Source organism: Streptomyces sp. NPDC031132, assembly GCF_055570595.1.
The window spans coordinates 1-54,834 of sequence record NZ_JBVIGX010000019.1 but is presented as its reverse complement, the minus strand read 5'-3'; the positions used below and the strand labels follow the sequence as shown (position 1 = coordinate 54,834).

53 protein-coding genes (1 of these 53 only partly in view) are annotated in these 54,834 nt (G+C 73.3%); 38 read left to right on the top strand and 15 right to left on the bottom strand.

All coding sequences use genetic code 11. The features are described 5' to 3' along the window. A protein-coding gene (locus tag ACZ49B_RS25395; RefSeq protein ID WP_468309999.1) for a phosphatase domain-containing protein crosses the window boundary here: on the top strand, positions 1-688 show its 3' portion. It extends 245 nt beyond the left edge of the window; the window shows 688 of its 933 coding nt (coding positions 246-933); its start codon lies beyond the left edge, outside the window; the stop codon is at positions 686-688. Between the two features lie 53 nt (positions 689-741). Next, positions 742-1,122, top strand: coding sequence for an NYN domain-containing protein (locus ACZ49B_RS25390; RefSeq protein WP_468309996.1), 381 nt, complete (start codon positions 742-744; stop codon positions 1,120-1,122). A 9-nt stretch (positions 1,123-1,131) separates the two neighbouring features. Here ACZ49B_RS25390 and ACZ49B_RS25385 read toward each other — a convergent pair whose 3' ends face one another. Further along, positions 1,132-1,800: an SH3 domain-containing protein gene (locus tag ACZ49B_RS25385; protein ID WP_468309993.1), complete on the bottom strand. Its 669-nt coding sequence runs from the start codon at positions 1,798-1,800 to the stop codon at positions 1,132-1,134. Between the two features lie 316 nt (positions 1,801-2,116). On the opposite strand from ACZ49B_RS25385, the gene ACZ49B_RS25380 reads away from it, so the two are divergent. Both ACZ49B_RS25380 and ACZ49B_RS25375 read left to right on the top strand, forming a co-directional pair. Beyond that, positions 2,117-2,350, top strand: coding sequence for a DUF397 domain-containing protein (locus tag ACZ49B_RS25380; RefSeq protein WP_468309990.1), 234 nt, complete (start codon positions 2,117-2,119; stop codon positions 2,348-2,350). 86 nt (positions 2,351-2,436) lie between these two features. Further along, the gene (locus ACZ49B_RS25375) at positions 2,437-3,351 is read left to right on the top strand and encodes a helix-turn-helix domain-containing protein (RefSeq protein WP_468309987.1); all 915 of its coding nucleotides are present in this window, start codon (positions 2,437-2,439) and stop codon (positions 3,349-3,351) included. A 54-nt stretch (positions 3,352-3,405) separates the two neighbouring features. Here ACZ49B_RS25375 and ACZ49B_RS25370 read toward each other — a convergent pair whose 3' ends face one another. Further along, positions 3,406-4,248, bottom strand: a complete 843-nt coding sequence (locus ACZ49B_RS25370; protein ID WP_468309984.1) for an SAM-dependent methyltransferase — start codon at positions 4,246-4,248, stop codon at positions 3,406-3,408. A 272-nt stretch (positions 4,249-4,520) separates the two neighbouring features. Here ACZ49B_RS25370 and ACZ49B_RS25365 point away from each other — a divergent pair, with 272 nt between their 5' ends. The 4 genes from ACZ49B_RS25365 (at position 4,521) to ACZ49B_RS25350 (ending at position 10,558) form a co-directional block, all read left to right on the top strand. After that, positions 4,521-5,747 (top strand): sensor histidine kinase, encoded by a 1,227-nt coding sequence (locus ACZ49B_RS25365; protein WP_468309981.1) that lies wholly within the window; start codon positions 4,521-4,523, stop codon positions 5,745-5,747. A 13-nt stretch (positions 5,748-5,760) separates the two neighbouring features. Then, positions 5,761-6,471 carry a response regulator gene (locus tag ACZ49B_RS25360; RefSeq protein ID WP_468309978.1) on the top strand — a complete coding sequence of 237 codons (711 nt, stop codon included), beginning with the start codon at positions 5,761-5,763 and terminating at the stop codon, positions 6,469-6,471. 77 nt (positions 6,472-6,548) lie between these two features. Beyond that, complete coding sequence (locus ACZ49B_RS25355; RefSeq protein WP_468309976.1) at positions 6,549-6,923, top strand: YbjQ family protein; 375 nt, start codon at positions 6,549-6,551, stop codon at positions 6,921-6,923. Between the two features lie 158 nt (positions 6,924-7,081). Beyond that, positions 7,082-10,558, top strand: coding sequence for an endo-alpha-N-acetylgalactosaminidase family protein (locus ACZ49B_RS25350; RefSeq protein WP_468309973.1), 3,477 nt, complete (start codon positions 7,082-7,084; stop codon positions 10,556-10,558). On the opposite strand, the gene ACZ49B_RS25345 is transcribed toward ACZ49B_RS25350, so the two are convergent. The 3 genes from ACZ49B_RS25345 to ACZ49B_RS25335 form a co-directional block, all read right to left on the bottom strand. Then, positions 10,530-12,347, bottom strand: coding sequence for a serine/threonine-protein kinase (locus ACZ49B_RS25345; RefSeq protein WP_468309972.1), 1,818 nt, complete (start codon positions 12,345-12,347; stop codon positions 10,530-10,532). The two genes, ACZ49B_RS25350 and ACZ49B_RS25345, sit on opposite strands and share 29 nt — an antisense overlap. A 120-nt stretch (positions 12,348-12,467) precedes the next feature. Beyond that, positions 12,468-13,340 (bottom strand): helix-turn-helix domain-containing protein, encoded by an 873-nt coding sequence (locus tag ACZ49B_RS25340; protein WP_468309969.1) that lies wholly within the window; start codon positions 13,338-13,340, stop codon positions 12,468-12,470. A 31-nt stretch (positions 13,341-13,371) separates the two neighbouring features. Continuing rightward, the gene (locus tag ACZ49B_RS25335; RefSeq protein ID WP_468309967.1) at positions 13,372-14,340 is read right to left on the bottom strand and encodes an EamA family transporter; all 969 of its coding nucleotides are present in this window, start codon (positions 14,338-14,340) and stop codon (positions 13,372-13,374) included. Positions 14,341-14,369: 29 nt separating this feature from the next. On the opposite strand from ACZ49B_RS25335, the gene pdxR reads away from it, so the two are divergent. The 5 genes from pdxR (at position 14,370) to ACZ49B_RS25310 (ending at position 19,289) form a co-directional block, all read left to right on the top strand. Continuing rightward, entirely contained in the window at positions 14,370-15,866 is a 1,497-nt protein-coding gene (gene pdxR, locus ACZ49B_RS25330) for a MocR-like pyridoxine biosynthesis transcription factor PdxR (RefSeq protein WP_468309965.1), read from the top strand. A gap of 89 nt (positions 15,867-15,955) precedes the next feature. Further along, positions 15,956-17,542 (top strand): glycosyltransferase family 2 protein, encoded by a 1,587-nt coding sequence (locus ACZ49B_RS25325; protein WP_468309963.1) that lies wholly within the window; start codon positions 15,956-15,958, stop codon positions 17,540-17,542. A 124-nt stretch (positions 17,543-17,666) separates the two neighbouring features. Next, the gene (locus tag ACZ49B_RS25320; protein WP_468309961.1) at positions 17,667-18,095 is read left to right on the top strand and encodes an LAETG motif-containing sortase-dependent surface protein; all 429 of its coding nucleotides are present in this window, start codon (positions 17,667-17,669) and stop codon (positions 18,093-18,095) included. Between the two features lie 13 nt (positions 18,096-18,108). After that, positions 18,109-18,780 carry an RNA polymerase sigma factor gene (locus ACZ49B_RS25315; protein WP_468309959.1) on the top strand — a complete coding sequence of 224 codons (672 nt, stop codon included), beginning with the start codon at positions 18,109-18,111 and terminating at the stop codon, positions 18,778-18,780. After that, positions 18,777-19,289 (top strand): hypothetical protein, encoded by a 513-nt coding sequence (locus tag ACZ49B_RS25310; RefSeq protein ID WP_468309957.1) that lies wholly within the window; start codon positions 18,777-18,779, stop codon positions 19,287-19,289. Before ACZ49B_RS25315 ends, ACZ49B_RS25310 begins: the two co-directional genes overlap by 4 nt. On the opposite strand, the gene ACZ49B_RS25305 is transcribed toward ACZ49B_RS25310, so the two are convergent. Continuing rightward, entirely contained in the window at positions 19,279-19,737 is a 459-nt protein-coding gene (locus tag ACZ49B_RS25305) for a MarR family winged helix-turn-helix transcriptional regulator (RefSeq protein WP_468309954.1), read from the bottom strand. The genes ACZ49B_RS25310 and ACZ49B_RS25305 overlap by 11 nt on opposite strands. A 229-nt stretch (positions 19,738-19,966) precedes the next feature. On the opposite strand from ACZ49B_RS25305, the gene ACZ49B_RS25300 reads away from it, so the two are divergent. From ACZ49B_RS25300 to ACZ49B_RS25285, 4 genes are all read left to right on the top strand, one after another. After that, a complete protein-coding gene (locus ACZ49B_RS25300; RefSeq protein WP_468309952.1) occupies positions 19,967-21,184 on the top strand; it encodes an MFS transporter in 1,218 nt (405 codons plus the stop codon). Between the two features lie 50 nt (positions 21,185-21,234). Continuing rightward, positions 21,235-21,672: a GlcG/HbpS family heme-binding protein gene (locus tag ACZ49B_RS25295; protein ID WP_468309949.1), complete on the top strand. Its 438-nt coding sequence runs from the start codon at positions 21,235-21,237 to the stop codon at positions 21,670-21,672. Positions 21,673-21,760: 88 nt separating this feature from the next. After that, positions 21,761-23,428, top strand: a complete 1,668-nt coding sequence (locus tag ACZ49B_RS25290) for a beta-N-acetylhexosaminidase (RefSeq protein WP_468309946.1) — start codon at positions 21,761-21,763, stop codon at positions 23,426-23,428. Between the two features lie 60 nt (positions 23,429-23,488). Further along, complete coding sequence (locus ACZ49B_RS25285; protein WP_468309944.1) at positions 23,489-23,920, top strand: GNAT family N-acetyltransferase; 432 nt, start codon at positions 23,489-23,491, stop codon at positions 23,918-23,920. A 26-nt stretch (positions 23,921-23,946) separates the two neighbouring features. On the opposite strand, the gene ACZ49B_RS25280 is transcribed toward ACZ49B_RS25285, so the two are convergent. Further along, positions 23,947-24,249 carry a DUF3040 domain-containing protein gene (locus ACZ49B_RS25280; RefSeq protein ID WP_468309941.1) on the bottom strand — a complete coding sequence of 101 codons (303 nt, stop codon included), beginning with the start codon at positions 24,247-24,249 and terminating at the stop codon, positions 23,947-23,949. Positions 24,250-24,388: 139 nt separating this feature from the next. Beyond that, complete coding sequence (locus tag ACZ49B_RS25275; protein ID WP_468309939.1) at positions 24,389-25,213, bottom strand: endonuclease I family protein; 825 nt, start codon at positions 25,211-25,213, stop codon at positions 24,389-24,391. Positions 25,214-25,508: 295 nt separating this feature from the next. Between ACZ49B_RS25275 and ACZ49B_RS25270 the strand changes: the two genes are divergently transcribed. Beyond that, a complete protein-coding gene (locus tag ACZ49B_RS25270; RefSeq protein ID WP_468309936.1) occupies positions 25,509-26,489 on the top strand; it encodes an SMP-30/gluconolactonase/LRE family protein in 981 nt (326 codons plus the stop codon). Here ACZ49B_RS25270 and ACZ49B_RS25265 read toward each other — a convergent pair. Then, positions 26,473-27,288: a glutamate ABC transporter substrate-binding protein gene (locus tag ACZ49B_RS25265; protein WP_468309933.1), complete on the bottom strand. Its 816-nt coding sequence runs from the start codon at positions 27,286-27,288 to the stop codon at positions 26,473-26,475. The two genes, ACZ49B_RS25270 and ACZ49B_RS25265, sit on opposite strands and share 17 nt — an antisense overlap. Positions 27,289-27,721: 433 nt before the next feature. Here ACZ49B_RS25265 and ACZ49B_RS25260 point away from each other — a divergent pair, with 433 nt between their 5' ends. Then, positions 27,722-28,279: a TerD family protein gene (locus ACZ49B_RS25260; protein WP_468309931.1), complete on the top strand. Its 558-nt coding sequence runs from the start codon at positions 27,722-27,724 to the stop codon at positions 28,277-28,279. Positions 28,280-28,493: 214 nt separating this feature from the next. Here the strand turns inward: ACZ49B_RS25260 and ACZ49B_RS25255 are convergent, their stop codons facing one another. Next, a complete protein-coding gene (locus ACZ49B_RS25255; protein ID WP_468309928.1) occupies positions 28,494-29,126 on the bottom strand; it encodes a TetR/AcrR family transcriptional regulator in 633 nt (210 codons plus the stop codon). 231 nt (positions 29,127-29,357) lie between these two features. Between ACZ49B_RS25255 and ACZ49B_RS25250 the strand changes: the two genes are divergently transcribed. From ACZ49B_RS25250 to ACZ49B_RS25200, 11 genes are all read left to right on the top strand, one after another. After that, positions 29,358-30,278, top strand: coding sequence for a phosphatase PAP2 family protein (locus ACZ49B_RS25250; RefSeq protein ID WP_468309925.1), 921 nt, complete (start codon positions 29,358-29,360; stop codon positions 30,276-30,278). Beyond that, positions 30,275-31,192, top strand: a complete 918-nt coding sequence (locus ACZ49B_RS25245; protein WP_468309922.1) for a hypothetical protein — start codon at positions 30,275-30,277, stop codon at positions 31,190-31,192. The genes ACZ49B_RS25250 and ACZ49B_RS25245 overlap by 4 nt, the downstream gene beginning before the upstream one ends. Before the next feature lie 116 nt (positions 31,193-31,308). Beyond that, positions 31,309-31,575 carry a GlsB/YeaQ/YmgE family stress response membrane protein gene (locus ACZ49B_RS25240; RefSeq protein WP_053789855.1) on the top strand — a complete coding sequence of 89 codons (267 nt, stop codon included), beginning with the start codon at positions 31,309-31,311 and terminating at the stop codon, positions 31,573-31,575. A 72-nt stretch (positions 31,576-31,647) separates the two neighbouring features. After that, a complete protein-coding gene (gene rraA / locus ACZ49B_RS25235; protein WP_468309919.1) occupies positions 31,648-32,148 on the top strand; it encodes a ribonuclease E activity regulator RraA in 501 nt (166 codons plus the stop codon). A gap of 101 nt (positions 32,149-32,249) precedes the next feature. Continuing rightward, on the top strand, positions 32,250-33,911 hold the full coding sequence (locus tag ACZ49B_RS25230) for a peptide-N4-asparagine amidase (protein WP_468309916.1): 1,662 nt from the start codon (positions 32,250-32,252) through the stop codon (positions 33,909-33,911). A 27-nt stretch (positions 33,912-33,938) separates the two neighbouring features. Beyond that, positions 33,939-35,636: a serine/threonine-protein kinase gene (locus ACZ49B_RS25225; protein ID WP_468309913.1), complete on the top strand. Its 1,698-nt coding sequence runs from the start codon at positions 33,939-33,941 to the stop codon at positions 35,634-35,636. A 66-nt stretch (positions 35,637-35,702) separates the two neighbouring features. Continuing rightward, complete coding sequence (locus tag ACZ49B_RS25220; protein WP_468309911.1) at positions 35,703-36,623, top strand: phytoene/squalene synthase family protein; 921 nt, start codon at positions 35,703-35,705, stop codon at positions 36,621-36,623. Positions 36,624-36,723: 100 nt separating this feature from the next. Beyond that, entirely contained in the window at positions 36,724-37,722 is a 999-nt protein-coding gene (locus ACZ49B_RS25215) for an ABC transporter ATP-binding protein (RefSeq protein WP_468309909.1), read from the top strand. Then, entirely contained in the window at positions 37,722-38,444 is a 723-nt protein-coding gene (locus ACZ49B_RS25210; protein WP_468310161.1) for an ABC transporter permease, read from the top strand. Before ACZ49B_RS25215 ends, ACZ49B_RS25210 begins: the two co-directional genes overlap by 1 nt. A 27-nt stretch (positions 38,445-38,471) precedes the next feature. Continuing rightward, complete coding sequence (locus ACZ49B_RS25205; RefSeq protein ID WP_468310158.1) at positions 38,472-39,761, top strand: sensor histidine kinase; 1,290 nt, start codon at positions 38,472-38,474, stop codon at positions 39,759-39,761. Beyond that, positions 39,758-40,363, top strand: coding sequence for a response regulator (locus ACZ49B_RS25200; protein ID WP_468309906.1), 606 nt, complete (start codon positions 39,758-39,760; stop codon positions 40,361-40,363). The genes ACZ49B_RS25205 and ACZ49B_RS25200 overlap by 4 nt, the downstream gene beginning before the upstream one ends. Before the next feature lie 97 nt (positions 40,364-40,460). Here ACZ49B_RS25200 and ACZ49B_RS25195 read toward each other — a convergent pair whose 3' ends face one another. Continuing rightward, positions 40,461-41,225, bottom strand: a complete 765-nt coding sequence (locus ACZ49B_RS25195) for a transglycosylase SLT domain-containing protein (protein ID WP_468309903.1) — start codon at positions 41,223-41,225, stop codon at positions 40,461-40,463. Positions 41,226-41,852: 627 nt separating this feature from the next. Continuing rightward, on the bottom strand, positions 41,853-42,755 hold the full coding sequence (locus ACZ49B_RS25190; protein WP_468309902.1) for a dihydrodipicolinate synthase family protein: 903 nt from the start codon (positions 42,753-42,755) through the stop codon (positions 41,853-41,855). Between the two features lie 71 nt (positions 42,756-42,826). Here ACZ49B_RS25190 and ACZ49B_RS25185 point away from each other — a divergent pair, with 71 nt between their 5' ends. The 5 genes from ACZ49B_RS25185 to ACZ49B_RS25165 all read left to right on the top strand — a co-directional run bounded on the left by ACZ49B_RS25185 (position 42,827) and on the right by ACZ49B_RS25165 (position 48,315). After that, positions 42,827-43,879, top strand: coding sequence for a LysR substrate-binding domain-containing protein (locus tag ACZ49B_RS25185; protein ID WP_468309899.1), 1,053 nt, complete (start codon positions 42,827-42,829; stop codon positions 43,877-43,879). A gap of 73 nt (positions 43,880-43,952) precedes the next feature. Next, entirely contained in the window at positions 43,953-45,038 is a 1,086-nt protein-coding gene (locus ACZ49B_RS25180) for an S-(hydroxymethyl)mycothiol dehydrogenase (RefSeq protein ID WP_468309896.1), read from the top strand. A 183-nt stretch (positions 45,039-45,221) separates the two neighbouring features. Then, complete coding sequence (locus ACZ49B_RS25175) at positions 45,222-46,619, top strand: alpha/beta fold hydrolase (RefSeq protein ID WP_468309894.1); 1,398 nt, start codon at positions 45,222-45,224, stop codon at positions 46,617-46,619. Positions 46,620-46,660: 41 nt separating this feature from the next. Further along, positions 46,661-47,425 (top strand): PIG-L deacetylase family protein, encoded by a 765-nt coding sequence (locus ACZ49B_RS25170; RefSeq protein ID WP_468309891.1) that lies wholly within the window; start codon positions 46,661-46,663, stop codon positions 47,423-47,425. A 56-nt stretch (positions 47,426-47,481) separates the two neighbouring features. Next, positions 47,482-48,315 (top strand): enoyl-CoA hydratase/isomerase family protein, encoded by an 834-nt coding sequence (locus ACZ49B_RS25165; protein ID WP_468309889.1) that lies wholly within the window; start codon positions 47,482-47,484, stop codon positions 48,313-48,315. Here the strand turns inward: ACZ49B_RS25165 and ACZ49B_RS25160 are convergent. From ACZ49B_RS25160 to ACZ49B_RS25150, 3 genes are read right to left on the bottom strand one after another with little or no spacing between them, the layout of a single operon-like run. Beyond that, positions 48,302-49,099, bottom strand: a complete 798-nt coding sequence (locus ACZ49B_RS25160; protein ID WP_468309887.1) for a hypothetical protein — start codon at positions 49,097-49,099, stop codon at positions 48,302-48,304. The two genes, ACZ49B_RS25165 and ACZ49B_RS25160, sit on opposite strands and share 14 nt — an antisense overlap. A gap of 36 nt (positions 49,100-49,135) precedes the next feature. Next, positions 49,136-50,035, bottom strand: coding sequence for an SDR family oxidoreductase (locus ACZ49B_RS25155; RefSeq protein ID WP_468309885.1), 900 nt, complete (start codon positions 50,033-50,035; stop codon positions 49,136-49,138). 49 nt (positions 50,036-50,084) lie between these two features. Continuing rightward, positions 50,085-51,209 (bottom strand): hypothetical protein, encoded by a 1,125-nt coding sequence (locus tag ACZ49B_RS25150; protein ID WP_468309883.1) that lies wholly within the window; start codon positions 51,207-51,209, stop codon positions 50,085-50,087. Positions 51,210-51,416: 207 nt separating this feature from the next. Here ACZ49B_RS25150 and ACZ49B_RS25145 point away from each other — a divergent pair, with 207 nt between their 5' ends. The 3 genes from ACZ49B_RS25145 to ACZ49B_RS25135 are packed head-to-tail and all read left to right on the top strand — an operon-like array spanning position 51,417 to position 54,693. Continuing rightward, complete coding sequence (locus ACZ49B_RS25145) at positions 51,417-52,394, top strand: NADPH:quinone oxidoreductase family protein (protein ID WP_468309880.1); 978 nt, start codon at positions 51,417-51,419, stop codon at positions 52,392-52,394. Then, positions 52,391-53,584 (top strand): acyl-CoA dehydrogenase family protein, encoded by a 1,194-nt coding sequence (locus ACZ49B_RS25140; protein WP_468309877.1) that lies wholly within the window; start codon positions 52,391-52,393, stop codon positions 53,582-53,584. Before ACZ49B_RS25145 ends, ACZ49B_RS25140 begins: the two co-directional genes overlap by 4 nt. Then, the gene (locus ACZ49B_RS25135; protein ID WP_468309875.1) at positions 53,581-54,693 is read left to right on the top strand and encodes an acyl-CoA dehydrogenase family protein; all 1,113 of its coding nucleotides are present in this window, start codon (positions 53,581-53,583) and stop codon (positions 54,691-54,693) included. The genes ACZ49B_RS25140 and ACZ49B_RS25135 overlap by 4 nt, the downstream gene beginning before the upstream one ends. Positions 54,694-54,834: the final 141 nt, after the last annotated feature.

The following is a 54,834-nucleotide window of genomic DNA, read 5'->3' as shown; positions in this document are numbered from 1 at the left end:
CGTGGTCGTCGACAACACGCACCTGACCTCGCGCATCCCCAAGCGGCTCAAGGCGGCGGTCGCCGGACGGGCCACCTTCGTCGTGCACGACTTCACCGACGTGCCGGTGGAGGAGTGCCTGCGCCGGGACGCCGCAAGGGAGCGGCCGGTCGGCGAGGAGATCATCCGGATACTCAACGACAAGCACATGAGCGCCAAGAAGGGCGGCTGGCGGCTCACCGCTCAGTGGCTGAACGACCAGCCCGCGGTCGAGCCGTACGTGGCCGACCCTGCGCTGCCCTCGGCGGTGATGTGCGACATCGACGGGACGCTCGCGCTGACCGGCGACCGCAGCCCGTACGACTTCTCGCGCTGCGAGATCGACGCGCTCAACGAGCCGGTGCGGTACGCGCTGGACGCCTTCCGGCGCGCCGACGGCGACACCATCGTGCTGCTGTCCGGGCGAGGGGAGGAGCACCGGCCGCAGACGGAGGCGTGGCTCCGGCGGCACGAGGTGCCGTACGACGAGCTGTGGATGCGCCCGCTCGGCGACACGCGCCGCGACGACGTGGTGAAGGCGGAGCTGTTCGACGCGCACGTGCGCCACCGCTTCGCGGTACGGGTGTCGCTGGACGACCGGGACCGCGTGGTCGCGGTGTGGCGGCGGATGGGCCTGCCCACCTGGCAGGTCAACTACGGCGCCTTCTAGGCGACGGCACACAGGCGGTGCGGGCCATCGCCGGTCCCGCCCATACTGGGGCCATGAGCGTGTTGATCGTGGACGCCGCGAACGTCGTCGGTTCCGTACCGGACGGCTGGTGGCGGGACCGGCGGGGCGCGGCCGAGCGGCTGCGCGACCGCCTCGCGGGGCGGGACCCGGCGGGGGGCGAGGAGATCGAGGGGATCGGGGCGGTCGAGGAGATCGTCCTCGTCGTCGAGGGCGCCGCCCGGGGCGTCGAGTCCGTGCCCGGAGTACGGGTGGACTCGGCGCCGGGAAGCGGTGACGACCGGATCGTGGAACTGGCCGCCTCCTTCGCGGAGCGCGGCTGTGTCGTGGTCACGGCGGACCGGGAACTGCGCGAGCGGGTACGGGCGTACGGGGCGGAGTGCGTGGGGCCGCGTACCGTACGCCCGGCGGACTGACCGGAAGGGTCAGTCGCACCACTTCACGTGGTCCAGGTTCTTGACGTAACGGGCGGTGATCCAGGCCTTCTTGTGCTCCTTGTCGTCCTTGCGGTCCTTGTCGTCCTTCCGGTCCTTGCGGTCCTTCCGGTCCTTGCCGTCCTGCCCGTTGCGCAGGTCGTCCCCGTCCCGCCCGTCCTGCCGTCCGTCGTGCTCGCCGCGGCCGCCCTGCTCGTCGCGGCCGCTGTCCTCGTCGCGCCCGCCGTGTTCTTCGCGGCCGCCGTCTTCGTCGCGCGCGCCGTCTTCGTCGCGCCCGCCGTCCTCATCGCGTCCGTCCTGCGACTCGTGGTCCTCCTTGATGTGCAGGCGGTACCAGATGTTGTTGCCGTCGATCGACTCGCCGTACGTCTTGCACACGATGGCGACCTTGTGGTCCGGCTTCACGTGGCCCACCACGTCGGCACGGGTGTTCGGCTTGCTGCGGATCTTCAGCGGGCCCTGCGAGGTGACCTTGCCGACGGTGTACTTCTTGTCGTTGTAGGTACCGGACTGGCCGTTCTCCGGCTCGAGAAGGACGGCCTGGTGTGACGGCGTGTCGGCCATCGGGCCCTCGTTCGCGGCGGCGCCACCCGCGCCGACCATGCCGAGCACCAGGCTTCCGGCGGTGAGAGCGAGGACGGTCCTGGCGGGCTTCTGCATGTGCAGGCTCCTCTACGAAGACATCCGCCCGGCCGCGGTGTGCCCGCGGGCCGGGGCGGCAACCAGTCGGTCGCCACGGTCGACTATGGCGAGGGCAGGTCGTACCGACCCGGTGACGCACCGCCGTTTAGCCCGAAATGCCCAATGAGTTCCCCTCCGGTTCCGGATTCGGGCCATTGGGACGCCGCTCATCCGAGGCACCCGTTCGAGGGACTCCGGTGTCCCCTACATCTGGCTAGCATTTCTGTCAGTGCTCGTCGTGCGGTCCCACACGGGTTCGCACGGTCGTGCGCGTCCGACGAGGAGGGGTCCGATCATGCAGGTGAACAACGGCGTGGTGGCGAGCGAGATTCCCGGCGCGGTGTGGGTGAAGAGCAGTGCCAGCGTGGGCAACGGCAACTGCGTGGAGGTCGCCGCCCTGGCGGGCGGCGCCGTGGCGATGCGGAACTCGCGCTTCCCCGACGGTCCGGCCCTGGTGTTCACGACCGCCGAGATCGAGGCGTTCATCGACGGCGCCAAACATGCGGAATTCGACCATCTGACCGGATGACGCCTCAAGCCGAGGCCACGGCTTGAGGGGCCGAGGGAGGCGGCCCATGCTGTGACGGACCATTGCCCCAGTCATCGGGAGTCCTGATGCCCGCCCTCCCAGAGCCGCTGCCCGAGCACGTCGCTCCCGTCCTGCCGATGGGAAGCGATCCGGCCCGGGCGGCGGCCGACCGCCTGCTGGGGCGGGAGCTGCGCAGGTGCCGTGAGGCCCGCGGCCTGACCCTGCGCCAGGTCGCACCGGTCATCCGCGGATCGGTCTCGAAGGTCAGTCGGCTCGAGCGCGGCGAGAGCCCGCCGAAGCCGCGCGACGTACGGGATCTCGCCCGGCACTACGGCGTCGACGCCGAGGAGATGCGGGCGATCGAACGGCTCCTGGAACACGCGCAGGACTCTGAGTGGTACGAGCAGTTCAGCGACGTCACCCCCGACTTCCTCAAACGCCTGATCCAGTTGGAGGGCGACGCCGAGGAGATCTGCGTCTACGAAAACCTCGTCGTCCCCGGCATCCTCCAGACCCGCGACTACGCCCGGTACATGGTCCGGGCGGTCATACCCAGCGCCGACCCCGAGGAGGTCGAACGGGTGGTCGAGCTGCGCGCCGAACGGCAGCTGCGGCTGATGGACGGCCCGCTGCCCCGGGTGACCGCGCTGCTCGAGGAAGGCGTCCTGCACCGCCGCTGCGGGAACGCGGCCGTGATGCAGGAGCAGCTGAACCACCTGCTGCGCGCCGGCGACACCGACAAGGTGAGCATCCGCATCCTCAGGATGACCCGTGCGTACGGGACCACCCCGCCCTACCCGATCACGCACCTGAAGTTCCGGGACGGGGAGCACGCCGAGCTGGCGTACGTGGAGCACATCAACGGAGCGAACTACGTGACCAGGCCCCGGGCCCTCGACGACTACCGCAACGCCCTCAGCAACCTGCGGAACGCGGCGGCCACCAAGGACGAGAGCGTCGACCTGATCCTCGAGGCGAAGCGTCAGTTCGGCGACGACTAGGGCCTGTCTTTCGGATCATGCCGGGGCCGGCGACGGCGCAGGAGCGGGCCGGGATCAGAGGCGGCCGACCCCGCCCCACTCCACCCAGTCCCGAGGCCGGTTGCCCGGGGGCGGCGGAGGTGTCTCGGGACGCCAGTCGACCACGTCGACGAGCCCGGGCCCGAGGATCTCCAGCCCGTCGAAGTACCGGCGCACCTCGTGGGGCTCCCGCACCCGGCCCCAGGTGCCGTGCGTGGTCACGTCCATGAGCCGCGTCACGTCGCGGCGGACGGCCGGATCGTCGCTGACGAGCTGGCAGATCACCATGAAACTGCCCGGCGGCAGCTGCGCGGCGGTGTTCCGTACGACCGCCGCGGGATCGTTCTCGTCGTCCGTGTCGCGCAGGCAGTGCAGCACGGAGACGAACAGGGCCGCGATCGGCCGGTCCCAGTCCAGGAAGCCGTCGGTGTCCTGGCGGATCTGCCGGGTCAGGCGCAGGTCCTTGGACAGGACGAGCGTGCGGCCGTCCTCGTGAAGGCTCGTCTGGGCGTGGGCCAGGACCATGGGGTCGTTGTCGATGTACGCGACCTTGCAGCCGGGATCGGCCCGCTGCGCCACCTCGTGCACGTTGTCCTGCGTGGGCAGCCCGGAGCCGTGGTCGAGGAACTGCCTGATCCCGTACTCCTCGACCAGGATGCGTACGACACGCCGCAGGAACGCCCGGTTGTTGCGGGCCAGGAGCTGGGTGCTGGGGGCGATCTCCAGGAGCCGGGCGCAGGCCTCACGGTCGCTCGCGTAGTTCTCCACCCCGCCCAGCAGCCAGTCGTACATCCGGGCGACGCTCGGGGTGTGCATGTCGATGAGGGGGGCCTGCGGGTGTGCGGATGCGTGTCCCGACGGGTTCTGCGACGACTCCATGGGCGCTGTCCTCCGGCTGAGGTGACCGCCCATGGTAGGCAGTCGGCGGCGCGGCGGCCACCACCCGAACAGACGTACGCGGGGCCGTGCCCGCCCCCGAACGGGCACGGCCGCGCGGCGGGGCCCCGGGGGGCAGGGCCGGTGCCGGCTTCGTCCGGCTCAGGGAAATCTACGCGCGGGGTCCGCCGGGCTCGCCCATCCACAGGGTGAAATCCGCCTACCCCCTCGGGAGGTCACCCTGTACAACCAGGGGTGTACTCAAGGGGGGTGACGTGCAGTTGTCCGCACATCCGGCGGTGGTCCGGCTCCGCGCCGTGCTGCCGGCCGTCGGCGAGATCGTGTACGCCATCGGCTCGCTCTGGATCTCGACCACGATGCTCCACAACTGGCCAGACCCCAACGGCTACTGGCGGGACACCGACGCACGGGCCTACGCCCTGCTCGCCGCGATCTACCTGCCGCTCGTGCTCCGCCGCCGCTTCCCGGTCGCCGTCCTGATCAGCACCGCGCTCTGCACCGGCTGCTACTTCACCCTCGGCTATTACCACGCCGTCGCCGTGTGCGGCCTCGCGCTCGCGCTGTACACCGTCGCCTCGCTCCGCGAGCGGCGAATTTCGGCCAGATGTGCGGTCGGTGCCCTGCTCGTCCTGCTCTGGGGGACCCGGCTCGCCGAGCCCGGCATCGGTCCGCTCAGCGTCGGCTTCGTGACCGTCACCACCATCGTCTGCTGGGTGACCGGCGACGGCGCCCGGCGGCTGCGCGAGCTCACCCGGCAACTGCGCCGGGAGCAGGAGGAGAAGGCCCGGCGGGCCGTCATGGAGGAGCGCATCCAGATCGCCCGCGAGCTGCACGACGTCATCGCCCACCACGTCTCGGTGATCTCCGTCCAGACCGGCCTCGCCGGGTACGTGTTCGCCTCCGACCCGCCGACCGCCCGCCGGGCCCTGGACACCATCGGGGACAGCGCCCACGAGGCCCTGGCGGAGATGCGCCGGATGCTCCTCGTGCTCCGTGAGGACGGCCTCGAGCCCGCCGAGCAGGAGCCGCCCCGGGTGTCCGGGCTCGGGCGCCTCGACGAACTGGTCAAGCGGGTCGCCGATGCCGGAGTACCCGTCGACGTACGGATCACGGGGACGCCGTACGTGCTGCCGCCCGGGATCGACCTGTGCGCGTACCGCGTCGTACAGGAGGCGCTCACCAATGTGATCAAGCACGCCCCGGCCGCGCACACCACCGTCCACGTGCACTACGCGCAGGACGAGGTCTCGGTACGCGTCAGGGACGACGGAAGCGGCCGCGCAGAGGCCCGTACGGACGGCCGTGTAGGGGTGCGGATTTCGGCCGCCGCCCCGGAATCTGCCGGTCAGGGCTTGATCGGCATGCGCGAGCGGGCCACGATCTACCACGGCACGGTGACCGCCGAACCTGCACCCGAAGGCGGCTTCGAGGTCAGACTCCGGGTCCCCGTCCCCCGGGCCGCCACCGGCTCCCATGTTTAGAAAAGAGGCGGTCATGCTGCGTGTGCTCGTCGTCGACGACCAGTTCCTGATCCGGTCCGGGCTGTGCGCGCTGCTGGGCGCCGCGCCCGGCATCGAGGTCGTGGGCGAGGCGGCGGGCGGCGAGGAGGCCGTCCGGCTCGCCGCCGAGACCCGGCCCGACGTCATCCTGATGGACATCCGGATGCCGGACACCGACGGCATCGCCGCCACCGAGCGGATCCTCGCCGCGGCCGACGCCGATGCCGGGGCGGCGGCCGATGCACCGGGCGGGGCCGGCGCCGGGGACGGGCCCGCCCGCCCCAAGGTGCTCGTGCTGACCACCTTCGACTCCGACGCGTACGTCTTCCGGGCCCTGCAGGTCGGCGCGAGCGGCTTCCTGCTGAAGGACACCCCGCCCGAGCGGCTGCTCGCCGCCATCGCGACCGTCCACGCCGGCGAGATGCTGTTCAGCCCCCGTGCGCTGCAGGGGATCATCGCCGCGTACGCCGCCCCGGTCGCCCGGGACCCGCACCCCCGGCTGGACGCCCTGACCCCGCGCGAGCGCGAGGTGCTCGGCCTGGTCGGAGCCGGCCTGTCCAACACCGACATCGCCGAGCGGCTCGTCCTCAGCGCCGCCACCGTCAAGACGCACGTGCACCGCTGCATGAGCAAGCTCGGGGTGTCCAGCCGCGCCCAGGCCGTGGTCCTGGCCCACGAGTCCGGCCTCGTCGCCCGGCTGCCCTGACTCCCGGTCGCCGCCAGGTCGGCCGGATCGGACCCCCTCCGGATGCGGGGGTCCGGGCCCGCCGCCAGAGTGGGTCCATGGGTATCGATGACTACAGCGGCGGCCCGACGGCCCAGCAGACCGGCGTCCTGATCGTGACGACGAACGACGTCCCCGGCTACCGGGTCGAGCAGGTCATCGGTGAGGTCTTCGGCCTCACCGTCCGCTCCCGCCACCTCGGCAGCCAGATCGGCGCAGGCCTGAAGTCGATGATCGGCGGCGAACTCAGGGGCCTGACCAAGACCCTGGTGGAAACCCGTAACCAGGCCATGGAGCGGCTCATCGAAGCGGCGAAGGCCCGCGGCGCGAACGCGGTCCTGATGATGCGCTTCGACGTGACCGAAGCCGCCGACGTCGGGACCGAGGTGTGTGCGTACGGGACGGCCGTCGTGATCACACCCGCCGCCACCTGATCCCCTCATCTCATCCGCCACGTAAGTCCAGGACGGGGCTCTGCTTTGTCCATGGGCCTGCGGCGGTGCGGTCCGCAAGCTGACAGGTCAGTGAGCGGACCGCGGGCCTCCGTGCCGTGCGGTCTTCCGCCAAGGAAGCGCCGACTCCCGGAGGCCCGATGCGTACCCCCCTCTGGCCGACCGCAGCAGCCGCGGTTGCCGGTCTCCTCGCCACCCTGGTCGTCTCCGTGCCCGCGCCCGCCGCGGCGGCGGCCGCCGCACCCGTGACGATCGGCTCGAGCGAGCTGTCGGTCGCCGTGGACGGCGGCTTCCCCCGGGTCGTCAGCTACACCCGGCGGGCCACCGGGGACGTACTGGACGGCAACGAGGACGTTCTCTCCGCGATCCTCGTCAACGGGACCGCGTACACCCCGACCGTGACCTCCACCCCGTCCACCTCCGCGGTGGACTACGTGCTGTCGTTCTCCGGGGTGACCGTCAGGTCCCGGCTCTCGGTGACCGGTTCGGTCGTCGAATTCAAGGTCACCGCGATCGAGGACACCCCCGCCCTGCGCGTCCGCAGTCTCGCCATCCCCGACCACCACCTCGTCAGCGTCCGCAGCGACCAGCCCGGCGCCGCGCTGGCCACGGCGAACATGCACACCGCCACCACGGGCACCGGAGACACCTTCACCCCCGTCACGGCGAGCATGCCCGTGGACCCCGCCGCGACGACGGTGATGTACGGGTTCGCCAACACCGCCGAGCTCGCCGCGGCCATCGACTCCAACTCCCTCTACGACACCCCCTCCGGCGGCACCGCCCGGGAGAACGGCCGGATCAGCAAGCGGATCACCGACAAGGGGGCCTACCGCCGCGCCGGCCTGTGGAGCGGGGCCTGGCTCTACCGGGCCGCGGGTGCCGCCGACACCGACACCGAGCCGCTCCCGTACGCCCGGATCGCGATCACCGGGGACCGCAACGGAGACGCGGCCGTCGACTGGCAGGACGCCGCCGTCGCCTACCGCGACATCTGGACCCCGCCCACCGGATGGCAGCAGACCGCCGACCGGGTCGTGCAGCGAATCCCCTTCAACTTCGCCTCCCAGGCCACCCACCCCTTCGCCGAGACCCTCGACGAGACCAAGCGCGTCAGCCTCGCCACCGACGGCCTAGGCCAGTTCGTCCTCCTCAAGGGGTACGCCTCCGAGGGCCACGACTCCGCACACATGGACTACAAGAACATCGGCTCCAAGCTCGGCGGCGCCACCGACCTGAACGCCCTCACCACCGCCGGCCACGCCTACAACGCCGACTTCGGCGTCCACGTCAACGCGACCGAGGAGTACCCGGTCTCCGCGACCTTCGACCCGGCCCACCAGAGCGGCGGCCTCGGCTGGGACTGGCTCGACCAGTCGTACTCCGTGGACACGCGGAAGGACGGCCGGTCCGGCGAGCGGCTGAAGCGGCTCCAGGACCTCAAGACGGCCGCGCCCGGGCTCGACTTCCTGTACGTGGACGTCTGGTACGGGGACGGGTACGTATCGCGCAAACTGCAGCGGGAGATCGGCGGCCTCGGCTTCCAGCTCGCCACCGAGTTCCCCAACACCCTGACCGAACAGTCCCTCTGGCACCACTGGGCGGCCGACGTCAACTACGGCGGCAGCGATCTCAAGGGCGTCAACTCCACCATCGCCCGGTTCGTCGCCAACCACGCCAAGGACGACTGGATCGCCGGGAACCCGCTGCTCGGCGGCGCCGAACTCACCGCGTACGAGGGCTGGCAGGGCAAGAAGGACTACAACGCCTTCCTGAACACCACCTTCGCCGTCAACCTGCCGACCAAGTACCTCCAGGAATCCCCGATCGTGAAGTGGACCGCGAACTCGGTCACCCTCGCGAACGGCACCACCGCCACCACCACCGGCAACACCCGGAAGATCACCACAGGCGGGCGCACCGTGCTCAGCGGCGGCAGCTACCTGCTCCCGCGCGACGGCAAGCTGTACCACTGGAACGACAAGGGCGGCTCCACGACCTGGACCCTGCCCGCAGGGTGGTCCGCGCCCAAGCTCTACCAGCTGACCGACACCGGTCGCCGGCTGGTCGGCGACCTCGCCGTCACCGGCGGCCGGATCACCGTCGACGCCGCCGCGAAGACCGCCTACGTGGTCACCAACGGCGCCGCGCCCGCCCAGGCCGACCCGAAGTGGGGCGAGGGCACCCCGGTCGAGGACCCCTCCTTCTACGCGGGGAACCTGAACGCCTGGACCGTCACCGGGGCCGGCGCCGCCGTCGCCCGCAACTCCCAGGGCCAGAACGAGCTCACCCTCGCCGCCGGGACCGCCCCCGCCGTCTCCCAGCAGCTGACGGGCCTGACGCCCGGCACCTACGCCGCCTCCGTCTGGGTCTCCACGCCGGCCGGCCGGGCCGCCACCCTCGGCGTCACGCCCGCGGGGGGCACTGCGGCCTCCGTGTACGCCGACTCCTCGCCCCTGGCCGACCACCTGGGCGGCAGCGAGAAGAACGGCACCACGATGCAGCGCATGAAGGTGCTCTTCGACGTCCCGGCAGGCCAGTCGACCGCCACCCTGAAGCTCTCCGCCGCGGCCGGGTCCGGCACCGTCCACCTGGACGACGTACGCGTGGTCCGCTCGGCCCGCACCCCGCTCGGCGGCCACACGTTCGCCGAGGACTTCGAGAACGGCGACGCGGGCTGGGGCCCGTTCGCGTTCGGCGGCGCGGGCGGCTCCGCCACCGACCCGCGCACCCATTTGGCCCAGCGCAACGCCCCGTACACGCAGGCCGGCTGGAACGGGAAGCTCGTCGACGACGTGATCGGCGGGCAGAACTCCCTCAAGTCGCACGAGGAGCGCACCGGTCTCGTCTACCGCACCCTGCCCCAGACGCTGCGGCTGACCCCGGGGCACGCGTACGGGGTCGCCTTCCGCTACGAGAGCGGCTTCGGCGGGGACTACCAGTTCATCACCGGCTCCGGCAGCACCGAGACCGCCACCGCGCTGAACCAGGCCCGTACGCCCACCGACTTCAGGACCACCTTCACCGCCGGGGCGGACGCCTGGATCGGCGTACGGAAGGTGACCCCGGAGGACTCGCACGACGAGGCCGATCTGATCCTCGACGACCTGACCGTGGACGACCTCGGGCCGGCAGGCGGCGGGGAACTCCTCGTACCGCAAGGGCAGATGAGCATCAAGGCCGTAGACAGTCAGGAGACGGCCGGCGAGAACGGCGCCGCAGCCAACGTCCTGGACGGCGACGCCTCCACCATCTGGCACACCCAGTGGTACACGGCCACCGCGCCGATGCCGCACGAGATCACCCTCGACCTGGGCGCCCCGTACAACGTCTCGGCGCTGCACTGCCTGCCCCGGCAGGCCCAGAGCAACGGCCGCATCGCCGGCTACCAGGTGTTCACCTCCGCGGACGGGGTGAACTGGGGGCAGGCGGCCGCCGCCGGGACCTTCCCGAACACGACGGCCCGGCAGGACGTCACCTTCACGCCCCGCACCGCGCGCTACGTGAGGCTCAAGGCCACGAGCGAGGTGGCCGGCAACCCGTGGACCTCGGTCGCGGAGCTCAACGTGGCTTACCGGCCACAGCCGTTCACCGCTTCCAGAGCGTCACTTCGGTGAGGTACGTCGGGACCTTGTACTGCGTGTCGGTCGAGTCCTGGACGGTGACGATCTTGACCATGGCGAGGTTGCCCTTGGAGGTGACGGTGCACAGCAGATCGCCGGCGACGATGGCGCGGTCCGCGCCGATGAGGTCCGCCTCCCGCAGCTTGTCGGGGATCGGGTTGGTGGCTGCCCCGGTCTCGCACTCTTCGGGGGTGGGGCCCTTGCTCTTGCCGAACGAGGTGGAGTTCTGGACGTCCGCGTAGCCCATCTGCAGCTCCCGGTCGCTCCCGCTGATCTCTCCGGACATGAAGCCGGCCACCTTGGGGAAGTCGAGGTCGACGTCGTTGATCTTGCCGAACTCCCTGGGCGCCAGGAGCTTCAACGGCTTGTCCTTGTAGACCACGGTGTAGGGGCGGCCGGAGGGCGAGGCCGAGGCCGAGGGGCTCGGGCCGGCGGACTGCGCCACCGGGGCCGCCGCTTCCTTCGGAGCGTCCGCCGACTTGCCCTTGTCCTCGCCCGCGGTCTGCCGGGCGCCGTCGTCCTCGTTGCGCGTGAGGTACCAGGTGCCGCCGGCGGCCAGGGCGAGTACGAGGATGCCCGCGCCGACGACCAGGGGCACCCGGCTGCGCGCGGGGGCGGGCGCGGGAGCCGGTGCGGCGGGGGCGGCATAGGCGGGGGCGGGTGCGGTCGGTGCGCCGTACGCCGAAGGCTGGGGGCTGCCCGCCGGGCCCTGGGTCGGCGCGTACGCCATCGGGACCGGTCCTGACGCGTGCGTGGGCACGTACGCGGGCCGGGCGGGCTCGGGGGCCCGGGTCGGCGCGTACGCCGGCGGGGGCGGGGCCTGCGTCGGAGTCTGCACCGGGGCCGGCGCCTGCGCCCGTGCCTGCGCCTGTGCCGACTGCTCACGCCGCGCGATCTCCGCGGTCAGCGGCGCGGGCAGCCACCCGTCGAAATCGCGCAGGTTCCGCCCCGCCGTCTGGCAGCACCATTCGGCGAGCTCGGTCGGCTGGGGCCGCTTGTCGGCATCGGAGTGCAGGCAGCGCTCCAGCAGCTGGCGCAGCGGGTCCGGGTAGCCGCTCAGATCCGGCGCCTGCTGGGGGGTGTTGGCAATCGCGGCGGCGATCGAGAGTCCCGCGCCGTCGCCGTACGGGTGGCGGCCGGTGGCCACGACCGCGGCGATCAGCCCGAGCGCGAAGACGTCGGTCGCCGCGGTGACCGTCCGGCCGAGGGCGTGCTCGGGGGACATGTACTGCGGTGTCCCGATGAACCCGCCGCTGCGCGTGAGTTGGGTGGTGTCGGTGGCCCGCGCGATGCCGAAGTCGATGACCCAGGGGCCGTTCGAGCCGAGCAGGATGTTGCTCGGCTTGAGGTCGCGGTGCACCACCGAGGCGGCGTGGATGGAGTGCAGGGCCTGCGCCGCGCAGCCGATCAGCTGGAAGACCGCGGGCAGAGGCAGCGGTCCGTGGGTCGCGAGGGCGTCGTCGAGCGCCAGGCCCGGCACGAACGCGGTGGCCAGCCAAGGCTGTTCACCGCTGGTGTCGTGGTCGAGGACCGGCACGATGTGGTAGCCCTGCACGCGGCGGGCGGCCTGCACCTCGCGTTCGAAGCGGACCCGAAAGTCCTGTTCCTGGGCGAACTCGCGGCGGATGACTTTCAGCGCGACGGGCTGGTTCCCCCGGGTCCGGGACAGGTAAACGGAACCCATGCCGCCCTCGCCGATCTTCGCGAGCAGCCGGTAACCGGCTATCTCCTGCGGATCGCCCGGCCCGAGCGGTCGCAGTACGGCGTGGTCGGTGTCGGTCATGTGGAATCCCCCTTGATGATCACAGGGTTGAGATCCTAACGGGGGGTGGAGCCCACGCCCGTACCGCGCCAGTTGACCTGGCTCCCGTACCGCGCCAGTTGACCTGGCCCCCGTACCGCGTCAGTTGACCGGGCTCCGTACGGACTGCTGGGCGCGGAAGCGGACCGGAGCCATGCCCACCCGGCGGCTGAACAGCCTGCTGAAATACGCCGGATCCTCGTATCCGACCCGCCGCGCGACCCCGGCGACCGGCAGGTCGGTCCGGGCCAGGAGTTCCTTCGCCCGGCTCAGCCGGATCCCGAGGAGGTACTCCTTGACCCCCTCCCCGGTGCTGCGCCGTACGGCCCCGCGCAGTTCGGGCAGAGGTATCCCGAGCCGGGCCGCGTGCTCGGCCACCGAGATGGGCAGCAGTGCGTCCCGGGCCAGGGCGTCCATCACCGCGTCCCCGTGCCGGGACACCTCGGCGCGGGCGTAGCGCAGCGCCACGAGCAGTCCGTGCACGGCCGCGGCGGCCTCCACCTCCAGCAGCGGGCCGCCGCGACGGGCCGCCCGCACGATCCCGTCGACCACGTGCCGTACCCCCTCCGTGCCGCTCAGCGGCACCAGCGGGCGGTCGGGGGTGACGTAGCCGAGGTCGGTGTACGCCTCCACGCTGCGGCCCGCGAAGTCCACGAAGCACTCGTCCCAGCCGGTCTCCGGGTCGGGTCCGTAGTGGTGTTCCACCCCCGGCACCAGCCAGAGCAGCGCGGGCGCGCACACCGGCTGAGGCGGGCGCCCGCCGTGGCTGAACCAGCCCCGCCCCCGGGTGACGACCACGGCGACGTGGTGGTCCAGGGCCCGCGGTCCGACCGTCGGCAGCAGGCCCTGCTGGATCCCGACGCCGAGGCAGACCAGGCCGAGCCGCCGGTGGTTGGCGGTGGGGGAGAAGTACCGCATCCAACTGCTGTACGGGGGGCTGCTGGAGGGGGTGCTGGTGTGCGGCGGCGTCGGCATCTGCGGATTGTGATCCACCGGGCCGGGGCGCTCAAGGGGACGCGGGCGCCCGGTCCTTCCGCTGCCGTGGCTCCTTCCGGGGCCGCGTGTCCTTCCGGAGCCGCGGCTCCTTCCGTACGGGCGGCCCCGGCTGCGGGCCGCGGAGCCCGCCCGCCAGTCCGGCGACCACCACGACCAGGCCGGTCCACACCGCCACCCCCGGCGTCCCGCCGCCCGAGAGTGCGCCGACGGCGGCTGCGGCGAGGGGCGCGACCCCGGTCAGCAGCCCGGCCCGGCCGGCGCCGACGGCGGCCACCGTGCGGTACCAGAGGAGGAACGCCACCGCGGTCACCATGACGGCGAGGTACCCGACGGCCGCCCACTGCGTCGGACCGATGGCCGGCAGATCGGCAGGGCGCTCGGTGAGCAGCGTCAGCGCCCCCAGCATCACGGCGCCCAGCCACACCGCGTGCACCGACACCCCCCACGGCCCGTGCCGCCGCAGCACCGGTACGGCGAGCAGGGTGAACGCGGCCTCACAGGCCAGTGCGAGCGCGGCCCAGGCCACCCCGGCGGCGTCGGTGCGGCCGGTGCCCTCCACGAGGACGGCCCCGGCCACGACCACGGGGGCGGCGAGGAGGATCCTGCGGCTGGGGCCGCGGCCCTCCAGCAGCGGGCCGAGCACCCCGAGGAGGACGGGTACGGAGGCCACCGCGACGGCGATCACGGCCGGTTCGGCATGCGCGACGCCGCGGACGACGGCCACGTTGAACAGCACGAGCCCGGTGGCCGCGATCCCGGCCAGCCACAGCCACTCCCGGCCGCGCGGCCGCAGGACCGGCACCCGGGCGACCCGGGCGAACGCGAGGAGGAGCAGGGTGGCGGCCGCGTAGCGGACGGCCTGGGTGGCGAACAGCGGGGCGTGGACCAGGGAACGCGAGACGGTGACGCTGCTGCCGACCAGCACCATGCCGAGGGTGCCGGGCGCGAGGTCGCGCAGCGTGCCGGGGGAGGTGTTCATACGGCCCAGGCTCTGCCAGCATTGGACCCGTGGACAGTGCCGAAGAGCATCGATCCAAGGGGTCCAAAAGGGCCGAGTCCGTCAGCGGCTCGGACTTCCTGCAGCTCGACATCGCCCAGGCGCCGCCGGGCGGCCGTACCGAGTGGCTGGCGGCCCGCATCCGCGCCGCCATCGCCGACGGCACGCTGCCGGTGGGCAGCAGGCTCCCGGCGGGCCGCGTGCTCGCGGCGGAGCTCGGCGTCTCCCGCGGCCTGGTCACCGAGGCCTACCAGCGCCTGACCGACGCCGGCCAGGTGCTCGGCCGCGGCCGCGCAGGCACGACCGTGGTCGCCGCGCCGCTCGCCCCGGGTGGGCCGCTCGCCCCGGCCGGGCCGGCCGGGCTCGACGGCCCCGACCGGCCGGGGGCTGCCGGGCCGCTCGTCGACGCGCTGCGTGCCGTGCCCTGCCGGATCGACCTCTCGCCCGGGGTGCCCGACCTCACCGCCTTCCCGCGTACGGCCTGGCTGCAGGCCGAGCGGCGCGTGCTGGCCGGGCTCACCCCCGCCGACTTCGGCTACGGCAACCCGCAGGGCACGCCCGCGCTGCGGGCGGCGGTCACCGGCTGGCTGGCCCGCAACCGCGGGATCCGCGCCGACCCCGACGAGATCGTCGTCGTCGCGGGCGTCGCCCAGGCGCTGGGCCTGCTCGCGCACGTGCTGCGCGAGGACGGCGTACGGCGGGTCGCGGTGGAGGACCCCGGCTCGCTCGGAGCACGGCAGCAGCTGGAGTACGGGCGGCTGGAGACGGTGCCGGTACCGGTGGACGGGAGCGGCCTCGACACGGCCGCGCTCCGGGCGAGCGGAGCCGGGGCGGTGCTGCTGACCCCGGCGCACCAGTTCCCGACCGGGGTCGTGCTCGACGGGGAGCGCCGCCGGGAGCTGCTCGGCTGGGCGGCGGCCGGGGGAGTGGTCATCGAGGACGACTACGACGCCGAGCACCGCTACGACCGCGCACCGGTCCCCGCGCTGCGCGCCCTGCTCCCCGAGGGCGTCTGCTACGCCGGGAGCGTGTCCAAACTGCTCGCCCCCGCGCTGCGCCTGGGCTGGCTGCTGGTCCCGCCGCGCCTGCGCGACGCGGTGGTCGCCGCCAAACGCTACGCCGACCTCGGCAATCCGGTCCTCGCCCAGCTGGTGCTGGCCCAACTGATGGACTCGGGCGAGCTGGAACGCCACCTGCGCTTCGTCCGGCGCCGCCACCGCCGCCGGCGCGACGCCATGCTCCGGGCGGTCGACGCGCACCTGCCGGGCGCCCGGGTCCACGGAGCGGCGGCGGGCCTGCACCTGATGGTCACCTTCGACGGCGCGGCCTTCGAGGACACCGCCCTCGCGGCGGCGGCCCTGGCCCTCGGGGTCAAGGCCCACCCGCTGTCCTGGCACCGCATCCGGCCGGGCTCCCCGGGGCTGGTCCTCGGCTACGCGGCGGGCCCGCCGGGCGAGCTGGAGGAGGGCATCGCCCTCCTCGGCCGCGCCCTCGGCGGCCTCCGCTGACCGACGCGACACCCCTGGCGGCGCCCCCGCCCGGCCTCCCGCGGACACCGCCTCCGGGGGTGCCGGGGGCGAACTTTATGCTCTGGTGCATGCACCACGCGTCCGTCCCCGACATATCCGTGATCATCGCCGTCTACAACGCGATGCCTTACCTGAACGAGTGCCTCGACTCGGTGCTCGGGCAGACCCTGGGGGCCGACCGCCTGGAGGTCATCGCGGTCGACGACGGTTCCACCGACGGCGGCGGCGCCGAACTGGACCGCTACGCCGCCCGGTATCCGCAGCTGCGCGTCCTGCACCAGCCGAACTCCGGCGGCCCCGGCGGGCCCCGCAACCGGGCCCTGGACCTGGCCCGCGGCCGGTACGTCTTCGTCCTCGACGCCGACGACCACCTCGGCCCCGAGGCACTCGAGCGGCTGCTGGACATGGCCGAGTCCCAGGGCAGCGACGTCGTGCTCGCCAAGCAGGTCGGGCTCGGCCGGACGGTCTCGGACAAGGCCCACCGGCATGCCGAGGAGGCCGACCTCTACACCTCCGAGGTCTACCGTTCGCTCCACTCGGCCAAGCTGATCCGCCGCCAGGTCATCGAGGACGCGCACCTGCGCTACCCGGACGACCTCTGGTACGGCGAGGACCAGATCTTCGTGACGGGGGTGTTCCTGGCCGCCGGGAAGATCTCGGTCGTCGGCGACTACGACTGCTACTTCCTGCGCCTGCGTGACGACGGGCAGAACATCACCGCCCGCGTCCGCACCGCGGGCGAGACGGTGGCGCACATCGAGCGCGTCATGGCCCTGGTGGCCGAGCGGGTGCAGGACCCGGTGGGACGGCGCCGCATGCTCGGCCGGCACTTCCGCAGCCTGCTGCGCACGGCGCTGCGGCCGGCCGTCGAGGCCCGCCACGAGAACCCCGGCTTCACGTCCGAGGTGTACGAGCGGTCCCGGGCGCTGGTGCAGACGTACTGGAAGCCGGACATGGGCGGTGAACTGCCGCGGATCGACTGGATCCGGCTCTACGCGTTCGCCTGCGGCCCGCTGAGCGCCTTCGAGCAGCTGATGGAGTACGACCCGGCGAAGGAGCCGGCGCCGCAGGAGATCGTCGACAACGGCCGCGTCTACCGCTGCTACCCGCTGTTCCGCGATCCGGCGGCGGGCCTGCCGGACGTGCTCTTCGACGTGACCGACAAGCTCAAGGCGCCGCACCGGCTGGCGTCACTGACCTGGCAGGGCGGCCGCGTACGGCTGACCGGCCACGCGTACATCCAGACGCTCGGGACCGGCCGCATGGAGAGCGAGCTCGTACTGCGGGCGCGGGAGACGGGCAGCGAGCACCTCGTACCGGTCCAGGCCCGCCCCGCGCCCGAGCTCACGGAGCTGGACCCGGAGCTGACCATGGCCGGCTTCCTGGCGGAGCTCGACCTGACCACGGTGGCCGGGGGCGGCCCGATCCCGCCCGGCACCTGGGACTGCTTCCTGAACGTCAGGGCCGACGGGGTCACGCGCACCGTCCGGCTGGGCCGCCGGCACGCGCCGGAGCTGGACAGGACGGCCCGCCGGGCCAAGGTCCTCGCCCGCGACCCGGGCGGCGCCACCGAACTCACGGCCGCCGCCTTCTTCACCGCGTACGGGAACCTCAGCTTCGAGGTGGTCCGCAGGATCCCGCTGCCCACGGCCTGACGGTTCGCAGAAAGTTTTTCGCAATCGGCGGCAACCTCCCGCGGGGTCGCGCGTCGTGCGGGGGTGAAGGGCGGCATTCCGCGCCCTCGCACCGACCGTGACCCGACCGTGGAGAACCACTGTGATGAACCTGAAGCGCGTCCCCCTGACCGTCCGCCGGGCGGCCGCCACCGCTGCCGCCGCCGGGGCGGTCCTCGCGCTCGCCGGGCCCGCCTTCGCCGCACAGGGGGCCTCGGCCACCCCGTCGCCCGCCCCCAGCGCGCCGTCGAGCGCGATGCCGAGCGCCGCGCCCGCCCCCTCGCGCAGCGTCCCGCCGACGGCGCCGAGCGTCTCGCCGACGGCCGTGCCGAGCGTCTCGCCGACGGCCGCGCCGAGTGTCTCGCCGACGGCCCGGCCCAGCGCCGTGCCCACGGCGGCCCCTTCGCCGGCCGGGGACGAGCTCGCGCATACTGGCTCCTCCGCCACCACCGCCGCCATCGGCGCCGGTGCCGCCACGCTCATCGCCGCCGGCGCCGGCACCCTCTACGCCGTCCGCCGCCGCGCCAACGGCTAGGGACTCGGGAACTGTGCTCCACCTCGCCCCACCCGTACCGTCCGCACGCCCCCTCACGCTCGGCCTCGGCCGGGCGTGGCGGGGCTTGTGGTCGTTGCTGCTGCGCCGCGAGCGCGCCACCCCGCCGACGACGCAGCCGAACGGCCTGGGACACGGGCCCGGGTCGGCGTACGACGCCGCCCTGCGCGGGGATGCGCCGCAGCCCACCGTCTCCGAGCTCTACCACGCACACCGGCTGCGCATGGTCCGGCTGGCCGTGCTGCTCGTCGACGACCTGGCCACCGCCGAGGACGTGGTCCAGGACGCCTTCACGGCCCTGTACCGGCGCCACGGGGAACAGATCAGCGAGGTCGACAACGCACTCGGCTATCTGCGCACCGCCGTCGTCAACACCTCCCGGTCGGTGCTGCGCCGCAGACGCACGGCCCGCGCGTGGACCCCGCCCGCGGCGGCCGACATCCCGTCCGCGGAGGACCACGTCGTCCTCGACGAGGCGCACCGCGAGGTGCTCGCCGCCCTCGGCCGGCTGACCCCGCGCCGCCGGCAGGTCCTCGTACTGCGCTACTGGGCCGAGCTCAGCGAGGCCGAGATAGCGACCACCCTCGGGATCAGCCGGGGCGCGGTGAAGTCGAACGCGAGCCGCGCCCTGGACGCGCTGGAACGGATTCTGGAGGGACGGATATGACGCACGGCGAACGCCCCGTCGAACGCAGGCTGCGCCAGGCCCTCGACGCCCGCGCGGGCGGGATCACCGTCCGCGAGCTGCGCCCCGCGGATCCGCCGGGCCCCCATCTGCGCCGGCTGCCGGCCGCGCGGCTGCGGTCGAACCTGCGCCGGTTCGCGCTGCCGCTGGCCGGACTGGCCGCGGCTGCCGCCGCCGTGGCCGGGTACTTCGTACTGGCCCCGGACGCCGCCCCGCCCCGCCCGGTGCCGCCGGCCTCGCCGCCCGAGATCACCGGACCCGGGCCGACACCGGATTCCGGTACGGGAACCGGCAGTCCGCATCCGTCGGTGGTGCCGTCCCCTCCGCCGTCCAGGGCCCCCGGGACCCGCTCTGCGCAGGCGCCCGGGCCGACGCCGACCCCGTCGGGCGCGCGTTCCGCGGTCCCGCCGTCGAGGTCCCCGTCCGCCGTGCCCTCGTCCACGCCGGTGTCGTCCTCACCGCCGCCGAGCGCGGGGCCCTCTAAGAGCTAGACCGGGTGTTCTCCACGGCTGCGACCAGCGGGGCGAGTTCGGGCTTGCGTGCGGCCTCGTCCAGCGCCTCGCGCAGCGCCGTGTCGTTGGTCGGCCGGGCGGCGGCCAGCAGGGCCAGGCCGGCCTCGCTCACGTCCGTGTAGATGCCCCGCCGGTCCGTGTCGCAGAGGTAGCGGTTCAGCAGCCCGCGGTCCTCGAGCCGGCTGACCAGCCGGGTCGTCGCGCTCTGGCTGAGCACCACCGAGTCGGCCACCTGGTGCATCCGCAGGTGGCCGCCCGGGCCGCTGTGCTGGCGGCTCAGGACGTCCAGCAGCGAGTACTCGCGCACGCTCAGGCCGTGTCCGGCCTGCAGGGCACGCTCGATGTGCGCCTCGATCCGCCCGTGCAGCAGGGAGAGGGCGCACCAGCCCTGGGCGAGGCCGGTCAGTGCGCTGTCGGTGGCCGTCATGGGCTGCTCCTTCGAACCGTGTCCCTGGTGCCCGGTTTCCCCGTGTCCCCACAGGTGCCCTCCCAGGATAGGCCACGTCCGCAATAGCCCGCGCTTGCAAATATCCCGCGTCTGCAATTAATGTGGACGCACGTAAGCGGCGACGGCAAGTGCCGTCCGCGACTGCGCACGACACCACCGCACCACGCACCACCGCACCACCACCTCCCCCTTTGAAGGGCACCCCCTCATGCCTCTCGCACTCCTCGCCCTGGCCATCGGGGCCTTCGGGATCGGCACCACCGAATTCGTGATCATGGGCCTGCTCCCCGAGGTCGCCGCCGGCTACGGCGTCTCGATCCCCACCGCCGGCTTCCTGGTCACCGGATACGCCCTCGGCGTCGTCCTCGGCGCCCCGCTCATGACCGTCCTCGGCACCCGCATCCCCCGCAAGCGCATGCTGATGCTGCTCATGGGACTGTTCGTCGCCGGCAACGTGCTCTCCGCGCTCGCGCCCGCCTTCGGCGTCATGCTCGCCGGCCGTGTCGTCGCCTCCCTCGCCCACGGCGCCTTCTTCGGCATCGGCTCGGTGGTCGCCGCCGGACTGGTCGCCCCCGAGAAGAAGGCCGGCGCGATCGCCATGATGTTCACCGGCCTGACCGTGGCCAACGTCGTCGGCGTCCCGCTCGGCACCCTCGTCGGCCAGACCCTCGGCTGGCGCGTCACCTTCCTGATCGTCGCCGCGCTCGGCGTCCTCGGCCTGCTCGGCATCGCCAAGCTGGTCCCCGAGCTGCCCCGGCCCGAAGGCGTCCGGATCCGCCACGAGCTGGCCGCGTTCCGCAACGTGCAGGTGCTGCTCGCCATGGCGATGACCGTCCTCGGCTTCGGCGGCGTCTTCGCCGCGATCACCTACATCACTCCGATGATGACCAACGTCGCCGGCTTCGCCGACACCTCCGTGACCTGGCTCCTCGTCCTGTTCGGCCTCGGCATGGTCGCCGGCAACCTCATCGGCGGCCGGTTCGCCGACCGCGCGCTGATGCCGATGCTCTACGTCTCCCTGGGCGCCCTGGCCGTCGTCCTGGCCGTCTTCACCCTCACCGCCCACACCAAGATCGGCGCCGCCGCCACGATCGTGCTGATCGGGGCGCTGGGCTTCGCGACCGTGCCGCCGCTGCAGAAGCGGGTCCTCGACCAGGCCGCCGGCGCCCCCACCCTGGCCTCCGCCGTCAACATCGGCGCCTTCAACCTCGGCAACGCGCTCGCCGCCTGGCTCGGCGGGCTCGTCATCGCCGCCGGGCTCGGCTGGACCGCCCCGAACTGGGTCGGCGCCGCCCTGGCCGCCTCCGCCCTGGTCCTCGCCCTCGTCTCCGGCGCGCTGGAGCGGCGTACGGCCGCCCGCCCCGGCGGCGGCCGGGTCGTCGCGGCCGGAGCCCCCGCCGAAGCCCGCGTGCCCGTCCACCACTGACCCACGGCCACCCGTCGTACCCCTTGCACCACGATCCGGGAGAAACCCGCATGTCCAGCGCCACCGCCCCCGCCCGCACCGCCGTCGCCCCGCTGACCACCGGGGACGCCGAGCGCCTCCTCTCCGCCGCCCGCACCGCCGCCGAGCAGGCCGGGGTCACGGTCAGCGTCTCCGTCCTCGATGCCGGCGGCCACCTGCTCGCCTTCCGCCGCGACGACCGGGCCGTGCTGATCTCCGGCGAGACCAGCACCCGCAAGGCCTTCACCGCCCTCCAGCTCGACGCCCCGACCGCCGACCTCGTCGACGCCGTCCAGCCGGGCGGGCTGTTCCACACCCTGCCCACCGCCCTCGACCGGCCGCTGCTGTTCATCGCGGGCGGCCTGCCCGTCCACCGCGACGGCCGGCTCATCGGCGCCGTCGGCGTGGGCGGCGGCGCCCCCGCCCAGGACCACGCCTTCGCCTCGGCCGCCCTCGACGCGCTGGTCTGAGGCCCCCGCCCCGGCCTCCGGGTCGCGGGCCCCCGTCCCCCGTGCCACGTTGGTACGGGGGAACAGGGGTGCAGGGGTGCAGGGGTGCATGATGCGACAGTCCAGACAGGTCCGGTCCAGGCAGCCAGCGAGAGGCCACGTCATCGCTACGGCAGCGGTCGCCGCGCTGGTCTCCCTTGCCGTCCCCGGCTGCACGGCCGCCTCCGACGAGGCCCGCAGCCCCGGCGGCGCCGACACCACGGGCTCCTCCGCCGGTGCCGCCACCGCCGCCGCGCCGGACACCTCGGCGCCCGCCCCCTCGCCGACGCCCTCGTACGCGCTGTCCACCGCCCCGCGCACCATCCCGGCCGTACGCGAGCACGTCCCGGCCCGCGGCCCCGGCTGGAGACCGGCCGCCGACGCGCGGGTCGTCGTACCGCCGGCGAACGCCGCCGCCCTCGCCGACGAGGGCAAGCTGCTCGCCGGTGAACTGCGCATGGGCTTCGCCGAGACCGCAGACGCCCGCCCCGGCGACGTGGAACTCGCCCTCGGCGCCAAGAACTCCGGACCGCCCGAGTCCTACACCCTCACCGTCCAGGGCGGCCGGGTCCGCGTCACCGGCCCGGACGAGGCGGGGGTCTTCTACGGAACCCGCACCCTCAAACAGGAGGTCAAGTCCGCCGGATCGGCCCCCGAGGGCACCGTGCGCGACGGCCCGGCCAAGCCCCAGCGGGGCCTGAACCTCGACATAGCCCGCAAGAACTTCACCGTCGGCTGGATCGAGGACCAGCTGCGCCGGATGGCCGACCTCAAGCTCAACCAGCTCGGCCTGCACTTCTCCGACGACCAGGCCTTCCGGATCCAGTCCGACACCCACCCCGAGATCGTCTCCACGCCGCACCTCACCAAGGCCCAGGTCCGGCAGATCAACGCCCTCGCCGCCCGCCTGCACATCACGGTCGTGCCCGAGCTCGACTCGCCCGGGCACCTGGGCGCCGTGCTGCGCGCCTACCCCGCCCTCCAACTGCGCGACGTCCAGGGCAGGGCCGTGAAGGGCGCCGTCGACATATCCAATCCGGCCTCGGCCAAGCTCATCGACGAACTGCTCCGCGAGTACCTGCCGTTGTTCCCCGGCGCGTTCTGGCACCTGGGCGCCGACGAGTACCAGGCACTGGTGTACCGCGACCCGCAGGCCTCCTTCCCGCAGCTCGCGCGGGCGGCGCAGCAGAAGTACGGACCCTCGGCGCGCATCCAGGACCTGGCGGAGGGCTGGCTGAACGACCGTGCGGACGTGGTGCGTCCGGCGGGCAAGGCGCCCAAGGCGTGGAACGACGGCTTCTTCACCGGAGGCGTGGTCCAGGCGGCCAAGGACATCCAGGTCGAGTACTGGACGGGCAAGGAGCTCGGGGCCCGGCCCCCGCTGGAGTACCTGCGCGAGGGCCGCAAGCTCGTCAACCTCAACGACGAGTACCTCTACTACGTGCTCGGCCAGCCGAACCAGTTCACCTACCCCACCGGCAAGCGGATCTACGAGCAGTGGACCCCGCTCGTGCTGCGCGGCACCACCGCGGTGCCGGCCCGGTACGCGGCGCAGATACTCGGCGCCCGGCTCGCCGTGTGGTGCGACCTGGCCGGCGCCCAGACCCAGGCCCAGGTCGCCGAGGGGATCCGGCTGCCCCTGGCCGCGCTGTCCCAGAAGGTCTGGGACAGCCGCCCGCCGCAGCCCGCCTGGGCCGACTTCAAGGCCCTCGCGGACCGGCTCCAGCCTCCGGGGTGACCCCGCACGTCCGCTCATATTCGCTGGCCCGACCGCCGTACGCCTTGCTTGGATGCCGGGATGAACAGTGAGCTGCCGGACGGCTACGAGTTGTCCACCGACCCCGCCCGACTCGACGCCGCGCTGATCCACCGCTGGCTGTCACAGGACGCCTACTGGGCCCTCGGCCGGAGCAGGGAGAAGCAGGACGCGGCCATCGCGGGCTCCCTGAACTTCGGCGTCTACGACACCGCCTCGGGCGCCCAGCTCGGCTACGCCCGCGTCGTGACCGACCGGGCCACGTTCGCCTGGCTGTGCGACGTCTACATCGATCCCGCCGTACGCGGCAAGGGCCTGGGGACGGGCCTGGCCGCAGCCGTCCGCGACCACCTGGCCCCGTACGGTTTGCGCCGGGTGCTGCTCGCCACCGCCGATGCCCACGCCGTCTACGCCAAGGCGGGGTTCGCGCCCATGGCGCAGCCGGGGAAGTGGATGGTCTTCGGCGAGCAGTGAGCCGCCGGGCGGCGGGCGCCGGGCGTCTACGGGCGGCCCGTGCGCTGCCAGCGGCGCCGGACCCACTGGCCGAGCAGGGGCAGGGCCAGGATCACGGTCAGGGTCCAGGCCGCGGCGAAACCCCAGATCAACGGCAGTGAGACGGTGACCGAGGCCGCGACCAGCAGGGCCAGCGTCACCGCACCGAGAAGGCAGGCGGCCAGGGTGCGGTGACGCGGGCGTGTGTGCGCGGAGCGCAGGATCCGTACGAGGGAGCGGTCACCCTTGAGATCGGCCTCGATCGCGGAGAGGGCGCGCCGCTCGTGGTCGGACAGTCCGGCTCCGTCCATGACGACCTCCCTCGGCTGCCGTCGCCGGGCGGCGCGCACCGCAGCTTCTGACCTGCGAATACCCGACCTGGCGCGGCCCAACCCTCGCAGGCCGCCACCCCGCGGGGCGGCGGCCTCCGGGCCGTGGTTCAGGCTTCGGTCACCAGATGGAGTTGACCCACTCCGGGTGGTCGATGAACGGGTTCCGGTTGTGCTGGAAGGTGTCGAATATGACCTGGTTGCGGCGCTGCTCGAAGGCGTCCGGCGGGTCCTGCTGGTTCCACTGCTTCAGCAGGGTGATCCGGCCGAAGAGCGGGGCGGTGCCGTTGTTGACCTTGTCGTTCATCTCGAGGTCCGCGAAGCCGTCGCCGCCGTCGTAGCGGACGGCCATGTAGAGCAGCATGCGGGCGACGTCGCCCTTGACCGCGTCGCGCGGCTCGAAGGAGTCGGAGTCGGTGAAGCTGCCGGGGGCCTCCGCGACCGGGCTGCCGCCCTTGTCGAAGTCCTTGTTGCCGCGCGTGCTGTTGACCGTGACGTCCTCGGGGCGCAGGTGGTGCAGATCGGTGCCCGGGCCGGTGGCGGTGCCGAAGTCGCCGTGGCTCTTGGCCCAGACGTGCTCACGGTTCCAGTCGTTGACGCCGCCGCCGTTGGTGGACTTGGACTGGGAGCGGCCCGAGTACACGAGGATGACGTTGTTCGGGTTCGCCGGGTCCTGGTCGGTCACCTTCAGCGCGTTCCACACGCCGTCGTAGGTCACCTTGGACTGGTTCTTGATGATGTCGTGGAGCGCGGTCTTCAGCGCAGCTCCGGTCTTGCCCTCGGCGGCCGCGTAGTACGAGTCGACCGAAGTCGCGGTGGTGGTGGCGACCGCGTCGGCGTGGGGAGCCGCCGTCCGCTGGGGGCCGGCCGACGCAGTGGCCGGAATGAGGACCAGGGCCGCTACGGCGAGCCCGGCGACCCAGGGGGTTCGTGGGGAGATTCTCATGGTGTGGGGGATACCTCTTCGCAGGCACCGCCCCCGCCATGGCAGTTGGCGGGGCGTCAGGTGGCAGAGCAGAGGTTCACATTGTCATGTGCCTTACAGGTAAAATCCATGTGTCGGAAGGCTGGATTCTGCCCCTGGTGCCTGCTGTACGTGCCGGACGAAGGGGAGGCTCCCCATTCCCTTGTGAAGGGTCCGGGACCGGGGCTGACCGGGCGGTTGTGGTGTGCTGAGGTGGGAGGGTCAACCGACGCATTGCAACCACCGCTGTCCACAGGGCGGTTGAAAGGACACCACCGTGACTGGACCCTTGGGCCGGCGCAGCTTCCTCGGCGCGGCCGCAGCCCTCGGCGGTGCCGCGCTCGTGGGGCCGCTCGCACCGCTCGCCCAGGCCCGGCCCACCGCGTCCCGGCCGGACACCCTTCCCACGCCGCCCGGATTCCAGCCCGAGGGCATCGCCGTCTCGCCGGGCGGGCTCGCGTACACGGGGTCGCTGACCGACGGTGCGATCTACCGCGTGGACCTCGCCACCGGGGCCGGGCGGATCCTGACCGGAGGGCAGGGCCCCGGCGCGATGTCTGTCGGGCTCAAGCTGGACGGGCACGGCCGACTGCTCGTCGCGGGCGGTTCGGACGGCCGGATCCGCGTCGTGCACGCCGGGGACGGCCGGGTGCTGGCCACCCACCAGGCGGCCACCGGGAGCGCCTTCGTCAACGACGTCGTCGTCGGCTGCGGTGGGGCCTGGTTCACCGACTCCTTCAACGACGTGCTGTACTTCCTGCCCGTCGGCGTCGGCGTCGGCGTCGGCGTCGGCGTCGGCTCCGGCCAGGCCCCGCGGGCCGTGGCGCTCACCGGTGACTGGGTCCCGACCCCGCCCGGCGGCCAGGTCTGGGGCTCGAACGGCATCGAGCGGACCCCGGACGGCCGGGCGCTGCTGGTGGTCAACGACAACGCGCAGGCGCTGTTCCGCGTCGACCCGCGCACCGGCGCCGCCGCCAGGGTCCCGCTCGACGGGGGATCGGTGGCCAACGGCGACGGGCTCGTGGTGCACGGCCGCACGCTGTACGTCGTCCGCAACTGGGACTACGCCGTCGACGTGTTCACGCTCAGCGCGGACGGCCGCCGGGGCCGGTTCGTCAAGCAGATCACCGATCCGCGCTTCGACGAGCCGACGACGGCGGCGGTCCACGGCGGACGCCTCTACGTGGTGAACGCCGCCTTCGACTCCGACTGGTCGGATCCGGCCACCGCGTCGACGATCGTCAGCTGCCGGTCGTGATCACGGGGGCGGGCTCGTTCGTGTAGTTGGCCGGGCCGAAGTTCTTCTTCACGGCCGCCTCCCAGGACCCGTCCTGGACCATCTTCTTCAGGGCGGCGTTGATCTTGCCCTGGAGCTCCTTGTCGCCCTTCTTGATGCCGATGCCGTAGCTCTCGTTGCTCAGGCTGAGCCCGACCAGCTTGAACTTGCCCGTGTTGGCCTTCTGTGCGGCATACCCGGCCAGGATGGAGTTGTCGGTGGTCATGGCGTCGACCACGCCGTCCTGGAGCGCGATGACGCAGTCGGAGTAGCCGTCTTGCTCCAGGAGGCTCGCCTTGGGAGCCAGCTTCTCCTTGACGTTCTGCGCCGAGGTGGAGCCGGTGACCGAGCAGAGCTTCTTGTTGTTGAGGTCCTCGGCCTTGGTGATCGTGGTGTCGTCGGCGCGGACCAGCAGGTCCTGGTGCGCGAGGAAGTAGGGGCCGGCGAAGTCGACCTTCTCCTTGCGCTTGTCGTTGATCGAGTAGCTGGCCGCGACGAACTCGACCTCGTTGTACTGGAGCAGCAGCTCGCGGTCGGAGCTGTCGACCTTCTTGAACTCGATCTGCTCGGGCTTGTAGCCCAGCTCCTTGGCGATGTACGTCGAGACGTCCACGTCGAAACCGGAGAAGACCCCGCCCTGCTCGCGCAGCCCGACACCCGGCTGGTCGAACTTGATGCCGATGGAGAGGTTCCCCTTGGGGCCGTCGTCACCGCCGCACGCCGTGGCAGTCAGGGCGAGGCCGATCACTGCGGCCAAAGCACCGGCCTGGGGAACCTTCATGCTGCACTCTTTCCTCGGGTACGCGGGACGCGCTGGCGGGATCGCCGGCAGCGGGTGGAACCGCGGGTTCGTACGAAGCGTCAAGACGCGTGTACGAGGAAGCTAGGAAGACCGTGGGCGCGGTGTCACTGGAATTGAGCAAAACTTGAGGTAACGATCCGGCGTGACGGGCGTTTCTACGGTGCATTGTGCTTCGAACGGGACAAATGCGGCCTGGTGTGCGCGTCGGTCGGAGTGGATCGGTCGCTGAGAGTGACGGTGGCGATCGGGGTGGATGTGCCGCGGTCGCGGGCGTGGCCGCAGATCGTGCGCGTCGTGTCCGGGCCCCTGGGGAATCGGCCCAACTGGCCGGGAACGTACGCTCGTCCGGGCCGGCGGGGCCGCGGCGTGAAAGCATGGCCGGGCAACGCCCGGCAAGCGGAGGGGGAGTTCGGTGAGCACGTCGACGACGAGCGGAGTACGCAAGAGCCTGGCCAAGGTGGAGATCGCCCTGCGGTGGGATCCGAGCCCCTCGGGCACGCCCGCCCACGACCTGGACATCATCGCGGCGGTGTACGGCGCTGCGGACCCCCATGGGGAGCCGGTTCACCTGGTGCACTTCGGCAGCCGTTCGCCCGACGGCACCATCACGCTGAACCGCGACAGCCACACCGGTCAGGGCTTCGGGTTCGACGAGGTCATGACCCTCGAACTGAACCGGATGGCACCGGCGTTGGGGCGGGTGGTGGTGGGCGTGGTCATCCAGGAGACCGGCCCGCGCGGCGCCCGTACGAAGACCTTCGCGGCCATAGGCGGTACGGGGGTCCGGATCCGGGAGGGCTACACCGATCTCGCGGTGACCGATTTCGCGGGGGTCCCGGCCGCCACCGCGGCCACGGTCGCGGAGTTCACGCGCGACGCCTCGGGGGTCTGGTCGCTGGACTCCGCCGTACGGGGCTTCGACGCCGATCCGGAGGAGTTCGCCCGGGTCATGGGCGCGCTGCGGTCCTGACGCACGGCGTGGGCCTCAGGCCTCGGCCTGAGGCTTTGACGTGGGCTTTGACGTGGGCTTCGGCGTGAGGCTTGACGTGGGGCCGCGCAGACCGGGCGGTGGTCACTCCCTCGAGTGAGTGACCACCGCCCCGTCCGGGTGGCGCGCTGCCGCCGTCCCCACGAGGCAGCGCGGGCGGATCGCCGTCAGGTCATCGCGACGGCGGCCCACCGGTTCAGGGGGCCGGAGCCCGGTTCTCGTCCGGGACGGGGATCGGGGCCAGGCCCAGTGCGGGCAACAGGGCCCCGTCGACGAACCGCACCAGGTAGTCGGCGTCTGCGTACCGCCCCTCCAGCACCGGCCGGATCCGCAGCACGCCCATCAGCTGGGCCGGCAGGAACTCCAGGGCCGGGTGGTCCGCCGCGACCTCGCCACGCGCCACGGCCCGCGCCACCATCGCGTCGAACGCGGTCAGCTCCGGTTCGACCAGCGCCTCGCGCAGAGCCGCCTGCAGCTCCTCGTCGCTGAGCACGGCATGCCCGAGGGCCTGGGTGAGGCGGGTGTCGCGCCCCGAGTTGCCGGCCGCGATCCGGGCCGCCTCGCGCAGATCGCCGGCGAGCGTGCCGGTGTCCACCGCGACCAGCGTGCCCTGCCGGTTCGCGCGCAGGGCGGCCGCGACGAGCTTGGGCTTGGTCTTCCACTGCCGGTAGAGCGTCGACTTCCCGCAGCAGGCCCGGGCGGCGACGCCCTCCATGGTCAGGGCCTCGTACCCGTGCTCGCGCAGCTGCTCCAGGACGGCGTCGTAGAACTCCTGCACCCGCTCCGGGGTGATCTTGGAGCGGCGCGCGGCGGGCGGCGTCAACGTCATGGTGAGCGGCTCTCCTCGGGGCTCCGCGGCGGTTGGTTCCGTAGGGAAAGTGTACGGGAACGCAAGCGTATCGGTACACCAGCGTATCGATACGCGAATGTATCGATACACTGGCGTGTCGATGTGCACGCGGCCGGCTCCGGTCGCCGTACACCGGCGAACCCAGCGCGTGACCATCCGCACCATCCGCGTTCAAGCGGCGCGCGAGTACAGGAAGAGAGAGTTGGGGGAATGAGCTCCCACACGACACCTGGCGGGCCGGCCGACGGCCCGGCAACCGGGCAGCGGCGACGCCTCATACGTGAGCTGTTGCTCGTCGCGGGCCTGTTCGCCGTCTACAAGGCGGGCCGGATGCTCTCCACGGACCGCACCGACGAGGCCTTCCGCAACGCCGGCCGGATCTGGGACGCCGAGCGCGCCCTGCACCTGCCCGGCGAGGGCGCGATCCAGCGGCTGCTCCTCCACGGGGACGCCCTCGTGCACACCGCGAACACGTACTACGCGGCCGTGCACTTCCCGGCGACCGCCGTCTTCCTCGTCTGGCTGTACCTGCGCAGACCCGGCCACTACCTGTGGGCCCGGCGCGTACTCGCCGTCCTGACCGGCGCCGCCCTCGCGCTGCACCTCGCCTTCCCGCTCGCACCGCCGCGGATGCTCCACGCCGCGCACCTGGTGGACACCGGCCTGGTCTACGGGCCCTCCGTCTACCGGGCCGCGCCCGCCGCCGACACGATGGCCAACCAGTTCGCCGCGATGCCCTCGCTGCACTTCGGGTGGGCGCTGATGCTGGCGCTCGGCATGATCGCCGCCACCCGGTCCCGCTGGCGCGTGCTGTGGCTGCTGCACCCGCTGCTGACGCTGCTCGTGGTCGTCGGCACCGCCAACCACTACTGGCTCGACGCGATCGTCGCCACCGTGCTGCTCGGCGGGGCGCTGCTGGTCGTCCCGCGCCCGCAGGTGCGTACCGGCTCGCTGCCCGTCGTACGGCACCTGCCGCGCCCGCGGAACGCCGCGGGGGCGGACGGGACGTCCCAGGAGGCCTCGGCCGAGGTCGTGGGGGGTTCCGAGATGGCCGCGGCGGGCTCCGAGGTCGTGGGGGCCGGCTCCCAGGTCGTGGGGGCCGGTTCCGAGGTCGTGGGGGTCGGCCGATGAACGCCACCGTCCTCGCCGTCGCGCTCTGCCTCGCCTCCGCCGTGGCCTACGCCTCCGCCGCCGTGGCCCAGGAGCGGCTCGCCCGGGCCGCGGTCGCGCGCAGTGCCGGTGCCCTGTTCGGGAACGGGGCCTGGTGGTGGTCGGCCGGGCTGAACGCCGGCGCCGCGCTGCTGCACGCGGCCGCCCTGCGCTACGGCCCGCTCACCCTGGTCCAGCCGCTCGGTGCGCTCACCCTCGTCGCCGCCGTCCCGCTCGGGGCCCGCGGAGCCGGCCGCCGGGTCGCGGCCACCGAATGGCGGGGCACCCTGGCCACCGTCGTCGGGCTCGGCCTGCTGCTGCTCCCGGCCTCCGGACCGGCCCCCGACGACACCCTCACCCTGGCCGAGGCGCTCGCCGTGTCCGGGGCGACCGCCTTCGCGATCGTGCTGCTGACCGCACGCCGGGACGTGAGCTCGGGGCTGCGGCACGCGACGGCATCCGGGCTGGCCTCCGCCGTGGCCTCCGCCCTGACGCAGACGGTGGCCGTCGCGGGCGGCCGCGGCGGGGCCCTGCTCAGCGTGCGGGTCGTCTCCGTGGCCGCGCTCGTCGTGGTGTTCGCGGTCGGCGGGATGCTGCTGTCGCAGCGGGCCTACCGGGGCGGGCTCGGGGCGCCGCTCGCCGTCGTGAACCTGGCCAACCCGCTGGCCGCGGCCGCCATCGGCATGGTCCTGCTCGGCGAACGCCTCCAGGGCGGCGCCTTGGGGCTCCTGTTCGCCACGGCCGGCGCGCTCGCGGCGGCGCGCGGAGTACTGCTGCTGACGCGTACGGCCCCGAGCGCGGCGCCCGCCCCCGCATCCGCCCCCGCACCCGCCCCCGCGCCTTCACCCGTACCGGCACCGGCCGCCGCCGTGGCGGTCACGCGCGTGCCGGCATGACGGGTACGGAAGGACCCGCCGCAGCTGAGAACCGTTTCGCGCGTGTTCGCGTCCTCCCCGGTGAACGCGAACACGCACGGAACGCGAACACGCACGACGAAGCGGAGTGAACACACATGGGGATCGTCAGCTGGATCGTCCTGGGACTGCTGGCCGGCTTCATAGCCAAGGTCCTGCTGCCCGGCCGCGACCCCGGCGGCCTGATCGGGACCACCCTCATCGGCATCGCCGGAGCCTTCGTCGGCGGCTGGCTCTCCGCGAAGTTCCTGGACAAGCCGATCGCGAACGAGTTCTACGACCCCGCCACCTGGGGCTCCGCGATCGCGGGCTCGCTGGTCCTGCTCATCGGCTACCGGATCCTGTTCGGCAACTCCCGAGACTGAGCGGCGCCGGGAGCACTGCTTAGGCTGGGGCCGCACGGCGCGACGTACGACCTGCGAGGAGCCCCGAGTCACATGAGCCTCACTCCCGACACCCCCATCACGCCCGTCCCCACGAGCGACCTGTACGACGAGCACGGCGAGGGCCTGGCCATCTGCACCACGCCGTTCCGCCAGTTCGGCGGGCGCAGGCTCTTCGCGGGCCCGGTGCGGACCGTCACCTGCCACGAGGACAACGCACTGCTGCGCGAGCTGGTCAACACACCGGGCGAGGGCGCGGTCCTCGTCGTGGACGGCGGCGGATCCCTGCGCACGGCCCTCACCGGCGACCTCATCGCCGGAGCCGCGCAGCGCAACGGCTGGGCGGGCCTGATCATCAACGGTGCGGTCCGCGACAGCGTGGCCCTCGGCGGACTCGACCTCGGCATCAAGGCACTCGGTGTGGTCCCCCGCAAGAGCGGCAAGACGGGCGCGGGCACCGTGGACGAGCCCGTCACCCTCGGCGAAGTCACGTTCAGCCCCGGGGACACGGTCCACGCGGACGACGACGGCACGGTCATCCTCCGCACCCGGTAGGCCGGCGCAGCCGTACCCCGGGGTCCTGGGGTCGAGATTCGGACAGGGGCGGGGCAGGAGCCCTGGTGTCCACCCGGTCGGGCGGGATTCACTGCGGGGCCATGAGACGACACAGGATCATGGGCCTGCTCGGCGCGCTCGCGCTCGCCGCAGGCACCCTGGCCGGCGCCGCGGGACCCGCGGCCGCGGCCGACACCACCGCGCCCCGACCCGGCGCCGGCGCCGAGCCGCCCCCCGAGTTCGGCACCGACTGGCACGACCCCCTCACCGCCGCCCCGCCCGTCGCCCGCCCCGCGACCCGGTCCTGCGAGGTGACCGTCGCCGAGGCGCAGTTCCGCGACTACACGCCCTACCTGGGCAACTACACGCCCCCGGCCGCCTGCGGCAGCGGGGCCTGGGCCAAGGTCGTCCTGCGCCTCGACGGCAAGGTCAAGGGCCGCCAGTACGACCGCCTCGGCCACCTCTCCCTCGGCGGCGTCGAAATCCTGAGCACCTCCACCCCCGAGCCCTCGCCCGACGGGATCACCTGGTCCGTCGAGAAGGACGTCACCCGCTACCGCGACACCCTCAGCCGGCCGCAGCCCGTCGAGATGCTGATCGGCAACGTCGTCAACGACACCTACACCGGCGTCATCGACGTCAAGGTCACCCTGACCTTCTACGCCGCCGACCGGGACCGGCGCAGCCCCGCCCCCGACACCCCCGACCGCGTCCTCCCGCTCACCAGCCCCTCCGTGACCACCCCGCGCAACACCGAGCGGCTCCTCGCCGAGGTGTACGCCACCGGCTCCGGCGGCGGCTGCGAGGAGTACTGGTACATGACCACCCCCGATGCCGCCCCGTACTCCTGCAAGGCCGCCGACGGCCCCTACCGCGAGGTCCGGATCTCCGTCGACGGACAGCTCGCCGGCATCGCGGCCCCCTTCCCGACCGTGTGGACCGGCGGCTGGTCGAACCCCTTCCTCTGGTACGTCACCCCCGCGCCCCGCGCCTTCGACGTCCAGCCGATCGTCTACGACCTCACCCCGTACGCCGCCCTCCTCAACGACGGCCGCCCGCACCGCATCGAGGTGTCCGTCGCCGGCGTCCCGGCCGGGCAGAGCGGCTGGAGCACCCCGGTGAACCTCCTCCTGTGGCAGGACGAGGGCCGCACGGTCGTCACCGGCTCCCTCACCCGGCACGAGGAGGGCGAGCCGGCCAACTCCACCCGCTGGACGCCCGCCACACCCGGCACCCCGGGTGCGCAGCACCGCCTCGACACCGAGGGCGGCCACCGCCTCACCGTCGCCGGCCGGCTCGACACCTCCCACGGCCGGGTCACCACCACCGTCACCCGCGCCGTCCACAACACCTCCGTGCACCGCTGGACGGAGGGCGAGAACCAGGACGCCCTGACCGCGACCTGGGCCGACGAGGAGAGCGTCACCCGCGGGCCCACCACCGTCCGCACCGCACGCACGTACACGATGGACGGCGAGACCACCCTCGGAGCCGGGGACCGGCTGCGCACCGTCATCGCACTCGGCGACCGCGCCGAGACGACCACCCTGCGCGGCGGCCGGACCGTTGACCGGACCCGGGTCGACGACCGGTACACGGGCGACGCCGCCTACACGGCGAACGTCCCGCGCGAGCAGCGGCACGCGGTCGGCACCAGCTCCGAGCGCTACCAGTTGTACGGGTCGCAAGCCGGGAACGGCTGCTACGACCGCACGCTGACCACCGTCCAGGGCACGGTGACGGTGGACCGCCGACGCTGCTGACACCGGCGGCGCCTACGATGACCGGCCATGGACATGAGTGAGGGCGGCAGACAGCTGGTCGACGGCCGCTTCGAATTGATCGCGCCGCTGGGCGCCGGCGGTATGGGCACGGTGTGGCGCGCCCACGACATCGCACTGCACCGCGACGTCGCCCTGAAAGAGGTGCGCCCGCCGGACCCGGCGACCGCCGCCGCGCAGCCCGGACTCACCGTCCAGCTGCGCGAACGCGCCATCCGCGAGGCGCGGGCGCTCGCCCGGCTGGCGCACCCGCACGTGGTGACGATCCACCACATCGTCGAGCCCGCGGCCGGTACGGACGGGCACCCGTGGATCGTCATGGAGCTGGTCAAGGGCGGCTCTCTGCACGACAAACTGGAGTCGGGGCCGATGCCCGTCGCCGACGTGCTGCGGCTCGGCCTCGACGTGCTGTCCGCGCTGCGGGCCGCCCACGCCGAAGGGGTGCTGCACCGCGATGTGAAGCCGGCCAACGTGCTGCTGCGCCCCGACGGCTCGGCCGTGCTGACCGACTTCGGCATCGCCGCCCTGCACGGCTCGACCGCCCTCACCTCCACCGGCGTGCTCATCGGCTCGCCGGAGTACATCGCCCCGGAGCGGGCCCGTGGCGAGGAGGGCCTGGCGGCCTCCGACCTGTGGTCGCTCGGCATGCTGCTCTACGTGGCCGCGGAGGGGGCCCACCCGCTGCGCCGGGCCACCACCCTGGCCACCGTCGTCGCCGTGCTCGACGAGCCGATCCCGGCTCCGGTGCGCTCCGGCCCGCTGGGCCCCGTACTGGAACGGCTCCTGGTACGGGACCTGTCCGTACGGCCCGACGCGGCGCAGCTGGAACAACTGCTCCGGGACGCGAGCACTGCTCTCGGCGCCGGTGCCCCGCCGGTCGCGTCGCCGACGGTGCTGGGCCAGTTCGGGCCGCCGAGCCCGCAGCCGGGAACCGGCACCGGCCAGACCCGGCCCGCGCAGCCGCAGATCCCGCAGCCCTACGCGCCGGCCGCCCCGTTCACCCCCGGGGGCGGGTCCCCGTACTCGGTCACCGCGCCCGTCCCCGCGGCACACGCCCCGCGCCGCCGCCCGGTGCTCCTCGGCGGCCTCGTCGCGCTGGCCCTGGCAGCCGGCGCGATCGGGCTCGTCAAGTGGCTCCCCGACGGCGGAGGCGGCAGCGGCGCCGCGAAGGGCGGTGACACCGTCGCCAGTACGGGCCCCTCCACCGCCGCCAGCCCCAAGGCGAGCCTCCCCAAGTCGGTCGCCAGCCCCGTCACCGCCCCCAAGGGCAGCCTGCTCACCCCCGCCAACGTGCGCACCGCACTCGAGGCCCTCAAGCAGAAGGCCGGCACGACCGAGTTCGTGGAGATGACGGTCTACGAGGAGTACGTGCTCGCCTCCATCCCCACCGGCCCCGGAGCCAAGACCTACGACCGCTACCAGTACCGCGACGGCGAGGCGAAGCGCACCGGCCCCGGCGGCACCGTCAAGGCGGACGAACCGCTCATCGACATGGCGGCCGTCAACTGGGACGCCCTGCCCGGCCTCCTCGACAAGGCCAAGCAGGAGCTCGGCGTGGCCAACCCGACCTCCCGCTACGTCATCGTCGAGCCCTGGCTCTTCGACCAGTCCCCGTCCATGCGGCCCTACCTCAGCGACGAGTACGGGCAGGGCGGCTACGTCTACGCCGACACCCAGGGCAACGTGAAGAAGGTCTACCGCTCCTGAGATCGTGTAGCCGTACGCATGCCGCACCTGCGTACGGCCCTTCACGACGACAGGAGCACGACCACCATGCCCAGCTGGCGCACCACCCTGACGGCGGCCGGTATCTCGGAGCCCCGGCTGCGCGACGACTACACGTACGTCGCCCGCCGGGTCCTGCGCCGCGAGCCTGCCCCGTACGTGACGCTGCGCCTGCTCGCCGCGCCGCCGCTGGTGCCCTGGCTGACGGCGGGGGTGGCCTTCATGAACCTCGTCGACGACGTGGCCGAGACCGGTACCCCGCAGGAACGATCCGCCGGTCTGGCCGCGCTCGCCGGCCAGGTGGAAGCGGCCCTGAAGACCGGCGACGGCCCCGATCCCCTGCTGCGCGCGTACGCCCACGCCGTCACGTCCCGTGGCCTGCCCGAGCACTGGGTCTCCCGGTTCCTGGCGGGCGCCGCCACCGCCGAGGCCCGCTTCGACGGCTTCGAAACCGAGGAGGACTTCCAGGCCTACCTCGACGCCTACGCCTGGCCCGGGGTGCTGGTGTTCACCGGCCTCCAGTACCAGGGCGGCCCCGACGAGGAACAGGCCGCCGCCTGGCGGCGGTTCGTCGACGCCGCCCAGCGGGTCGACTTCCTCGCCGACCTCGCCGGAGACCTCGCGGAGGGCCGGCTCTGCCTCCCGCGGGTCCGCCTCGCCGAGCACTCCGTCACCCGGGCCGACCTCGAACAGGCCCGCGACACCCCGGCCGTACGCGCGCTCCTCGCGGCCGAAACCCGGCTCGCCCGAACCGCCCTGGACGCCACCGACGGCATCCTCGAACTGGTCGAGCCGGGCCTGCGCCCGGTGATCGCCACCATGACGGAACTCATGGGGCACCAGTTGACCGCCGTGGAACGGGCCGGCGTCCGGGCCCTGCGCAAGGACGTCGGCTACGGCCTGGCGGCCCCCGTCCGCACCCTGATCCGCGCCCGGGCCGGCCGGTCCCGTCTCCGGCCGGGCGCATAGCCGTTGGGGTCCGCGGCCGCCCGGTCGGGACATTTGTACCGGTGGGGTCCGTACATGCGGATCTGCCGGGAGACCCCGCCCGGTCCCTAGCGTGGTGGGCATGACGCAGACGACGCCCACCACCCGGACGACGAGGCCGACCCAGCCCGCGAAGCCGCCGAACGACGAGCCCGCGATCCGCTTTCGGCACGCAGCCAAGTCCTTCGGCACCGTCCACGCCGTCGCGGGCCTCGACCTCGACGTCCGGCGCGGCGAGACGGTCGCCCTGCTCGGCCGCAACGGCGCCGGGAAGTCCACCGCCATCAGCCTGCTGCTCGGCCTGAACGAGCCCGACGCGGGCAGCGTACGGCTCTTCGGACAGACCCCCGAGCAGGCGGTCCGGAGCGGTCGGGTGGGCGCGATGCTCCAGGAGGGGCGCGCCGTACCGCGGATCACCGTGCGCGAGCTCATCGGCTTCGTGGCCCGGACCTACCCGGCCCCCCTGCCCGTGGCCGAGGCGCTGGAGCTCGCCGGGCTCACCGACCTTGCCGGGCGCCGCATCGACCGGCTCTCCGGCGGCCAGGCCCAGCGCGTCCGCTTCGCCGTCTCCCTCGCCGGCAACCCGGAGCTCATCGTGCTCGACGAACCGACCGCCGCCCTCGACGTGGAAGCCCGCCGCGCCTTCTGGGAGTCCATGCGCGGCTATGCCCGGCGCGGCAACACCGTCCTGTTCTCCACGCACTACCTGGAGGAGGCCGACGCCCACGCCGACCGGATCGTGGTCGTCGACGGCGGCCGGATCGTCGCCGACGGCACGGGGGAGCAACTGCGCCGCGCCGCCGGCGGCTCGCTGGTCTCCGTCGACCTGGCCGGGCGCCCCACCGAGGGCCTCGGCGAGCTGCCCGGGGTGGTCTCCGTGGAGGTACGGGGAGACCGTGCGCGGCTGCGTACGGAGGACCCGGACGCGACGGTCGTCGCCCTCGCCGGCCTCGGCGCCGTCCGCGGGATCGAGGTCGCCGCGCCCTCGCTCGACGACGCCTTCCTCGCGCTCACCGGGACCCACACCCACACCCACACCCGCACGCACGCCGACGACACCGCCGCCGGGAGCGCCCGATGATCACCGCCTACGTCCGCCTGGAAGTCCGCCGTACCCTGCGCGACACCGGCTTCGTCGTCTTCGGCATCGGCATGCCGGTGTTGATGTACCTGCTCTTCACCAACCTCGGCACCGACGACGGCGCCGGTGAGTGGAAGACGGCCTCCATGGTGGCCATGGCCGCCTACGGCGCCCTGGGCGCGGCCCTGTCGACCGGGAACGGCGTCGCCGAGGACAAGGGCATCGGCTGGCTGCGCCAGCTGCGGATCACCCCGATGACCCCGCGCCAGGTGGTGGTCGGCCGGGCCCTGACCGGCTCGGTGATCGTGCTGCCGGCCGTCGCCGCCGTGCTCGCAGCCGGCGCGTTCGTCAACGGAGTCCGGCTCGAGGCCTGGCAGTGGGCGGCCGTCGCGCTCGTCCTGTGGCTCGGCGCACTCCCGTTCACCCTGCTCGGCATCGGCAACGGATACCGGCTCACCGCCCAGAGCACCGGAGTGGTCAACGTCGGCTGCAGCCTCGCGCTCTCCATCGTCGGCGGACTCTGGTTCCCGGTCGAGCTGTTCCCGGACTGGCTGAGCTCCCTGTCCGGCTTCACCCCCACGCGCCGCTTCGCCGAGATCGGCCAGTCCCTCGCCGCCGGCGCGGCCCCCGGCCTGGCCGCGGTCGCCGTGCTGGCCGTATGGGCCCTGCTGTTCGGCTCGTACGCGGTGCTCTCGTACCGTCGGTCCGCGAGGACGGTGTAACGCATGGAGCGGGGAGCGGGAATGAAGATGCAGGAGCGGCGCGAGAACAGGAAGGCACGGAAGGCCGACTGGGCGGTCCGCAAAGCCGCATGGCGGGCGCAGGAGAAGCGGCGCAAGGCAAGTGGCGAGTCCCCCGACCACGGCTGCGGCCCCATGGCCCCGTCCAACCCCTTCGCGCTGCTGCCGTGGCTGCTGCTGGGCATGGGAGCCATCTCCAACGTCATCAAGGGGGAGACCCCCAACCCCTGGATCGGCGTCCTCGGCCTGCTGCTCTTCAACTCCCTGTACGTCACCCTGGTGTTCCGCGCCTTCGACCGGCGGGCCCGGGAGGCCGCCGCCACCCGCTGGTGTCTCGCTGCCCTCGGCGCGGTCACCTGCGCCCTCGCCGTCGCGTACGGGGGCAACTGGCTGCTGTTCTTCCCGCTGTGGGGCCTGGCCACCGGCGCGGTGGTCCGCGGCCGCATGCTCGGCCCGGTGATGTTCGTCGTCACCGCCCTCGCCGGGGCGATCGCCGGACTGGACGAGGGCTGGGACACCCTCGGCATCGCCTACGGGACGCTCGTGTCCGGCATGGTCACCGCGGCCATCCTCGCCCTGTCCGAGACGGTCAAGGAACTGCGCGAGACACGGCAGGAGCTGGCCCGGGCCGCCGTGGACCAGGAACGGCTGCGGTTCTCCCGCGATCTGCACGACCTGCTCGGCCACACCCTCTCGGTGATCGTCGTGAAGTCGGAGGCGGCCCGGCGGGTCGCCCCCCGGGACATGGACGCGGCCCTCGCCCAGGTCGCCGACATCGAGTCCGTCGGCCGCCAGGCGCTCACCGAGATCCGCGAGGCCGTCACCGGCTACCGCGAGGCCAGCCTCGCGGCCGAACTCGACCGGGCCCGCGGCGCGCTGACCGCCGCCGGGATCGAGCCCGTCGTACGGCAGTCCGGGCCCCCGCTGCCCCCGCAGGCGGCGGCCCTGCTGGGCTGGGTGGTCCGCGAGGCCGCCACCAACGCGATCCGGCACAGCGGCGCGACGACCTGTGAGATCGAGGTACGGAGCTCTGCGGAACGGGTCGGCCTGGTGATCACCGACGACGGGAACGGCGTAGGCTCGGCCCCGCCGGGCAGCGGACTGACCGGCCTGGCCGAACGGCTCGCCGCGGCGGGCGGCACCCTCGTCGGCGGCCCGGCCCCGGGCCGCGGCTTCCGGGTCACCGCCGAACTCCCGGTGGAGCCGGCCGGAGCGGAGGGCGAGGGGAGCGCGGAGTACCCGGAGCGCCCGCAGCACCCGCAGCGCCCGGAGATCCGGGAGAACGAGGAGAGTCGATGATCAAGGTCCTGCTCGCGGAGGACCAGGGCATGATGCGCGGCGCGCTGGCCCTGCTGCTCGGCCTGGAGGAGGACATCGAGGTCGTGGCGCAGGTCGGCGCAGGGGACGAGATCGTGCCCGCCGCGGTCGCGACGCGGCCGGACGTGGCCCTGCTCGACATCGAACTCCCGGGGCTCAGCGGGCTCGACGCCGCCGCCGAGCTGCGCACGCGCTGCCCGGACTGCCGGGTGCTGATCCTGACCACCTTCGGGCGCCCCGGCTATCTGCGCAGGGCGATGGAGGCGGGGGCCGCCGGGTTCCTGGTCAAGGACGGGCCGGTGGAGGAACTGGCCGCCGCGGTACGCAGGGTGCTCGCCGGGGAGACCGTGATCGACCCCTCGCTCGCGGCCGCCGCGCTCAGCGCCGGCCCGAATCCGCTGACGGCGCGCGAAGTCGACGTACTGAACGCCGCGGTCGACGGGGCCACCGTGGCCGACATCGCGGCCCGGGTCCACCTGTCCGAGTCGACGGTACGGAACTACCTGTCCTCGGCCATCGGCAAGACCGGCACCCGCAACCGCATGGAGGCCGTCCGCGCGGCCCGCCGCCAGGGCTGGCTCTGACGGCGCGGACGGGCTGCGGGACCTACGGGGGAGACGCGCAGGACGCGGGGGCCGCGGGGTTCTCGAGCGGGGCGGCCCCTGCCTGCTGCCGGGTCGGTCAGTACGGGCCGTTGACGTTGTCGATCGAGCCGTAGCGGGCGGCCGCGTAGTTGCAGGCGGCCGTGATGTTGGCGACCGGGTCGTACGAGTCCGTGGACGTGCCGGGCACGTGGTAGGCCCGGAAGGTCGGGTCGATGACCTGGAGCAGGCCCTTGGACGGGATGCCGGCCGCGGCGTTGGAGTCCCAGTTGTTGATGGCCAGCGGGTTGCCGGAGGACTCCCGCATCACGTTGCGGTGAATTCCGTTGTAGCTGCCGGGGATTCCGTGCTGGGCCATGATGTCCAGCGACTGCCGGATCCAACCGTCGAGGTTGTTCGCGTACGTGGTGGCGGGCTTGGCCGCCGCTGCGGTCGTCGCCTTCGCCGCCGTCGCCTTGGCGGCGGCCGCCTTCGCCGCCGCGCCGATGCTCAGCTTGAGCCCGGGGCGAATGATCGAGGGGTTGCTGCCGATGGCGTTCCGGTTGGCCTCGTAGAGGGCCTGCCAGCCACCGTTCACCGAATGCTCGACGGCGATCTTCGAAAGGGTGTCGCCGACGCTCACCGAATAGGTCAGCGGAGCGGCCGCCTTTTCCGCCGCCGGTTTGACGGCGGGCAGCGTGGTGGTCGTTACGGCGGGCGCCGACGCCGGCTGCGCCACGGCCGCCCCGGCCGTGGTCGCGCTGATCAGCGGCAGGGCGAGGGCGGCGCCGCCGGTGCCGGCGAAGGCCAGCTTGCGGGCGATCGGGCGCTGCTTCGGCCGACGGTGCTTTCCGAGTCCGGGCATGGCGGAATTCCTCACGTGCGGAGTGCGGGGGATCCCTGGCGGCGACCGGTTTAGGAAGCTGCCCGCTGGGAACGACGTGACCGTAAGCGAGCCCGCCGGGCCGGAACAAGGCTTGAATTCCACCGGGTGATCGACTTCCCCGTGTCGGGGTCGGAAATGACCTTGGGAGCGCCTTCCGGGAATGGCGAAATTCCTTTCCGGGAAAAGGGAATAGTCGCTTCCGGATAAATGATGTTGTCCCTATTCGAGTGACTCACATCACGAGCTCCGGACGCCCTCGGGGGAAACGGACAAGTCGCCCACACTCGTGCCCGATTCGGGCATCTCGCCCGTTGTTTGTGAATCGCCCACACTGGGCACTTCCCGGCATGACCGTCATGGTCACGAGGGGGCTTCCAGGGGGTGTCCGCGAAGTCGGGCGCCCGGAGGGCGCCGCGCGGGCCAGGCAGGACTTCGCGGACACCCCCTAGTGCTGTGGCCGGGAAGGTTTGCCGGGTCGCGGTGTCCGGTGCGGTGCGTCGCAAGGCGGAGGAGCACGTCTCGTACTGGACGTACCTGCGTGGTCCGACAACGCGGCGAGGTGCCGCGCCGGGCGCCGTGACCCGGTGAACCTTTCCGGTCGCAGCGCTAGAGGTCCGCCAGCTCCGACAGCCGCGTCAGTGCGGCCGACACCGCCTCCTCGCCCGCCGGCAGCAGCGGGAGCCGTACGTCGGGCGTGGGGATCCGGCCCCGGGCGTGGAGCACCGCCTTGACCACCGCCGGATTGGGCTCGGCGAAGAGTGCTGCCGACAGCCGGGCCAGGCCGTGGCCCAAAACCCGCGCCCGTGGCACGTCACCGGCCTGCCAGGCCGCCATCAGCTCCGCGTACCGGGCCGTCGCCAGGTGTGCCGAGGCGAGGATCCCGCCCGCCGCGCCCAGCGCCAGCAGCGGCGACAGGTACACGTCGTCGCCCGCGAGCACCGCGAAGCCGTCCGGCAGCCCGCCGAGCAGCGCCACCGTCTCCTCGCCGATGCCGCCGCCCGCGTACTTCATCCCGGCCACCCCGGGCAGCTCCCCGAGCGCGCGCAGTGCGGCCGCGTCCAGTGGCTGTCCGGTCCGGTACGGGATGTGGTAGACGACCAGCGGTACGGGGCTCACCTCGGCCAGCCGTGCGAAATGCGCCAGCACCCCCGCCGCCCCGGGCCGCACGAACGACGGCACGGTCACCAGCGCCGCCCGCACCTCGGGCCACCTCGCCAGCCGGCCGAGCGCCGCCTCGGCGGCCCGGGTGCCGCTCGCCCCGGCGCCCACGGTCAGCATCGCGCCGCGCTCCCGGCAGACCCGGGCGCAGACGTCGGTGACGAGGTCGCGCTCCGCCTCGTCGAGGGCGGTGGGCTCGCCGGTGGTGCCGAGGGCGACGAGCCCGGTGGCGCCCTCGTCGAGCACCGTGTGGGCGAGTGCCTCCAGGGCGTCGGCGGCGACGTCCCCGGCGCGGGTGAAGGGGGTGACGAGCGGTACGTGAATCCCGTGGAGGGAGAGGTCCTGTGCCATGCCCACGAGCTTCATCTGCCCGGAGCGTCAAATCCAGTTCGCGTTTCTTACCCGAAGCGTAAGCTGAGCCGATGCTCGACGTACGACGCCTGCGCCTGCTGCGCGAACTCGCCCGCCGCGGGACCATCGCCGCCGTGGCCGAGGCCCTGGCCTTCAGCCCTTCGGCGGTGTCCCAGCAACTCGGCGTCCTCGAACGCGAGGCGGGCCTGCCGCTGCTCGAGCGCACCGGCCGCCGGGTCCGGCTCACCCCGGCCGGGCAGAACCTGGTCCGGCACGCCGAGGCCGTGCTGGAGCGGCTCGAACAGGCCGACGCCGAACTCGCGGAGGCGCGCAGCGGCCTGGCCGGCGCCCTGCGCATCGGGGCCTTCCCCACCGCCATCCGCGCCATCGTCCCGGCCGCGCTGGTCGCCCTGGCCCGGCGTCATCCGGGGTTGGAGCCGATGGTGTCGGAGACCGACCCGGCGGCGGTCGCGCACGCGCTGCGCGCCGGGGACCTGGACGTGGCCCTGATCCACGAGTACGACTTCGTCCCCGCGCAGAAGGAGCCGGGGCTCGCCACGGAACCGCTGTACCGGGAGGCGATGTACCTGGCCGCCCCGACGGGAAGGACGACGGACACCGCCCCCGGCGCCGCTCCCGCCGAGTGGAGCGCTGACCGGGAGCCCGCCGAGTGGAGCGCTGACCGGGAGCCCGCCGAGGCCGCCGCCCGGGAGCCCGGCGAGGGCCCCGACCGGATCCCCCGTCAGGGCCCCGACCAGGGTTCCGTGCTGCGGGCCCACGCCGACGCCCCCTGGATCACCGCCACCCCCGGCACCCTCTGCCACGCCATGGCCCTGCGGGCCTGCCAGGCCGCCGGGTTCACCCCGAGGATCCGCCACCAGGTCGACGAGTTCCCCACCGTGCTCGCCCTGGTCGCGGCCGGCCAGGGCGTCGCGGTGGTCCCGCAGCTCGGCGTCATGGGGCCCGCAGACCTGGCCGTCTCGCTCACGCGACTCCTGATGGAGCGCCGCACCAAGGTCGCCTTCCGCAGCGGCGCCGCCGCGCACCCGGCCGTGGCCGCCTTCGGCGCGGCACTTCGCGCCGCCGTGCCACCGGAACTCGCCACTCCGGCTTCCGTCGCTTGACACAACTCCCCTCCGCCGCCGGGTCCGTGTACGTTCGTTGATCCAGACAGATCCGAACAGAGCGGGGTACGAAGTGACACATCGCGTACGAGGGGTCATCGCCCGGAGCAAGGGCGCACCGGTGGAGACGACGACGATCCTCGTGCCCGACCCCGGGCCCGGCGAGGCCCTGGTCAAGGTGCAGGCCTGCGGGGTCTGCCACACCGACCTCCACTACCGGGAGGGCGGCATCAACGACGAGTTCCCGTTCCTGCTCGGCCACGAGGCCGCCGGGATCGTCGAATCCGTCGGCCCGGACGTCACCTCCGTCGCGCCCGGCGACTTCGTGGTCCTCAACTGGCGTGCGGTCTGCGGCACCTGCCGCGCCTGCAAGCGCGGACGCCCCTGGTACTGCTTCAACACGCACAACGCCACGCAGCCCATGACCCTCGAGGACGGCACCCCGCTCTCCCCGGCGCTCGGGATCGGCGCGTTCGCCGAGAAGACCCTGGTCGCGGCCGGCCAGTGCACCAAGGTCGACCCGGCCGCCGCGCCGGCCGCCGCCGGACTCCTCGGCTGCGGCGTGATGGCCGGCCTCGGCGCCGCACTCAACACCGGCAACGTCGGACGCGGCGACTCCGTCGCCGTCATCGGCTGCGGGGGAGTGGGCAACGCCGCCGTCGCCGGCGCCCGCCTCGCCGGCGCGGCGCGGATCATCGCCGTCGACCTCGACGACCGGAAGCTGGAGTGGGCGCGCGGCCTCGGGGCCACCCACACCGTCAACGGCCGCACGGAGGACGTGGTCAAGGCCATCCAGGGGCTCACCGGCGGAAACGGCGCGGACGTGGTCATCGACGCCGTGGGCCGCCCCGAGACCTACCAGCAGGCCTTCTACGCGCGCGACCTGGCCGGCACCGTGGTCCTGGTCGGCGTGCCGACGCCGGAGATGAAGCTCGAACTGCCGCTGCTCGACGTCTTCGGCCGCGGCGGCGCCCTCAAGTCCTCCTGGTACGGGGACTGCCTGCCCGAGCGCGACTTCCCCCTCCTCATCGACCTCTACCTCCAGGGCCGCCTCGACCTCGACGCCTTCGTGTCCGAGTCCATCCCGCTCGACGGCGTCGAAGCCGCCTTCGCGCGGATGGAGCGGGGCGAGGTCCTCCGCTCGGTCGTCGAGTTCTAGGGGGTGTCCGTAGAGTCGTGCCGGGCCAGGCAGGACTTCGCGGACACTCCCTGGGCCCGCCCGGAACCTGCCCGCCCGGCCCCGATGTCCGCACACCGGGGCCGGTCCGGGCCGTGCCGTCGGCGGAACACAAGGCTCCGCGCCTTCGGCCGACGCAGCCGCCGGTAAGGTGCACGGCGGCCGATGGGCCCGTACTACACTCGGCCGGGCCGCCAGACCCGCGCCCCGGTCGCGATCCGCCCGGGGCATCCGTACACCCAGGGGCCGTTCGTGACCGTCGACCGCAGTTACCGCCAGCCCGGTGTCGTCCTCACCGACCACCGCTTCACCGTCCCGCTCGACCACACCCGCCCGGACGGCGAGCACATCGAGCTGTACGCCCGCGAGGCCGTCGCCACCGGCAAGGACCCCGAGAGCCTGCCCTGGCTGCTCTACCTGGAGGGCGGCCCCGGCTTCGGCGCGCGCCGCTTCGTCGGCCGGCAGGCCTGGCTGGAACGGGCCCTCACCGAGTACCGCGTCCTCCTGCTGGACCAGCGCGGCACCGGCCGCTCCACCCCCGCCAACCGGCAGACCCTGCCCCTGCGCGGCACCCCCGCGCAGCAGGCGGAGTACCTCGCCCACTTCCGCGCCGACTCCATCGTGCGCGACGCCGAGGCCATCCGCCCCGGCCTGACCGGCGGCGCGCCCTGGACCGTGCTCGGGCAGAGCTTCGGCGGCTTCTGCACCACCCACTACCTCTCCACCGCCCCCGAGGGCCTGACGGCCGCCCTGATCACCGGCGGCCTCCCGTCCCTGACCGCCACCGCCGACGAGGTGTACGAGGCGGCGTACCCCCGCATCGAGCGGAAGAACCTGGCCCACTACGCCCGCTACCCGATGGACGTCGAGCGCGCCCGCCGCATCGCCGCCCACCTCGTGGAGCGCCCGGCCGAACTCCCCGGCGGCTACCGCCTGACCGCCGCCGCCTTCCAGTCGCTCGGCATCCTGCTCGGGACCGGCGACGGCAGCCACCAGCTGCACTACCTCCTCGAGGACGCCTTCGTCCCGACCCCGTCGGGCCCCGCCCTCTGCGACGCCTTCCTGGAGGGCGTCCACGGACTGCTCTCCTTCGCCGCGCACCCCCTTTACGCCCTGCTCCACGAGCCGATCTACGCCCAGGACCCGGCCGCGCCCACCGCCTGGGCCGCCGAACGGGTCCGCGCGGGCCGGCCAGGCTTCGACGCCGAGAAGGCCCTCGCGGGCGACGGGCCCCTGCTCTTCACCGGCGAGACCATCCACCCCTGGCACTTCACCGCCGACCCCGCGCTGGCCCCGCTGCGCGAGACCGCCGAACTGCTGGCCGCCCGTACCGGCTGGCAGCCCCTGTACGACCCGGCGCGACTGGCCGCCAACGAGGTGCCGGTGGCCGCCGCGGTCTACCACGACGACCTGTACGTGGACACCGCGCACTCCCTGCAGACCGCCCGGGCCGTCCGGGGCCTGCGCACCTGGGTGACGGACGAGTTCGAGCACGACGGCGTCCGCGCCGGCGGTCCCCGCGTCCTGGACCGTCTGCTGGCCCTCGTACGCGACGAGGTCTGAACGCCGCTTCCGGTGCGCGGGGTGCGTCTATTGTGCGACTCATGACCGAACAAGTGGATCAACCCGCGCCCCTGGAGCCCATGCCCACCGACTGGCAGCGCGCCCTCGCGGTGGTCGCCCACCCCGACGATCTGGAGTACGGCGGCGCCGCGGCGATCGCCGACTGGACGGACGGCGGCCGCGAGGTCGTCTACCTCCTGGCCACGCGCGGCGAGGCCGGCATCGACACGATCCCGCCCGAGGAGTGCGCCCCGCTGCGCGAGGCCGAGCAGCGCGCGAGCGCCGCCGTCGTCGGGGTCTCCACGGTGGAGTTCCTCGACTACCGCGACGGCATCGTCGAGTACGGCCTCGACCTGCGCCGGGACATCGCGGCCGCCATCCGACGCCACCGCCCCGAACTGCTCATCACCCTCAACCACCGCGACACCTGGGGCGGCCAGGGCGGCGGAGGCTACTGGAACACCCCCGACCACAAGGCCGTCGGCCGGGCCACCCTGGACGCCGCCGCCGACGCGGGCAACCGGTGGATCTTCCCCGAGCTCATCTCCGAGCAGGGTCTCGAGCCCTGGAACGGGGTGCGCTGGGTCGCGGTCGCCGGGTCCTCGACGCCGACGCACGCGGCGGACGCCGGCCCCGGCCTGGAACGCTCGATCAAGTCGCTGATGGAGCACAAGGCGTACATCGAGGTGCTCACCGACCAGGACCCGGAGGAGTACTGCCGGAACTTCCTCACCGGCTTCGCCCAGCAGGCGTCGGCCCGCTTCGGGGGCCGCCCGGCGGTGACGTTCGAGGTCTTCTCGCGCTGAGCCGGCGCCGCTAAGCTGACGGTCCATCAGTTCTCGTCAGGGGGCGAGTCGGCTCGGTGATCGACACCATCGGCAACGACGTCGCGGAGGGTGAAGAGCGCATCCGTCTGGAGGTCGCGGACGGGATCGCGGTCCTCACCCTCTGCCGCCCCGACCGGCTCAACGGCTGGAGCTGGGAGTCCACCCGCCAGCTGGGCCTGCTCGCGGACCGGATCCGGTTCGATCCGGCCGTACGGGTGGTCCTGCTGCGCGCCGAGGGCCGGGCGTTCTGCGCGGGCATCGACGTGACCGCCCCGGGCGGCGACATCACGGGCGCGACGGCCGCCGAGCGGACCCGGAACTACTACGAGGGCATCCGCTGGGTCCACGAGCGCTTCGCCGTGCTCTCCCGGCTCCCACAGCCGGTGGTGGCCGCCGTACAGGGCTACTGCCTCGGCTTCGGCTTCGAACTGGCCCTGATGGCCGACCTCCGCATCACTGCCGAGGACGCCGTCTTCGCCCTGCCGGAGGCCCAGCTGGGCGTGGCGGTGGACGCGGGCGGCGACCTGCGGATCGCCCGCGAGGCGGGCGCCGGCTGGGCCAAGTTCCTGGCGCTGACCGGCCGCCGCATCGACGCCGCGACGGCGCACCGCCTGAACCTGGTGCAACTGCTCGTCCCCCCGGCCGAGCTGGACGCCGCGGCCCGTGCAGTGGCGGCCGAGATCGCGGCCAACGCCCCCCTCGCCGTCCAGGGCATCAAGCGCGCGATCGACGCCTACGCGGACGCCGCCCTCGCCCCGGCGCTCGACCGCGTCGCGATGACGGCGGCCCTCACCCTCACCTCCGAGGACTGCCGCGAGGGCTACTCCGCCAAGGCGGCCCGCCGCCCGCCGCACTTCAGCGGAGGCTGAACACGGGCCGGGTCGAGAAGTCCTCGAACATGCCCTCGCCGTCCGGCCCGTACGCGAACTCGGCCATGGACGGGTTGCGGTTGGCGGTGGCCAGTGGCAGCCACGCGAGCAGCTCGCCGTATCCGCCGCAGACGGCCTCGCCGCCGTCACCGCCGTGTGCCGCGGCCGGGTCGGTGCTCAGCTCCGTGCCGTAGCTGTCGTACGCGATGTGCAGACCAAAGGCGTTCGGTTCGTGCCGCAGGCCGCCGCCACCGTACGGCGGCTCGCCCAGGGGGCACTCGTTCCCCCACCGGAACAGGGTGCCGGCCCCGGCCCCGCACGCGTGCTCCCACTCGTCGGCGCTCGGCATCCGCAGCCCGCGCGCCGCGAGCACCTCCGGCGTCCCGGCCGGGCACGCGGTCAGCGCCTCGTCCTCCACGGCCATGAGCACGGTGGCCAGTGTCGCGGTACGGACCGGGCTGAGCACCTCGGCGAGGTAGTCCTTCAGGGCGAGCTCGTACCCGTACCCCTCCGCCCGGCTCTCCTCGTAGTCGGCGAGCTGCGCAGGCGTCGGCGCCCAAGCCTCCGGATCGAACCCGAGGCGCACCGACCCGCCGGGTACGAGGGCGAACTCCTGCCCCTCGCGCTCGATGCGTACGCGGTGCAGCGGCCCGCCCAGGTGCTCGACCGTGTCGAGCAGCACCACGCGGCCGCCCGCCTGCGCGGCGGCCTCGTGGGCGATGCGCCCGGCGGCGGCCGGGTCGAGCGAACGCCAGTGGTCAAGGGTCAGATCGGCGAGAGGCATGACCGGATCCTCGCACCGGCCACTGACAACCGGGGCTCAGGGGGTGAACGGGCCGCGGCCCAGCTGGGTGCGGATGGGGACCACCTCGGGGTTGACCAGGGCGCGGCGCTGCCAGTTCGCGCCGTCCACCACCAGCGTGTGGCCGGTGATGAACCGGGCGAAGGGGGAGGCCAGGAAGGTGGCGGCCCAGCCGAGTTCGCGCGGGGCGCCGACGCGCAGGGCGGGCTGGCGGGAGTCCTTCGCGTCGGGTGCGGCGCGCTCCAGGCCGCCGCGGATGTCCTCGGTCATGTCGGTGTGCGGGAACAGGCCGGGGACGAGGCCGTTGACCTGGATGCCGTACGGGCCCCACTCGACGGCGAGCGTCTCCACCAGGTTCTTCACGCCCGCCTTGGCGGCCGCGCTGTGGGCGAAGCCCGGTCCGCCGGTCCAGGCGTACGAGGCGCCGATGCTGACGATGGATCCGGGGGTCGCGGCGGCGAGGTGGCGGCGGCCGAACTCGCGGGTCGTGAACCAGGTGCCGGTCAGGGTGGTGTCGACCACCGCCCGCCAGGCGTTGGGCGACAGGTCCTCCGCCGGACAGGGGAAATTGGCGGCCGCGTTGTTGACGAGGACGTCCGGGAGGCCGAGGACCGCCTCCGCCGCGTCGAAGACCTCCGCGATCCGCTCCGGGTCGCGGATGTCGCAGACGGCGGACGTCACCCGGCCCGCGCCGGGGACGGCCGCCAACTCCTCCTGCGCCGCCTTCAGCTGCTCGGCGCGCCGGCCCGCGATCACCAGGTCCGCGCCGAGCCGCGCGAACTCGGCGGCGATGGCCTTGCCCAGCCCGGTCCCGCCGCCGGTCACGAGGACCACCTGCCCCCCGTACGTACCGGGGGGCAGTGCGGCCGTGCCGAGCGGCGGGGGCGCGGGCAGCCCGCGCGGGGTCTCGTCGGTCATGGGGCATCGATAGCGTGCGGGCGCCGAGATCGCCATGCCCGCGGCAGGGTCAACCCTGCGGTGCGTACGCCTGCTTGCTCGCGCAGCTCCACACCACGGGGCTGCTCTTCATGGTGTCCCAGTCGTAGAAGGTGCCGCCCACCCGGTCGTCGTCCGAGGCCGCGTAGGCCGAGCTGCGCGAGTCCGGGGCGGCACCCGCGGGGTGCGGGAGCGCCAGCGGGGCCCCCGTGCCCGGCCAGTAGGCGGCGTGGAGGAAGTTGGCGTACCCCTCGACGAAGGTCATGGCCGAGCCGACGGCCACGTTCGTGGCCGGACTGACGGCGTCGAACGTGACGTTCTCGTAGCCCGCGACCCGGCCGGGATCGTTCGGCAGGGCGTCGTAGGGCTTCTTCCAGACGGCCGGCTTGCGCTCCTGCCAGTCGCGGTAGCTGAGGTCCTCGTGGCCGACGACCCGGCCGCGGTCGTCGATGCCGGCCGCGGACGTCCGGACCGTCCGGTCGTCCTCGGTCCACACCTGCAGGCTGTACGGCGGGTACCCGCCCCCGGCGGGCCAGACGACCGGGAAGGTCTTTCCCCTGAGCTGGTCGTCCTCTTCGTAGGACGTCTGGGCCGTGCCGACGACGTCTCCGCGCGCGTTGATCCCGTTCACCGAGACGATCCTGGTGCTCGGGTGGGCGTCCGCGGGCACGGGCAGCTCGCGCACCACCGCGCCGTTCAGCCATTCCTTGGCGACGCCGCCCTCCATGCCGACGAAGCGGCCCGATTCGTTGACGTCCGTCACCACGCTCGCGGTGGTACCGCCGCCGATCAGCCGGACCGCCGCCGCACCCTTCTGGTACGTGAACCCGTACGGCGTCTCGAAGTCGCCGGCGCGCCGGAGGGTGCCGACCATCAGGCCCTTCGCGTTCACCGCCAGGACCTGGCCGGACACGAAGCCCTCGGGCAGCGGGACGGCGTGCACCGCGTGGTCGGCCGTCCAGTAGGCGGGCAGCCCGACGCTGTCGCCCGCCACCAGGCCGGCGGCTCCGAAGGCGCGCACGGACCCGCCGGCGGGGCCGTCCGCGAGCGCCGGCAGGCGGAGGATGTCCGGCGTGCACGACGTCCCGGCCGCGACGGCCGGGCCGGCCGCGGTGATCAGGCCCGCCAGAACGACGGCGGCAGCTGCTGCGGACATGCTTCTTCTCATGTGGTGGTCCCCCCTGGACTCAAGTCATGACGAGTGCACGCCACATGTTGCCTGACCCGGGGCGGGAGTGGCCGGATCGACGCGTGGTGTTTCGGTCCGGCCCGCAATCCGCCCCGCCGACGGTTCACAGAAGGGCAAGCGACCGCTTAGTATGCCCGCGGAGCGTGGTTCCTCGACGGCGGCTGGAGGCCCCGGATGCAGGCATGGCGAGTACATACCCCCGGCGAACCCCGAGAGGCCCTGCGCCTCGAGGAGATTCCCGAACCGGTCCCCGGCGAGGGCGAGGTGCGGCTGCAAGTGCTCGCGGCGAACCTCAACTTCCCCGACGCGCTGCTCGTGCGCGGCCAGTACCAGATCCGCCCGCCGCTGCCCTTCACCCCCGGCGTCGAGATCTGCGGCCTCACCGACGACGGCCGCCGCGTCATCGCCACCCCGAGCCTGCCCCACGGCGGCTTCGCCGAGTACGTGACCGCCTCCGAGCGGGCCCTGCTCCCGGCCCCCGAGAGCCTGAACGACGCCGAGGCCGCGGCCCTGCACATCGGCTACCAGACCGGCTGGTTCGGCCTGCACCGCCGAGCCCGCCTCCAAGCGGGCGAGACCCTGCTCGTGCACGCCGCCGCCGGCGGGGTCGGCAGCGCCGCCGTCCAGCTCGGCAAGGCCGCCGGGGCCACCGTCATCGGGGTCGTCGGGGGCAAGGCCAAGGTGCGTACCGCCGAGGAACTCGGATGCGACCTGGTGATCGACCGGACGGCCGAGGACGTCGTCTCCCGGGTGAAGGAGTTCACCGGCGGGCGCGGGGCCGACGTGGTCTACGACCCCGTGGGCGGCGACTCGTACACCGCCTCCGCCAAGTGCGTGGCCTTCGAGGGCCGGATCGTCGTCGTGGGCTTCGCGAGCGGCAACATCCCCGCCCCCGCCCTCAACCACGCCCTCGTCAAGAACTACTCGATCCTCGGCCTCCACTGGGGCCTCTACGCGGCCAAGGACCCGGCCGCGATCCTGGCCTGCCACACCGAACTCACCCGCCTCGCCGCCGAAGGCACCGTCAAACCCCTGATCAGCGAACTCGTCGCACTCCCCGCCGTCGCCGACGCCGTGCAGCGCCTCGCCGACGGCACCACCACCGGCCGGGTCGTCCTGGCCATGCCCCGGCAGCCGGGTGTGGCCCGATGACCACGATCACCGCCGACCACCTGCTCACACGTGTCCGGGACCTGCTCGCCGCGCACCCGCCCGCCGACACCGACCGCACCGAGTTCCTGCGGGCCCGCTTCGACGCCGGACTGGCCTGGGTGCACTACCCCGAAGGCCTGGGCGGACTCGCCGCGCCCCGCTCCCTCCAGGCCGCCGTCGACGCCGCACTCGCGGCGGCCGGCGCCCCCGACAACGACCCGCGCCGGATCGGCATCGGCCTCGGCATGGCAGCCCCCACGATCCTCGCGTACGGCACCGACGAGCAGAAGCGCCGCTTCCTGCGCCCCCTGTGGGTCGGGGAAGAGGTCTGGTGCCAGCTCTTCAGCGAGCCCGGCGCCGGCTCCGACCTCGCCGCACTCGGCACCCGCGCGGTCCGCGAGAGCGGCTCCGGCGACTGGATCGTCGACGGGCAGAAGGTGTGGACCTCCAGCGCCCACACCGCCCGCTGGGCCATCCTGATCGCCCGCACCGACCCGGCGCTGCCCAAGCACCAGGGCATCACCTACTTCCTGTGCGACATGCACGCCCCCGGCGTCGAGGTCCGGCCGCTGCGCCAGATCACCGGCGAAGCCGAGTTCAACGAGGTCTTCCTGACCGGCGTCCGCATCCCCGACAGCCACCGGCTCGGCGCCGTCGGCCAGGGCTGGGCGGTCGCCCGCACCACCCTGATGAACGAGCGCGTCTCCATCGGCGGCATGCGGATCCCCCGCGAGGGCGGCATGATCGCGCCCGTCGTGGCCGCCTGGCGCGAACGGCCCGCGCTGCGGACCCACGCGCTGCACCAGCGGCTGCTCCGGCTGTGGGTCCAGGCCGAGGTCGCCCGGCTCACCGCCGAGCGGCTGCGCCAGCAGCTCGCCGCCGGGCAGCCCGGCCCCGAAGGGTCCGGGATGAAGCTCACCTTCGCCCGCCTCAACCAGGAGATCAGCGGCCTGGAGGTGGAACTCCTCGGGGAGGAGGGCCTGCTGTACGAGGACTGGACGATGCGCCGGCCCGAGCTCGTCGACTTCACCGGCCGCGACGCCGGCTACCGCTACCTGCGCGCCAAGGGCAACAGCATCGAGGGCGGCACCAGCGAAATCCTCCTCAACATCGTCGCCGAACGCGTCCTCGGCCTGCCCGCCGAGCCGCGCGACGACAAGGACCTCGCCTGGAAGGACCTGGCCCGATGAGCGATGCCTTCGACCTGCTGTACTCCGAGACGGAGGAAGAGCTCCGGTCCGCCGTACGGGCACTGCTCGCCGACCGGTGCACACCGGCGGAGGTGCTCGCCCGGGCGGAGACCGGCCGGCCGCACGACCCGGATCTGTGGCACACGCTCGCGGCGGAGATCGGCACCGCCGGGCTGCTCGTACCGGAGAAGCTCGGCGGCCAGGGCGCGGGCCACCGGGAGGCGGCCGTGGTCCTGGAGGAGCTGGGGCGGGCCGTGGCGCCGGCGCCGTACCTGACGAGCGCGGTGCTCGCGACGGAGATCCTGCTGGGGCTCGGCTGCGACGCTCCGGAAGTGGCGGTCCTGCTGGGGGAGTTGGCCGCGGGCCGGCAGGTGTGCGTACCGGCGCTGCCGCTGACGCAGGCCCCGGGCGCACCGCTGCCGGGCGCCGTACGGGACACCGGGGGCGGGGTCCTGACGGGCACCGTCACCTCGGTGGCGGACGCGGTGGCCGCCGATGTGCTGCTGGTCCTCGCGGACACGGGGCTGTACGCGGTCCCGGCCGCGGAGGCCGCGCTGACCCCGCTGGTCCCGCTGGACCTGACCCGCCCGCTCGCCACGGTGACGCTGGAGGGGGCTGCGGGGACCCGCCTCGCGGACCCGGCGACGGCCCGCGCGGCGGTCGCCGGAGCACTGCTCTCGGGGGCCGGACTGCTGGCCTCCGAGCAGGTCGGGCTCGCGGAGTGGTGCCTGACGGAGACGGTGCGGCACGTGCGCGGGCGCCACCAGTTCAACCGGCCGGTCGGCTCCTTCCAGGCGCTGAAGCACCGCCTGGCGCAGCTCTGGCTGGACGTGGCCTCGGCTCGGGCGGCGGCCCGCGCCGCGGCGGACGCGCTGGCCACCGGGGCCCCCGACGCCCCGCTCACGGTGGCGGTCGCCCAGGCGTACTGCTCCGGGGTCGCGGTCCGCGCGGCCGAGGAGTGCGTACAGCTGCACGGCGGCATCGGCATGACGTGGGAGCACCCGGCGCACCTGTACCTGAAGCGCGCCAAGGCCGATTCGCTGGCCCTGGGCACCCCGGGCCACCACCACGCCCTGGTGGCGGACTTCGCCGAACTCCCGTCGCCTTAGGGGGGTCCGTAAAGTCGTGCCGGGCGCCCGAAGGGCGCCGCCCGCGGCGTCTGGTGTCGTGCAGCGCAAGGCGGAGGGGGGGGCGCAAGAGACAAACGGACCCCCAGCCACCCAAAAAAAACAAAGAGGGACCCAACAAAA

What these genes read in the sequence shown, in the direction of transcription:
- ACZ49B_RS25390 (WP_468309996.1), top strand. Translation starts at nt 742, where the DNA reads ATGAGCGTGTTGATCGTGGACGCCGCGAACGTCGTCGGTTCCGTACCG.
- ACZ49B_RS25385 (WP_468309993.1), bottom strand. Translation starts at nt 1,800, where the DNA reads ATGCAGAAGCCCGCCAGGACCGTCCTCGCTCTCACCGCCGGAAGCCTG.
- ACZ49B_RS25380 (WP_468309990.1), top strand. Translation starts at nt 2,117, where the DNA reads ATGCAGGTGAACAACGGCGTGGTGGCGAGCGAGATTCCCGGCGCGGTG.
- ACZ49B_RS25375 (WP_468309987.1), top strand. Translation starts at nt 2,437, where the DNA reads ATGCCCGCCCTCCCAGAGCCGCTGCCCGAGCACGTCGCTCCCGTCCTG.
- ACZ49B_RS25370 (WP_468309984.1), bottom strand. Translation starts at nt 4,248, where the DNA reads ATGGAGTCGTCGCAGAACCCGTCGGGACACGCATCCGCACACCCGCAG.
- ACZ49B_RS25360 (WP_468309978.1), top strand. Translation starts at nt 5,761, where the DNA reads ATGCTGCGTGTGCTCGTCGTCGACGACCAGTTCCTGATCCGGTCCGGG.
- ACZ49B_RS25355 (WP_468309976.1), top strand. Translation starts at nt 6,549, where the DNA reads ATGGGTATCGATGACTACAGCGGCGGCCCGACGGCCCAGCAGACCGGC.
- ACZ49B_RS25350 (WP_468309973.1), top strand. Translation starts at nt 7,082, where the DNA reads ATGCGTACCCCCCTCTGGCCGACCGCAGCAGCCGCGGTTGCCGGTCTC.
- ACZ49B_RS25345 (WP_468309972.1), bottom strand. Translation starts at nt 12,347, where the DNA reads ATGACCGACACCGACCACGCCGTACTGCGACCGCTCGGGCCGGGCGAT.
- ACZ49B_RS25340 (WP_468309969.1), bottom strand. Translation starts at nt 13,340, where the DNA reads ATGCCGACGCCGCCGCACACCAGCACCCCCTCCAGCAGCCCCCCGTAC.
- ACZ49B_RS25335 (WP_468309967.1), bottom strand. Translation starts at nt 14,340, where the DNA reads ATGAACACCTCCCCCGGCACGCTGCGCGACCTCGCGCCCGGCACCCTC.
- ACZ49B_RS25325 (WP_468309963.1), top strand. Translation starts at nt 15,956, where the DNA reads ATGCACCACGCGTCCGTCCCCGACATATCCGTGATCATCGCCGTCTAC.
- ACZ49B_RS25320 (WP_468309961.1), top strand. Translation starts at nt 17,667, where the DNA reads ATGAACCTGAAGCGCGTCCCCCTGACCGTCCGCCGGGCGGCCGCCACC.
- ACZ49B_RS25310 (WP_468309957.1), top strand. Translation starts at nt 18,777, where the DNA reads ATGACGCACGGCGAACGCCCCGTCGAACGCAGGCTGCGCCAGGCCCTC.
- ACZ49B_RS25305 (WP_468309954.1), bottom strand. Translation starts at nt 19,737, where the DNA reads ATGACGGCCACCGACAGCGCACTGACCGGCCTCGCCCAGGGCTGGTGC.
- ACZ49B_RS25300 (WP_468309952.1), top strand. Translation starts at nt 19,967, where the DNA reads ATGCCTCTCGCACTCCTCGCCCTGGCCATCGGGGCCTTCGGGATCGGC.
- ACZ49B_RS25295 (WP_468309949.1), top strand. Translation starts at nt 21,235, where the DNA reads ATGTCCAGCGCCACCGCCCCCGCCCGCACCGCCGTCGCCCCGCTGACC.
- ACZ49B_RS25290 (WP_468309946.1), top strand. Translation starts at nt 21,761, where the DNA reads ATGATGCGACAGTCCAGACAGGTCCGGTCCAGGCAGCCAGCGAGAGGC.
- ACZ49B_RS25285 (WP_468309944.1), top strand. Translation starts at nt 23,489, where the DNA reads ATGAACAGTGAGCTGCCGGACGGCTACGAGTTGTCCACCGACCCCGCC.
- ACZ49B_RS25280 (WP_468309941.1), bottom strand. Translation starts at nt 24,249, where the DNA reads ATGGACGGAGCCGGACTGTCCGACCACGAGCGGCGCGCCCTCTCCGCG.
- ACZ49B_RS25275 (WP_468309939.1), bottom strand. Translation starts at nt 25,213, where the DNA reads ATGAGAATCTCCCCACGAACCCCCTGGGTCGCCGGGCTCGCCGTAGCG.
- ACZ49B_RS25265 (WP_468309933.1), bottom strand. Translation starts at nt 27,288, where the DNA reads ATGAAGGTTCCCCAGGCCGGTGCTTTGGCCGCAGTGATCGGCCTCGCC.
- ACZ49B_RS25255 (WP_468309928.1), bottom strand. Translation starts at nt 29,126, where the DNA reads ATGACGTTGACGCCGCCCGCCGCGCGCCGCTCCAAGATCACCCCGGAG.
- ACZ49B_RS25250 (WP_468309925.1), top strand. Translation starts at nt 29,358, where the DNA reads ATGAGCTCCCACACGACACCTGGCGGGCCGGCCGACGGCCCGGCAACC.
- ACZ49B_RS25245 (WP_468309922.1), top strand. Translation starts at nt 30,275, where the DNA reads ATGAACGCCACCGTCCTCGCCGTCGCGCTCTGCCTCGCCTCCGCCGTG.
- ACZ49B_RS25240 (WP_053789855.1), top strand. Translation starts at nt 31,309, where the DNA reads ATGGGGATCGTCAGCTGGATCGTCCTGGGACTGCTGGCCGGCTTCATA.
- rraA (WP_468309919.1), top strand. Translation starts at nt 31,648, where the DNA reads ATGAGCCTCACTCCCGACACCCCCATCACGCCCGTCCCCACGAGCGAC.
- ACZ49B_RS25230 (WP_468309916.1), top strand. Translation starts at nt 32,250, where the DNA reads ATGAGACGACACAGGATCATGGGCCTGCTCGGCGCGCTCGCGCTCGCC.
- ACZ49B_RS25225 (WP_468309913.1), top strand. Translation starts at nt 33,939, where the DNA reads ATGGACATGAGTGAGGGCGGCAGACAGCTGGTCGACGGCCGCTTCGAA.
- ACZ49B_RS25220 (WP_468309911.1), top strand. Translation starts at nt 35,703, where the DNA reads ATGCCCAGCTGGCGCACCACCCTGACGGCGGCCGGTATCTCGGAGCCC.
- ACZ49B_RS25215 (WP_468309909.1), top strand. Translation starts at nt 36,724, where the DNA reads ATGACGCAGACGACGCCCACCACCCGGACGACGAGGCCGACCCAGCCC.
- ACZ49B_RS25205 (WP_468310158.1), top strand. Translation starts at nt 38,472, where the DNA reads ATGCAGGAGCGGCGCGAGAACAGGAAGGCACGGAAGGCCGACTGGGCG.
- ACZ49B_RS25200 (WP_468309906.1), top strand. Translation starts at nt 39,758, where the DNA reads ATGATCAAGGTCCTGCTCGCGGAGGACCAGGGCATGATGCGCGGCGCG.
- ACZ49B_RS25195 (WP_468309903.1), bottom strand. Translation starts at nt 41,225, where the DNA reads ATGCCCGGACTCGGAAAGCACCGTCGGCCGAAGCAGCGCCCGATCGCC.
- ACZ49B_RS25190 (WP_468309902.1), bottom strand. Translation starts at nt 42,755, where the DNA reads ATGGCACAGGACCTCTCCCTCCACGGGATTCACGTACCGCTCGTCACC.
- ACZ49B_RS25185 (WP_468309899.1), top strand. Translation starts at nt 42,827, where the DNA reads ATGCTCGACGTACGACGCCTGCGCCTGCTGCGCGAACTCGCCCGCCGC.
- ACZ49B_RS25175 (WP_468309894.1), top strand. Translation starts at nt 45,222, where the DNA reads ATGGGCCCGTACTACACTCGGCCGGGCCGCCAGACCCGCGCCCCGGTC.
- ACZ49B_RS25170 (WP_468309891.1), top strand. Translation starts at nt 46,661, where the DNA reads ATGACCGAACAAGTGGATCAACCCGCGCCCCTGGAGCCCATGCCCACC.
- ACZ49B_RS25160 (WP_468309887.1), bottom strand. Translation starts at nt 49,099, where the DNA reads ATGCCTCTCGCCGATCTGACCCTTGACCACTGGCGTTCGCTCGACCCG.
- ACZ49B_RS25155 (WP_468309885.1), bottom strand. Translation starts at nt 50,035, where the DNA reads ATGACCGACGAGACCCCGCGCGGGCTGCCCGCGCCCCCGCCGCTCGGC.
- ACZ49B_RS25150 (WP_468309883.1), bottom strand. Translation starts at nt 51,209, where the DNA reads ATGTCCGCAGCAGCTGCCGCCGTCGTTCTGGCGGGCCTGATCACCGCG.
- ACZ49B_RS25145 (WP_468309880.1), top strand. Translation starts at nt 51,417, where the DNA reads ATGCAGGCATGGCGAGTACATACCCCCGGCGAACCCCGAGAGGCCCTG.
- ACZ49B_RS25140 (WP_468309877.1), top strand. Translation starts at nt 52,391, where the DNA reads ATGACCACGATCACCGCCGACCACCTGCTCACACGTGTCCGGGACCTG.
- ACZ49B_RS25135 (WP_468309875.1), top strand. Translation starts at nt 53,581, where the DNA reads ATGAGCGATGCCTTCGACCTGCTGTACTCCGAGACGGAGGAAGAGCTC.